Genomic DNA, 56,152 nt, shown 5'->3' on the forward strand with positions numbered 1-56,152 from the left:
CATCCCGCCCATGCCCTTCATGCCGCCCATCTTCTTCATCATCTTCATCAGGCCGCCGCCCTTCATCTTCTTCATCATCCCCTGCATCTGCTCGAACTCGTTGAGCAGGCGGTTCACCTCCTGAACCTGCACGCCGGCGCCGGCCGCGATGCGGCGCTTGCGCGTGGCCTTCAGCAGCTCGGGCTTGCGGCGCTCCAGCGGGGTCATGCTCTGGATGATCCCTTCCTTGCGGCGGATGTCGCGCTCGGCGCGCGTCATGTCGGCCTCGGTCGCCTTGGCGGCCATTTGCGTGGGCAGCTTGTCCATCAGGCTGGAGAGCCCGCCCATCTGCTTCATTTGCTGCAGCTGGCCCAGGAAGTCGTTCAGGTCGAAGCCCGCGCCGCTCTTGACCTTGGCCGCGAGCTTCTGCGCCGCCGCCACGTCGACGCCGGCCGTGACCTGCTCGACCAGCGCGACGATGTCGCCCATGCCGAGGATGCGGCCCGCATGGCGCTCGGCATCGAATACCTCGAGGCCGTCGATCTTCTCGCTGGTGCCGGCGAACTTGATCGGCACGCCCGTGACCTGCCGCACCGACAGCGCCGCACCGCCGCGCGAATCGCCGTCGGTCTTGGTCAGGATGATGCCGGTGAGCGGCAGCGCTTCCTTGAAGGCCTTGGCGGTGTTGATCGCGTCCTGGCCCTGCATGGCATCGACCACGAACAGGGTCTCGACCGGGTCGACCGCCGCGTGCAGCTGCTTGATCTCGGTCATCAGCGCTTCGTCGATCGCAAGGCGGCCGGCGGTGTCGACCAGCAGCACGTCGAAATAGTGGCGCTTGGCGTGGTCGAGCGCTGCGCGCGCGATGTCGAGCGGCTTCTGGTCGGGCGTGCTCGGGAACCATTCGGCGCCGGCCTGCTTGGTGACGGTCTTGAGCTGCTCGATGGCGGCGGGTCGGTACACGTCGCCTGACACCGTCAGCACCTTCTTCTTGCGCTTCTCGATCAGGTGCTTGGCCAGCTTGGCGGTGGTGGTGGTCTTGCCGGCGCCCTGCAGGCCAGCCATGAGGATCACGGCCGGCGGCTGAGCCGCGAGGTTGATGTCGGACACGCCCTCGCCCATGGTGGCGGCCAGTTCGCGGTTGACGATGCCGACCAGCGCCTGGCCCGGCTTGAGCGAGCCCAGCACTTCCTGGCCGAGCGCCTTGTCTTTCACCCGGGCCACGAAGTCGCGCACCACGGGCAGCGCCACGTCGGCTTCCAGCAGCGCCATGCGCACTTCGCGCAACATGTCCTGCACGTTGCTTTCGGTGATGCGGGCCTGGCCGCTCATCGTCTTGACGAGGCGGGAGAACTTTTCTGTGAGGGCGGTGGCCATGAGCGGGATGCCTTGCTGCCCGCCGCAGCGGGTCATTGGAAAGTCGTGTACCTGAATCGGCGGCTTGCGCCCCTTCGCGAGACGCCGGGGAACCGGCTTGGCCGGGCCTCCGGTGCCGCCCCCGGTGAGGGGGTTGGCGCTGCGGCACGAAGTGCGCAAGCCTGGGGGAGATAAACTCCAGCCGATGATTTTAGCGATCCCCTCCCCACTCGGCGTGGCGCTGGGCATCGCCGCCGGGGCTGCCTACGGTTTTGTCGCCGCTGCCGGCGCAAGACTGAGCCGCCAATCGACCCAGTGGGCACTCGGCATTGCATGGCTTCTGCATGCCGCCGTGCTGGTCCACGGCCTCATCGGCGGCGAGCCGCGCTTCGGCTTTGCGCCCGCCCTGTCGGTCACCGCGTGGCTGGTGCTCACCGTCTACGCGGTCGAAAGCCGCATGTATCCCCAATTGAAAGTACGGCGCGCGCTGGCCTGGCTGGGCGCGGCCGCGGTGCTGCTGGCCATCCTGTTCCCGGGCACGCCGCTGCATGTCACGGCCTCGCCGTGGCTGCCATTGCACCTGGCGCTCGGCATCGCCTCGTACGGCCTGTTCGGCGCTGCGGTCGTGCACGCCTGGCTGATCACCCGCGCCGAAAAGCAGATCCGGCTCGCCACCGCCGAACCGCAGGGCGGCGTGCCGCTGCTCACGCTCGAGCGGCTCACCTTCCGTTTCGTCACAGCCGGCTTCGTACTGCTGTCGGCCACGCTGCTGGCCGGCCTGCTGTTCAGCGAACAGTTGTACGGCGCCGCGGGCCGTGTCTGGAAGTGGGACCACAAGACCACCTTCTCGGTGCTCGCCTGGCTCACCTTCGCGATCCTGTTGACCGGCCGGGCCCGCTTCGGCTGGCGCGGCCGTACGGCGCGGCGCGTGCTGTATGCCGGCTCCGCCCTTTTGCTGCTGGCCTACGTGGGCTCCCGCTTCGTGTTCGAAGTGGTGCTGGCCCGGCCTCCCGTATGAAATACCTCCTCGTTCTCGCGGTGCTCTGGGTCGCGATCTGGCTCTGGCGCAAGAACCGGCGCGAAGAAATGCGCGACGCCATGCGCGAGCGTGCGGCCAAGGCACAGCAACGCGTCCCCACTCCGCCCGGGCCGCCGCAGGCCATGGTGCGCTGCGCTCATTGCGGGCTGCACCTGCCCGCGACCGACGCCATCTCCGGCCCAGGCGGCGCGGTCTATTGCAGCGCTGCGCACCGCGAAGCGGCCGCCGCGCGATGAGTTCCCCGCTCTGGGCGCGCGGCGAGCCGGTCACCGACTGGGACGTGCTCGACCAGCACCCGGACGAGAGCACGGCGCTGATCCGGCTCTGGCGCGGCTTCATGGGCGCGCGCTGCTTCGTCGCGCTGGTGCTGGTGCTGCTGCAGGGCGTGGCCTTTGCCATCGGGCAGACGATGCAGCCGGTGGCCATCGCCATCTCGGCCCTGTACCTCGTCGCGACCTGGCTGGGCATGCGCTACAGGCGCGTCCAGCCGCCGATCCGCGGCTTCGCCGCGCTCTGGCTGCTGACCATCGGCATCGACCTGGCCGCCTTCACCGCCTTGCAGGTGCTGCAGGGCGGCAGCGTCAACTACACGCCGCTGTTCGCGCTGCCGGTGCTCATGAGCGCGGTGCTCGGCACCATGATCGTGAGCCTGGGCACCACCGCCACCGTCACGCTGCTGCTGCTGGCCGACGCGGGCTGGCACTGGCTGCAGCAGCCGGTCGATTCGTCGGCACGCTTCGTGCAGGCGGCGCTCACCGGCACCGGACTGTTCGTGGTGGCGCTGCTCGCGCACGAAATGGCCCGCCGGCTGGCGCGCGAGGAAGCCGTGGCGCAGCGCAGCCGCAGCAGCGCGCAGATGCAGGCGCAGGTCAACGACCTGGTGATCGAGACCCTGAGCGAAGGCGTGCTGGTGATCGACGCCGAAGGCCTGGTGCATGCGGCCAACCCGGCGGCCGACGCGATCCTCGGCCAGGGCCTGGCGAAGCTGACGCTGCCGTTCCCGCTGCATGCCCAGCCCGCCTGGCATGCACTGGCCGCGCTGGCGCGCCAGACCTTCGCGCGCCGGGCGCCGCAGACGGAAGAAATTCCCGTCGCGCAGGCGCGCGGTGCGGCGCGCGAAGTGCGCGTGCGCACGCGGCTCACGCCCACCAGCGACCAGCGCCTCGACAGCCTGTGCGTGATGTTCCTGCAGGACCTGCGCGAGCTCGAGGCCCGCATCCGCACCGAGAAGCTGGCCGCGATGGGCCGCATGTCGGCCGCCGTGGCGCATGAAATCCGCAATCCGCTGGCCGCCATCACGCAGGCCAGCGCGCTGCTCAACGAAGACCTGACCGATCCCGCGCACCGCAAGCTCACGAGCATGGTGCAGCACAACGCGCAGCGGCTCGCGCGCATCGTGGACGACGTGCTCGACGTCTCGCGCGCGCGCCAGCAGCGCGTGCTGTCGCTCGGCGAGCAGGTCGTGCTCGACCCCGCGGTGCAGGTGCTGGCCGAGGAATGGGTGCGCCAGACCCAGCGCAAGGGCGTACTGGTGTCGCTCGACGCGCCCGGCAGCGAGGTGCGCTTCGACGCCGAGCACCTGCGCCGGCTGATCGTGAACCTGCTGGACAACGCCTCACGCTACGCCGGCAAGAGCGAAGGCTCGATCCAGGTGCTGACCGCGCAGCAGCGCGGCGGCAGCAACCGCCCGAGCCTGATGGTGTGGAGCGACGGCGCGCCGCTGGAACCGGCGGTGCAGCGGCACCTGTTCGAACCCTTTTTCTCGTCCGAGAGCCGCTCCAGCGGGCTGGGCCTGTTCCTGTGCCGCGAACTGTGCCGGCGGCACGGCGCCACCATCGGCTACGAGCGGCGCGCGCTGGTGCCGGGCGGACCCGAGGGCAACGAATTCTTCGTCAGCTTTGCCGCCAGCGAAAACCGGCTGACACAATAACGCCCGTGAGCAACTCCACCCCTTCCACACAGCGGCCGGCGCAGATCCTGGTCATCGACGACGAGCCCGACCTGCGCACGCTGTACGAACTGACGCTGCTGCGCGAGGGCTATCGCGTCGAGGCCGCCGGCAGCGTGTCGGAAGCGTGGGAGCACCTGGAGGCCGGCCGTTTCGACGCGGTGATCACCGACATGCGGCTGCCCGACGGGCAGGGCATGGAAATCATCCACCGCATCCAGAAAGACCAGCGCAGCGAGCGCTGCGTGGTGATGACGGCCTATGGCTCCGCCGAGAACGCGGTGGAAGCATTGAAGGCCGGCGCCTTCGACTACCTCACGAAGCCGGTCGATCTGAAGCAGTTCCGCGCCGTGGTGGCCTCCGCGGTGCAGGCGCGGCACGCGCCGCAGCCGATGGCCAAGTTGGCGCAGGCTGCGCCCGCCGTCAACAACAACGTCATCAGCGACGCCGTGTTGGCCACCTCCAGCACCGGCATCGCCGCACTCGACCGTCTCGTGGGCGAGTCGGAGCCCATGCGCCTCGTCAAGTCGCGCATCGCCAAGGTGGCGCGCGGCATGGCACCGGTGCTGGTACGCGGCGAGTCCGGCACCGGCAAGGAGCTGGTGGCGCGCGCGGTGCATGCCTGCAGCCAGCGCAGCGAGGGTCCGTTCGTCGCGGTGAACTGCGGCGCGATTCCCGAGAACCTGCTCGAAGCCGAGTTCTTCGGTGCCAAGAAGGGCTCGTACACCGGCTCGTCGCAGGACCGCGACGGCTACTTCCAGGCCGCGCGCGGCGGCACGCTGTTTCTCGACGAGATCGGCGACCTGCCGCTGGCCATGCAGTCGAAGCTGCTGCGCGCGATCCAGGAGCGCAGCGTGCGCTCGATCGGCTCGACGCAGGAAGACGCCGTCGACGTGCGCATCGTGAGCGCCACCCATAAAGACCTGCACGCCGAAGTGCAGGCAGGCCGTTTCCGGCAAGACCTTTTCTACCGCCTCAACGTGATCGAGATCGCGGTGCCCGCATTGCGCGAGCGCCGCGAGGACCTGCCCGCGCTGTGCGCCGCGCTGTTGTCGCGCATCGCGCAGGACGGCGGGCTGCCGGTGCCGCACCTTTCGGACGACCTGCTGCGCCGCCTCGCGCAGCACCCGCTCAACGGCAACGTGCGCGAGCTCGAGAACCTGCTGCACCGCGCGGTGGCGCTGAACGACGGCGACGAACTGCACCTCGACCTGATGGGCGGCTTCACCGCCTCCGTCGAAGCCGCGGCATCCGCGCCGGCGCCGCTGTCGCCCGCTGCCGATGCATCTGCTGCCGCGCCGGCTCCGCTGCCGATGGCGCCGGTCGCACCACCCAAGGCCGCACCGCCGCCGCTGCCCTCCGACCTGCAGGCCTACCTCGACCAGCAGGAGCGCGAAATCCTCGTGCGCGCGCTGCACGAGAGCGGCTTCAATCGCACCGCGGCCGCCGCACGGCTCGGCATGAGCCTGCGCCAGATCCGCTACCGCATCGCGCGGCTGGGCATCACCACGCCCAACGGCGACGATGGCGCGAGCAACCATGCCGACGACTGAAGCACCCACGCCCGGCGCTCCTGACAACGGCGACGACGGACTCTGGCAAGCCGGCTGGTACCGCTTCGCGAAGGCGCTGCGCTCGCCCAACTTCGGGCCCCGGCCCGCTGGCGCGCAGACCGACCTCATCGTGCTGCACTCGATCAGCCTGCCGCCCGGCGAATACGGCGGCGATGCGGTGCAGCGGCTCTTCACCAACCAGCTCGACTGGGACGCGCACCCCTATTTCCAGTCGATCCGCGGGCTCGAGGTGTCCTCTCATTTCTACGTGCGCCGCAACGGCGAACTCTGGCAGTTCGTGAGCTGCGACGACCGTGCCTGGCACGCCGGTGCATCGTCGTGGCGCGGCCGCGGCAACTGCAACGATGACTCCGTCGGCATCGAGCTCGAAGGACTCGAGGGCCAGCCGTTCGACGAGCCGCAATACGAGACGCTCGCGAGCCTGTGCGCAGCGGTCGCGCAGCACTATCCGATCGCGCACATCGCCGGCCACGAGCACATCGCGCCGGGCCGCAAGCAGGACCCAGGCGCGGGCTTCGAGTGGCGTCGGCTGCGTGAACAGCTCGGCTGGAATCCACAGATGTTTCCGCCGCAGGTGACGCAGCGCTAATTTTTTCAATCGCCCGGCGCCCCGCGATGCGCCACTCGTGCAGCGCAGCAATACGAAAGTTGCGAACGCGCGATGCAGCAACCATGCGCCCTGCAGGCCCAAATCGTCTTGCAAGCCAAGCTCCATGCGGGTTGCGCGACCATAGTCCAGTGTCCACGCGGCATCGACGGCCGTGCCGATGCCTAGATAGTTACCCCTACTACCAAAAATTGCCGCAAAACACTACCTGTAGTGGCTTGTAGACCCACGGCACCCTAGATATAGTGTCCTCCGTCCGGTCATCCACACCGGCGCGGTGCCCCGACCAGGCGCCGCCATCCAACAAGAATTGCCAACCGAGAGGAAGCGAATGCAAACAGCCCTGAACCCCCAATCGACCCCGCGTGCCGTTCCCTCGACGTCACTGCAACAGCAGCGAGACACTGCTGGCTCCCCCAGCGGCCAGAACCTCGCCCACTACCAGATCATCCGGCGCAACGGCGCCGTTGTTCCCTTCGAGCCGAACAAGATCGCGATCGCGATGATGAAGGCCTTCCTGGCCGTGCACGGCACCCAGGGCGCGGCTTCCGCCAGCGTGCGCGAAACGGTCGATGTGCTCACGCAGGGTGTGATCCGCGCGCTGGTGCGTTCGCGTCCGGGCGGCGGCACCTTCCACATCGAGGACGTGCAGGACCAGGTCGAGCTCGGCCTGATGCGCGGCGGCCACCATGAAATCGCCCGCGCCTACGTGCTGTACCGCGAGCGCCGCTCGCAAGAGCGTTCGAAGCAGGGCGAACAGGACGTGCCGGCCGCGCCCGCGCTGCACGTGCTGGACAACGGCGAACTGGTCGCGCTCGACCTGAACGAACTCAAGGGCCTGATCGAGTCCGCCTGTGAAGGCCTGGGCGACAGCATCACGGCCGCGCCGATCGTCGCCGAGACGATGCGCAACCTGTACGACGGCGTGCCGCTCGACGAGGTCTACAAGGCGTCCATCCTCGCAGCCCGCACGCTGATCGAGAAGGACCCCGACTACACCTTCGCCACCGCGCGCCTGCTGCTGCACACGATCTTCAAGGAAATCATCGGCCGCGAAGTGATGCCGGTCGAGCGCGCCACCGCCTACGCCGACTACTTCCCGCAGTTCATCAAGAAGGGCGTCGAGAACGAGCTGCTCGACGAGAAGCTGCTGCAGTACGACCTGCCCCGCCTGGGCGCCGCCCTGAAGGCCGAGCGCGACAACCAGTTCGACTACCTTGGCCTGCAGACGCTGTACGACCGCTACTTCCTGCACGTGCGCAAGACCCGCATCGAGCTGCCGCAGGCGTTCTTCATGCGCGTGGCCATGGGCCTGTCGCTGAACGAAATCGACCGCGAAGCCCGCGCCATCGAGTTCTATGAAGTGCTGTCGTCGTTCGACTTCATGTCGAGCACGCCCACCCTGTTCAACGCCGGCACGCTGCGCTCGCAGCTGTCGAGCTGCTACCTGACCACCGTGCCCGACGACCTGGACGGCATCTACGAGTCGATCAAGGAAAACGCCCTGCTCTCGAAGTTCGCGGGCGGCCTGGGCAACGACTGGACCCGCGTGCGCGCGCTGGGCAGCCACATCAAGGGCACGAACGGCGAATCGCAGGGCGTGGTGCCGTTCCTGAAGGTGGTGAACGACACGGCCGTGGCCGTGAACCAGGGCGGCAAGCGCAAGGGCGCGGTCTGCACGTACCTGGAAACCTGGCACCTCGACATCGAGGAGTTCCTGGAGCTGCGCAAGAACACCGGCGACGACCGCCGCCGCACGCACGACATGAACACTGCCAACTGGATTCCCGACCTGTTCATGCGCCGCGTGATGGAAAAGGGCACCTGGACGCTGTTCTCGCCCTCCAACGTGCCCGACCTGCACGACCTGTTCGGCGCAGACTTCGAAAAGGCCTACGTGGCCTACGAAGAGAAGGCTGCCCGCGGCGACATCAAGCCCGCGCGCACCATCCAGGCGACCGACCTGTGGCGCAAGATGCTCACGATGCTGTTCGAGACCGGCCACCCCTGGATCACGTTCAAGGACGCCTGCAACGTGCGCTCGCCGCAGCAGCACGCCGGCGTGGTGCACTCGTCGAACCTCTGCACCGAGATCACGCTGAACACCAGCGACACCGAAACCGCCGTCTGCAACCTGGGTTCGGTGAACCTGCTGCAGCACCTGAAGGACGGCAAGGTCGACCAGGAAAAGCTCAAGCGCACGATCTCGACCGCGATGCGCATGCTCGACAACGTGATCGACATCAACTACTACGCCGTGAAGAAGGCGCGCGACTCCAACCTGCGCCACCGTCCGGTCGGCCTGGGCCTGATGGGCTTCCAGGACGCGCTGTACGAACTGCGCATTCCCTACGCCTCGCAGGAAGCCGTGCAGTTCGCCGACGAGTCGATGGAAGCCATCTGCTACCACGCCTACTGGGCCTCGACCGAGCTGGCCCGCGAACGCGGCAAGTACTCGAGCTACAAGGGCTCGCTGTGGGACAAGGGCATCCTGCCGATCGACTCGCTCGACCTGCTCGAGAAGGCCCGCGGCGGCTACGTCGAGGTCGACCGCTCGGCCACCCTCGACTGGGACACGCTGCGCCAGAAGATCAAGGCCGACGGCATGCGCAATTCGAACTGCGTGGCCATCGCCCCGACCGCGACCATCTCGAACATCATCGGCGTGGACGCTTCGATCGAGCCCTGCTTCGGCAACCTGTCGGTCAAGTCGAACCTGTCGGGCGAGTTCACCGTGATCAACCACTACCTGGTGCGCGACCTGAAGCGCCTGGGCCTGTGGGACGACGTGATGGTCATGGACCTGAAGCACTTTGACGGCTCGCTGCGCCCCATCGACCGCGTGCCGCAGGACGTGAAGGCGCTCTACGCCACCGCGTTCGAAGTCGAAACGACATGGCTGGTGGAGGCCGCCGCGCGCCGCCAGAAGTGGATCGACCAGGCGCAGTCGCTGAACATCTACATGGCCGGCGCATCGGGCAAGAAGCTCGACGACACCTACAAGCTCGCATGGGTGCGCGGCCTGAAGACCACGTACTACCTGCGCACGCAGAGCGCGACGCACGCCGAAAAATCGACGGTGCAATCGGGCCGTCTCAACGCAGTGTCGTCGGGCAACGACGCACCCTCGGGCATGAGCGCACTCGAAGCCGCCGCTGCCGCAGCGAAGGCGCAGATGAGCGCGATGCCCGCCACCGACATCGCGTTCTGCGGTGTCGACGATCCGACCTGCGAAGCGTGCCAGTGACGCTGCGCTGAATCAGCGAGGCGCGTGCGAAGAAAAAAAATCGCGCGGCGTTCGGTCAATCGAGGCATTGACCGACACCGCGCGACGCATGCGAGCAACATAACAACCACATAAATGGAGCACGGTGTGAACGAGCACTTTGCAACTCTCACGCGTTGCTCCGATAATTGAGCATTGGATTTTTCTATGTTGACCTGGGACGAAGAAGTCAAGCCCTCCTTACCAAAGGATATGCAGCAAGGATTGCAGCACCACAACGCATCGACCAGCGGTTCGCCCGCAGGCCGTGTGGTGGATGCTCCGACTTCGTCGCTCGCGCAAACTGCACAGCTTGCGCAGCAACACGCGATGCGTGCCGCGGCACCCGTCGCCCAGCGCGTCAAGGCTTCCGACAAGCGCATCATCAACGGTCAGACCGACGTCAACCAGCTGGTGCCGTTCAAGTACAAATGGGCCTGGGAAAAGTACCTCGCCACCTGCGCCAACCACTGGATGCCGCAGGAAGTGAACATGACGCGCGACATCGCGCTCTGGAAAGACCCGAACGGCCTGACCGAAGACGAGCGCCGCATCGTCAAGCGCAACCTCGGCTTCTTCGTGACCGCCGACTCGCTGGCCGCCAACAACATCGTGCTGGGCACCTACCGCCACATCACGGCGCCCGAATGCCGCCAGTTCCTGCTGCGCCAGGCCTTCGAGGAAGCGATCCACACACACGCGTACCAGTACATCGTCGAGTCGCTCGGCCTGGACGAGAGCGAGATCTTCAACGCCTACAACGAAGTGCCGTCGATCCGCGAGAAGGACCAGTTCCTGATCCCGTTCATCGAAGCCATCAGCGACCCGCTCTTCAAGACCGGCACGCACGAGACCGACCAGACGCTGCTCAAGTCGCTCATCGTGTTCGCCTGCCTGATGGAGGGCCTGTTCTTCTACGTCGGCTTCACGCAGATCCTTGCGCTCGGCCGCCAGAACAAGATGACCGGCGCCGCCGAGCAGTACCAGTACATCCTGCGCGACGAGTCGATGCACTGCAATTTCGGCATCGACCTGATCAACCAGCTCAAGCTCGAGAACCCCGGCCTGTGGACGGCGGAGTTCAAGGCCGAGATCAAGGCGCTCTTCATGCACGCCGTCGAGCTCGAATACAAATACGCCGAAGACACCATGCCTCGCGGCGTGCTCGGCATGAACGCCTCCATGTTCAAGGGCTACCTGCGGTACATCGCCAATCGGCGTGCGCAGCAGATCGGCCTCGAAACGCTCTTCCCGAACGAAGAAAATCCCTTCCCCTGGATGAGCGAAATGATTGACCTGAAGAAAGAGCGCAACTTTTTCGAAACCCGCGTGATCGAGTACCAGTCGGGTGGTGCGCTCTCCTGGGATTGAATCTTTCCGACAATAATTAATGAATTCAAGAATTGCCCTTGCCACCGATCGCGCCGAAGAGCGCGGCATGGACGAGGGCTCAGGTGTTCATGGTGCTGGGCTCAGATTCCAACGCCATGAATCGCTTCACGCTACCCAACGTGCGTGGAGTGCTTCAATAGGTTGATTTTTTCAACTTGATCAAGGAGAAATAGAAATGGCAACTGCAAAGAAAGCGCCGGCTAAGAAAGCCGCTGCAAAGAAGGCTCCGGCAAAGAAGGTCGCAGCCAAGAAGGCTCCCGCCAAGAAGGTAGCTGCGAAGAAGGCTCCGGCCAAGAAGGTCGCAGCGAAGAAGGTAGCCGCCAAGAAGGCGCCTGCCAAGAAGGTAGCCGCGAAGAAGGCAGCACCGGCCAAGAAGGCTCCGGCAAAGAAGGCCGCAGCGAAGAAGGCTCCTGCCAAGAAGGCGGCGGCGAAGAAGGCTCCTGCCAAGAAGGCAGCCGCGAAGAAGGCCCCTGCGAAGAAGGCTGCTGCCAAGAAGGCGCCTGCGAAAAAGGCCGCGGCCAAGAAAGCCGCGAAAAAGCCTGCTGCCAAGAAGCCTGCTGCGAAGAAGGCTCCCAAGGCCGCTGCGCCCGCCAAGGCCGCAGCCGTAGCGCCTGCCCCTGCAGCGCAAACGACGCTGAATCCCCAGGCAGCCTGGCCGTTCCCCACGGCCAGCAAGCCCTGAGTTTCTCAGCGGCCTTGAAGGCGCAAAGCCCGGTACCTTGCGGTGCCGGGCTTTTTTATTGGTGCTTCGGGAAGAAGGAAGATCAGAGGCCCAAGGCCTTTCGGTCGATCTCGTAGTTCTGCGGGCCGCGCTGCGCGATCTTGAGCGCACCGACCTTGTTGCCAAGTGCGGCGCATCGCGCCAGCGGCCAACCCTTTTCCAGACCGAACAGCAGCGCGCCGCGCCAGGCGTCGCCGCAACCCGTGGGCTCGACCACTTCGGTCGCGACCACGCCAGGCACATGCTCGCGCTCGCCATCGATCCATACCTCGCAGCCCTCGGCCGCCAGCGTAACGACCAGGCCGCGCACGCGCTTCGAGATCTCGGCCAGGCTCCAGCCGGTGCGCTGCGAAAGCATCTTGCCTTCGTAGTCGTTCACCACAACCCAGCTCGCAAGGTCGACGAAATGGCGCAGCGCCTCGCCGTCGAACATCGGCAGGCCCTGGCCCGGATCGAACACGAACGGGACATCCGCGGCGGCGAACTGCTCCGCGTGCTGCAGCATCGCGTCGCGGCCATCGGGCGCGATGATGCCGAGCTTGATGTCGTCACGCGCCGCCACTTTCGTGATGTGCGCCTGCTGCATCGCTCCGGGGTGGAAGGCGGTGATCTGGTTGTTGTCGACGTCGCTCATGATCATCGCCTGCGCGGTGAAGGTGTCGTCGAGCTGGCGCACGAACCCGGTATCGATGCCCAGCGAGCGCATGCGCTCGAGGTACGACGCGCCGTCGCTGCCGAGCGTGGCCATGGGCAGCGCGGTGCCCCCCAATGCATTGAGGCTGTAGGCGATGTTGCCCGCGCAGCCGCCGAAGTCACGACGCAGGGTCGGCACCAGGAACGACACATTGAGAATGTGCAACTGGTCCGGAAGGATCTGGTCGGCGAACCGGCCCTCGAAAGTCATGATGGTGTCGAATGCGAGGGAACCGCAAATCACTGCTGCCATGGGTGCACCGTTGGTAAAAGAATTGGGGAGGAAAAAGGACGCGTGCAGGCAGGCGCCGCCGCTCAGGGATAGAAAGCTTCGACGCGATAGCCCGCGATGGGCGGCAGCGCCGCGGCCTCCGAGGCGGACAAGGCCAGGGGCAGCGAGGCCGCGCGGTCGGCGCGGGCCGGCAGTACCGCCGGCGCGCCATAGTCCGCCGGCATCAGCACGCGACGCACCACGGCGCGCTCCTGCGTGTCGAGCAGCGAGAGCTCGACGGCCGGCATGGCGAGCGGCACGGTCGCGCCATTGCGCAGGGTGAAGCTCAGGCGGTAGTCGTTGCCTCCGCTCTTCTCACGCGCGAAGGCCGCGCCTTCGATGACGATGTCGCCAATCTGGCGCAGGGCAGCGAGTTCGCAGCCGGTGTGCTGGCACAGCGCCGCGAGGGCAGGCCGCAGGTTCGGCTGGCGCGCCGCGATGCCGTCGCGCTCATGGCGAATGACCTGAACGACGAGCGGCAGCACGGCGAGCACCGCCAGCAAGATCAGCACGATGCGCACACCCTTGCGCTGCCAGAAGCTGGGCGCCTTCTCGGCAAGCTCGTCCTCGTCCGCGAGGGGATGGCCCACCGGCAGCTCCAAGTCCGAGGAGAACGCAGGGGCAGGCTCGCTTTCGCTCTCGGATTGCACCACCACGGCCGGCGCCTTCGCGGCTGCACGCTCCTCGCGGGCCTTGGCGCTCGCGATCTTGGCCGACTTGATGCGGGCCCGGCGCAGCGCTTTCTGCATCTGCACCTGGTCATGGTCCTTCTCTTGCTGCTGGCGCTCTCCCTCCCCATCGTCGTCGATGCTCGCATGCTCGATCAGCGCGCGCGTCCTGATGCGCGAGGCAACGGGCAGCGGCGGCGCTGGAGGCGACGGCGCTGGGGGCGGCGAAGCGAGGTTCAGGTCGATGTTCGGAAACGGTGGCAGCGTGCTCGGCGGCGGCTTCCACGCGGGTTCGCTGGCGTCGAGGTCGGACCACGGCTCGTCAATGCCGTGTTCGGGCAATGACAGCGAGAACGCCGGCGGCGACACAGCCGCGGGTGACGGTGCGGATGCCGGAACTCCCGGTGGCAGCGTGTGCAGAGGTTGTGGCTCGGGCTCGTCGCCGACGAAATCCGCATCTTCCGCCGGCTGCCGGCGTTCCGGAGGGGGCGTCGCTTCGGACTCCGGGGAAGATTCGACCAGTCCCGGCATGTAGCCGCCACCCGGCACCGGCGGCGACGCATTTGCCGGGGCGCCATCTGGCGCCTCGTGCAGATCGAGCGTGGCGTCGAACACGTGGCTGCACCGGCCACAGCGCACCCAGCCGTCCGAAATGCGAAGCTGGTCGCGCACCACCTTGAAGGTGGTGGTGCAGGCAGGGCAGCGCGTGACGAGACTCATGACCGGGCGATTGTAGGGTTGCGCCCTCGCCGCGAGAGGGGCGCGATGCGGTGGCTCAGCAGCGCGCGGTCATGAGGATCCAGCCGTCCTCGGTGTCGCTGACTTCGAGCGCGGCGTAAGGCGCGTAGGCTTCCTTCAACTCGTCGGCCTGGCGCTCGAGAATGCCGGCCAGCACCAGCGATCCACCCGCCCTCACATGGCTGCGCAGCAGCGGCGCGAGCACCTTGAGCGGCGTGGCCAGGATGTTGGCGAGCACGGTGTCGTAGTGGCCCTTGGCCGCTTCGGGCAGGCCGGCGTTCAGCCGGACGCCGTTGGCCTCGGCATTGAGCCGGGTCGAGGAGACCGCGGCTTCATCGATGTCGACGGCGTCGATCTCGGCTGCACCGAACTTCGCCGCACCGATCGCGAGAATGCCGGAGCCGCAGCCGTAGTCGAGCACGCGCTGGCTGCCGAGCGTGCCTTGCGTGGCGATCCATCGCAGGCACATGCGCGTGGTGGGATGCGTGCCGGTGCCGAAGGCCAAGCCGGGGTCTAGCCGGATCACCTGCCTGGCCTGCCCGGGCGGCTCGTGCCACGTCGGCACGATCCAGAACTCGGGCGTGATCTCGACCGGCGCGAATTGCGATTGCGTGAGGCGTACCCAGTCCTGCTCGGGCACGGGCGCGATGCCGAGCACCTCGCAGCCTTCGAAGAAGTCCTGCAGCACCAGCACCGACGCGGCCTCTTTCGCGAGCGCCTCGTTGGGGAACAGCGCGATCACGCGCGAACGCTGCCAGCCTTCTTTCGGCGGCGGCATGCCCGGTTCGCCGAACAGTGCCTGCTCTGCATCGGTCTGCGCGTCGGCGTCTTCCACCGACACGCTCAATGCATCGAGTGCATCGAGCGCTTCACCGAGCGTTTCGACCCGGTCTTCCGGCGCCATCAGGCGGAGTTCGAACATCGCGACGTCCCGGGTCAGCGCTTGTGCGCAGCCAGCCACTCTTCGAGGTAGTGGATGTTGGTGCCGCCCGTCATGAACTTGGAATCGACCATCAGTTCGCGGTGCAGCGGAATGTTGGTCTGGATGCCTTCGATCACGGTCTCGTTGAGCGCCGTGCGCATGCGGGCCATGGCCTGCTCGCGCGTGTCGCCGTAGACGATGATCTTGCCGATCATCGAGTCGTAGTTCGGCGGCACGAAGTAGTTGGTGTACGCGTGCGAATCGACGCGAACGCCCGGGCCGCCCGGCGGATGCCACATCGTGATGCGGCCTGGCGACGGCGTGAACTTCCACGCGTCCTCGGCATTGATGCGCACCTCGATGGCATGGCCGTGCATCTGGATCTGGCGCTGCGTGAACGGCAGCTTCTCGCCGGCCGCGACCATGATCTGCGTCTTGACGATGTCGATGCCCGTGGTGAACTCCGTCACCGGGTGCTCCACCTGCACGCGCGTGTTCATCTCGATGAAATAGAACTCGCCGTTTTCGTAGAGAAACTCGAAGGTGCCGGCGCCGCGATAGTTGATCTTCTTGCAGGCGGCAGCGCAGCGTTCGCCGATCTTCTCGATCAGCTTGCGCGGAATGCCCGGGGCGGGCGATTCCTCGATCACCTTCTGGTGGCGGCGCTGCATGGAGCAGTCGCGCTCGCCCAGGTAGACCGCGTTCTTGTGCTTGTCCGCGAGGATCTGGATCTCGATGTGGCGCGGGTTCTGGAGAAACTTCTCCATGTACACGGCCGGGTTGCTGAAGGCCGCGCCGGCTTCCGCCTTGGTCATCTGGATCGCATTGACCAGCGCCGCCTCGGTGTGCACCACGCGCATGCCGCGGCCACCACCGCCGCCCGCCGCCTTGATGATGACCGGGTAGCCGATGGCACGCGCGATGCGCTTGTTGGTGGCGGCGTCGTCCGAGAGTTCGCCCTCGGAGCCGGGCACGCACGGCACGCCGGCCTTGATCATGGCCTGCTTGGCCGACACCTTGTCGCCCATCGTGCGGATGTTGTCGGGCGTCGGGCCGATGAACTGGAAACCGCTTTGCTCCACGCGCTCGGCGAAGTTCGCGTTCTCGCTCAGGAAGCCATAGCCGGGGTGGATGGCTTCGGCGTCGGTCACTTCGGCCGCCGAAATGATCGCCGGCATGTTGAGGTAGCTCTGCGCCGACGGGGCCGGACCGATGCACACCGCTTCTTCGGCGAGCTTGACGTACTTCGCTTCGCGGTCAGCCTCGGAATAGACCATCACGGCCTTGATGCCGAGTTCACTGCAGGCACGCTGAATCCGGAGTGCAATCTCCCCCCGGTTCGCAACCAGAATCTTCTTGAACATGGTCACTCGATGATGAACAGCGGCTGTCCGTATTCGACCGCCTGGCCGTTTTCGCCGAGGATCTGGGTGATCGTGCCGGATTTGTCGGCTTCGATTTCGTTGAGGATCTTCATCGCTTCGATGATGCAGACGGTGTCGCCCTCGGTGACCTTACTGCCGACCTCGACGAACGCCGGGGCGCCCGGGCTGGACGAACGGTAGAAGGTGCCGACCATCGGCGACTTCACGGCATGGCCTGCCGGAGCGGCTTCGGCTGCCGGTGCGCCGGCCACGGCGGATGCCGCCGGAGCACCAGCGGTGACTGCCGGTGCAGCGGCCGCCTGAGGCGCTGCCAGGGTTTGCACATACTGCACGGGGGCGGCACCACCGCCCTTGACGATGCGAACCTTGCCTTCGGTTTCCGTGATTTCCAGTTCGGAAATATTCGATTCGGACACCAAATCGATCAGTGTCTTGAGTTTGCGCAGATCCATGGGACTCCAGTGCCGGCTGAGCCGGTCTTCAGGATATAACTTGTTCGAAAATCGGTGATTTTCGGCTTTCGGCGTCTAACGCCAGCGTAAGGAAGTGATTCTAACCGTGAACCAGTTCACGCCGCCAAGTGTTCAGGTCGGCAGCATCGAGCTTGCCCATTTTACGGGCGGCCACGGAGCCGTTCGCATTCAGGACCAGCGTGAAGGGCAAACCGCCGCCCGTGTTGCCTAGATTCTTGACCAGCTCCGTGCCCTGCAAGCCGGCCAGGCCCGTCGGATAGGTCACCGGCGTACGCTGCAGAAACTTGCGCACGGCACTCGGCTGGTCGATGGCCAATCCGACCACTTGCCAGCCATTAGCACCCTGTTCGCGGAAAAAGGCGTCGATCAGGGGCATTTCCTCGACGCATGGCGGGCACCACGTCGCCCAGAAGTTGAGCAGCAGCGGCTTGCCGCGCAAGCTCGACAGCACGAGGTCACCGCCCTCCGGCCGCTCGAAACTCTGGGCCCAGAAGGCCGCGTCGAGCATCTCACCGCCCGTGCCGCTGCTGCGCTCCTTCCACCAGGCGCCGCCAAACCCGGCGGCCGCAGCCGCTGCCGCCACGCCGGCATAAAGCATGCCGCGTCGGGTGGGCGAAGAAATCATTCACTTGTCCTTTTCTTGTTCGATCAGTCGGCGCAGCGCAGCCAGGTCGCCCCGCGGCGCGCGCCCCTGGGCGTCGGGCTTCAGGGCACCGCGCAGGTCGTCGAGGTCGTAGACCAGCAGGTGCACACCGATCTCCTCGCCGAGCACGCGGCTCGGAGCATGCACGCTCAAGGCCTCGACCTGCTCGCCGTGGAAGCCGGTCACCATGCGCGGCTCATAGTCCACATGGTGATCAATTAAGGCGATTTCGGCCGATTTGGAGTCATCGCAGAACAACTGAATATAAATGTCCGACAACCGTGTCGCCGTTCCGTGCCACACGGCACCGCCCACATGGGGGCGGAACGCGGCCATGCGCTCCATCCACTCGAGCGCGAGCAGCCGCAACACATGCAGTTCCTGAGGCTGGGTGTCGGCGCAGAAAAGCTCAATGTACTCGCGCACCTCGGCCTCGACCTCGTCGTTGTTCGGCAGCGCGGTGCGCGCCGAAAGGCCCAGGTCGCGCAGGGCCCGGCGCTTGGCCGGGCCGTATTCCAGCCCCTCCTCGACGACGAGGCGGGCAGCAGCAGCGGCAATTTCACGCTTGGACGTGTCCATCGGGGCATTTTGCCCGCAGTAGGCGCCCCTCACATGAACATCAGTACGAAGAGCGGGAGAAACACGCGGCCCCGGCACGGGCGCGGCGTGCCGCTTCCCTAGAATCGACCGATGCACATTCATATTCTGGGTATCTGCGGCACGTTCATGGGCGGCGTGGCCGCCCTGGCGCGCGAGGCAGGCCACCGGGTCACGGGCTGCGACGCCGGCGTGTACCCGCCGATGAGCGACCAGCTGCGCGCCCTCGGCATCGACCTGATCGAGGGTTTCGGCGCCGACCAGCTCTCCCTGGCACCGGACATGTTCGTGGTCGGCAACGTGGTGTCCCGGGCACGGCTGCCTGACGGCAGCCCCAAGTTCCCGCTGATGGAGGCCATCCTCGACGCCGGCAAGCCCTACACCAGCGGCCCGCAATGGCTGGCCGAACACGTGCTGCTGGGCCGCCATGTGCTGGCCGTGGCCGGCACGCATGGCAAGACGACGACCACGTCGATGCTGGCCTGGGTGCTGGAAAAAGGCGGCAAGGCACCCGGCTTCCTGGTGGGCGGCGTGCCGCTGGACTTCGGCGTCTCGGCCCGGTTGGGCGACGGCCCGGCCTTCGTGATCGAGGCCGACGAGTACGACACGGCCTTCTTCGACAAGCGCAGCAAGTTCGTGCACTACCGGCCGCGCACCGCCGTGCTGAACAACCTCGAGTTCGATCATGCCGACATCTTCGACGATCTTGCCGCCATCGAACGCCAGTTTCATCACCTCGTGCGCACGGTGCCGGGCACCGGCCGGGTGGTGGTAAACGCTGCCGAAGAAAGCCTGCAGCGCGTGCTGGCCCAGGGCTGCTGGAGCGAACTCGCGCGCTTCGGTGCCGGGGGCGAATGGCAGGCGCGCGGCTCGCACGACGCCTTCGACGTGCTGCAGCGGGGCGAAGTCGTCGGCCGGGTCGAATGGGAGCTCTCGGGCCTGCACAACCAGATGAATGCGCTGGCCGCCATCGCCGCGGCCGAGCACGTGGGTGTGGCGCCGGCCGAAGCGGCCCGGGCGCTGGGCAGCTTCCGCAATGTGCGCCGGCGCATGGAACTGCGCGGCACGGTCGAGCACAACGGCGGGGCGATCACGGTCTACGACGATTTCGCGCATCATCCGACGGCCATCCGCACCACGCTCGACGGCCTGCGCCAGAAGCTCGACGCGGCCGGCAAGCAAAGTGAGCGCATCCTCGCGGCCTTCGAACCGCGCAGCAACACGATGAAGCTGGGCGTCATGGCAGCGCAGTTGCCGTGGAGCCTGGAGTCGGCCGACCTGTCGTTCTGCCACACGGCGGGGCTCGACTGGGACGCGGCGGCGGCGCTTGCGCCGATGGGCGCGCGCGCGCAGGTGGCCGGGGCCATCGAGCCGCTCGTGAGGCAGGTCGTGGCCGCCGCCCGGCCGGGCGATCACATCGTCTGCATGAGCAACGGCGGCTTCGGCGGCGTGCACGACAAACTGCTTGCGGCGCTACGCGCCACCCACGCATCATGAGCGCCATGCGCGCGCGTGAGCTGATCGACGCCCTGAAGCTCCAGCACCACCCCGAGGGCGGCTGGTATGCCGAGGTGTTCCGATCGCCCGCCAGCGTGGAGCCCGTCGACGGCCGCGCGCCCCGCAGCGCGCTGACCAGCATCTACTTCCTGCTCGAAGCAAACCAGCATTCGCGCTGGCACCGAGTGCTGTCCGACGAGGTCTGGGTTCATCTTGAAGGCGTGCCGCTGGCACTGTGGACCTGCGACGCCGCGATGCGCACGGCGCCGGCCCACGTGAAGCTGGGCCCGGTCGATGTACACGGCACGCGCCCCCAGCACGTGGTGCCCGCCGGCCAATGGCAGGCCGCCCGGCCGATTCAGGGCCACAGCTCGGGCGACTACACGCTGGTCGCCTGCATGGTCGGGCCGGGCTTCGATTTCGCCGACTTCTCGATGGTCCCGACCGACAGCAGCGAGGCTGCGTCGATGCGACACCACTGGCCCGACCTGGCCGAAATGCTTTAACCCCGGCGCTGCTTGACCGCTTGCGAGAGCGTGTCGAGCACCTGCACCGAATCGTCCCAGCCGATGCAGGCGTCGGTGATGCTCTTGCCGTACTCGAGGCCCGACAGCTGGTCCTTGCCCGGCGTGAACTTCTGGGCGCCCGGCTGCAGGTGGCTTTCGACCATCACGCCGAACACGCGGTTGGAGCCGCCGGCGATCTGCGCAGCGATGTCCTGCGCCACGTCGATCTGCTTCTGGTGCTGCTTGGAGCTGTTGGCGTGGCTGCAGTCGACCATCAGCGTGGGCGGCAGCTTGGCGGCTTCCAGGTCCTTGCAGGCGGCCTCGACGCTGGCGGCGTCGTAGTTCGGCGCCTTGCCGCCACGCAGGATCACGTGGCAGTCGCGATTGCCGTTGGTCTGCACGATGGCGACCTGGCCATTCTTGTGCACCGACAGGAAGTGATGGCCGCGCGCCGCCGCCTGGATGGCGTCGGTGGCGATGCGGATGTTGCCGTCGGTGCCGTTCTTGAAGCCGATCGGAGCCGACAGGCCCGAGGCCAGTTCGCGGTGCACCTGGCTTTCGGTGGTGCGCGCGCCGATGGCGCCCCAGGAAATCAGGTCGCCGATGTACTGCGGCGAGATCACGTCGAGGAACTCGCTGCCCGCCGGCAGACCCAGGCGGTTGATGTCGATCAGCAGCTGGCGCGCGATGCGCAGGCCTTCGTCGATGCGAAAGCTCTCGTCGAGGTACGGGTCGTTGATGAGGCCCTTCCAGCCGACCGTCGTGCGCGGCTTCTCGAAGTACACGCGCATCACGATCTCGAGCGTGCCGGCGTATTTCTCGCGTTCGACCTTGAGGCGGCGGGCGTATTCGAGCGCGGCGGCCGGGTCATGGATCGAGCAGGGACCCATGATCACCAGCAGCCGGTCGTCCTTGCCGGCCATGATGTTGTGGATGCTGCGGCGCGTGCCTTCGATCAGCGTTTCGACCGGCGTGCCGCGGATCGGGAAGAAGCGGATCAGATGTTCGGGAGGGGGCAGCACGTTGATGTCCTTGATGCGTTCGTCGTCGGTCTTGCTGGTTTTTTCGACGCTCGCATACCAGCTGTCGCTGGCGGGGGCAGTGTTCGTGCTCATGGGTGCTTCCTTGTTGGAGTGAATGTCATCAGGGCATAAAAAAACCGCCGGGGGCTTGAGGCCACCGGCGGTTTTGGGAGGGTGTTCGTTTGCTTTACGCGCTCGCCTCTCGTCCGCCGGAAACCGGGAACCAAAAGTAGGCAAAGAAATAAGCGCGAAGAGCGGACATGGAGGCGAAATGTAGCACGGAAAGAAAAATCCCGGTCAAGCGGCCGGGACGTGCGTTGTTTATCGGTAGCCCGATTCGTTCGGGTTGTGGATGATCCAGATCAGGTTGCCGCTGGAATAGTCGCCCATGCCGCCGCCCGCGAAGACCAGCCGCCCCTGCCCCTTGTAGGTCATTTCGTAGCGGTGGCGGTCGCTGCCGAAATAGAACGGAATGAAGGCCTTGCCGGTGACGTAGGCACCCTGGTCGGTCGGCGGGCCCGCGAGGTCGGTGACCTGCCTGGCGCTCATGCCGATCTGCAGGCGCGCGAACTTGCTGTTGCGCGCCGGGTTGCCGGTGATCTCGCCTTCGTAGCCGTTCAGGCCCTTGACGGTGCGGCCGCTGCCAGCCTCGACCTTGGAGGAATCGACCACGTTGCCCTGGGCATCCATGCCGGCCTTCGCGCCGCCGCGGGCCGGTGCGGCGGGAGCGGCCGCGGGTGCCGGCGCAGCCGCGCCCTGGCTGCCGCCGCGCGACGCGCAGCCTGCGCCTGCCAGCGCCACCGCTGCAGTCACGGCCCACAGGGTCGCGGACGAATTGATCCTGATCCTCATCATCGAAAGCTCCTTCCTAGTTTGTGAAGGAGCGCAGCTTAGCAAGCTCTCAGGCCGTTCCGCCTACGGTCAAACCATCGATGCGCAGGGTCGGCTGGCCGACGCCCACGGGCACGCTCTGGCCTTCCTTGCCGCAGGTGCCGACGCCGGAGTCGAGCGCCATGTCGTTGCCGATCATGGTCACGCGGGTGAGCGCGTCGGGGCCATTGCCCACGATGGTCGCGCCCTTCACGGGGTACTGGATCTTGCCGTTCTCGACCCAGTAGGCCTCGCTGGCCGAGAACACGAACTTGCCGCTCGTGATGTCGACCTGCCCGCCGCCGAAGTTGGTGGCGTACAGGCCCTTCTTGATGCTGGCGACGATTTCCTTCGGGTCCTTGTCGCCGCCGAGCATGTAGGTGTTCGTCATGCGCGGCATCGGCACGTGGGCGTAGCTCTCGCGGCGGCCGTTGCCGGTGGGCTTGACCTTCATGAGGCGCGCGTTGAGCGCATCCTGGATGTAGCCCTTGAGGATGCCGTCCTCGATCAGCACGTTGCGCTGGCTGGCGTTGCCCTCGTCATCGACGTTGAGCGAGCCGCGGCGGTCGGCAATGGTGCCGTCGTCGAGCACGGTGACGCCCTTGGCCGCCACGCGCTGGCCGATGCGGCCCGAGAACGCGCTGGAGCCCTTGCGGTTGAAGTCGCCCTCGAGCCCGTGGCCGATGGCCTCGTGCAACAGGATGCCGGGCCAGCCGGAGCCGAGCACCACGGTCATTTCGCCGGCCGGGGCCGGGCGCGCGTCGAGGTTGGTCAGCGCGGCCTTCACGGCGTGGCCGACGTATTCGGCGATCTGCTCGTCGGTGAAATAGGCCAGGCCGAAACGCCCGCCGCCACCGCCGGAGCCGATTTCGCGGCGGCCGTTCTGCTCGGCGATCACGGTGACCGACAAGCGCACCAGCGGGCGCACGTCGGCGGCCAGCGTGCCGTCGGCGCGGGCCACGAGCACCACGTCGTATTCGCTTGCGAGGCCGGCCATGACCTGCGCGACGCGCGGATCGCGCGAGCGGGCCAGTTTTTCGACCTTTTCGAGCAGCTTCACCTTGGCGGTGCTGTCGAGCGTGGCGATGGGGTCGATGCCGTCGTAGAGCGAGCGGCTGGAGGCGATCTTGCGGGTCGCCGTCTTCACGCGGCCGGTGCGGCCAGCGGAGGAAATGGAGCGGACCGTGCGCGCCGCGTCGAGCAGCGAGGCTTCGGAAATATCGTCGGAGTAAGCGAAGGCGGTTTTCTCGCCACTGACCGCGCGCACGCCAACGCCCTGGTCGATGCTGAAGCTGCCGGTCTTGACGATGCCCTCTTCGAGGCTCCAGCCTTCGCTGCGGGTGTACTGGAAGTACAGGTCGGCGTCGTCCACCCGGTGCGCGGTGATCTCGGCCAAGGCCTTGCTCAGGTGCGATTCGTCGAGTCCGAACGGCGTGAGCAGGAGCTGTTGCGCCGTGGCGAGGCGCTCGATGGTGGGTTCGCGAGAGATCATTTCAGGATTCTATGGCTCGCCCCCAGGCTGCGCGCACTTCGCGTCGCTTCGCCTTCCCCCTGCCGGGGACACCAGAGGCCCGGCAAGGCCGGTTCCCCGGTGTTCCTGGCCTGGGGGCGCGCTAGCTTTGAGCCAGTTTTCGGGCCCGGGCGATAGACATCAGGATGCCCAGCCCCAACCCAAGCGTCACCATGGCGGTGCCGCCGTAGCTGATGAACGGCAGCGGCACCCCCACCACCGGCAAAATGCCGCTCACCATGCCCATGTTCACGAAGGCATAGGTGAAGAAAATCATCGTCACCGCTCCCGCCAGCAGGCGCGAGAACAGGGTGGCCGCGTTGGTGGCGATGACCAGCCCGCGAAAGACCAGCAGGATGAAGGCCGAGATCAGCGCCAGGTTGCCCATCAGCCCGAACTCCTCGGAATACGCGGCAAAGATGAAGTCGGTGGTGCGCTCGGGAATGAACTCGAGGTGCGTCTGGGTGCCCTGCATGAAGCCCTTGCCGCCCACCCCGCCCGAACCGATGGCGATCATCCCCTGGATGATGTGGAAGCCCTTGCCCAGCGGGTCCTTGCTGGGGTCGAGCAGCGTGCACACGCGCTGCTTCTGGTAGTCGTGCAGCACGCGCCAGTCGACCCCGTCGGCGCACAGCCTCGACTCGAAACCCACGATCAGCGTGACGGCCACCGCGCCGATCAGCACCGGCGGCACGATCAGCTTCCATGGCAGCCCGGCAAAGAAGATCACCGCCAGCCCGGCCGCCAGCACCAGCAGCGAGGTGCCGAGGTCGGGCTGCTTCATGATGAGGCCGACCGGCACCGCCAGCAGCACCGTCGCCACCACGAAATCGAGTGGCCGCAACTGGCCCTCGCGCCGCTGGAACCACCAGGCCAGCATCAGCGGCATCGCGATCTTCAGGATTTCGCTGGGCTGGATCACGACGCCCACGTTGATCCAGCGCGTGGCGCCCTTCTTGGTGATGCCGAACAGCGCCACCGCCACCAGCAGGGCCACGCCCATCGTGTAGAGCGGCACGGCCGCCAGCATCAGCCGCTGCGGCGGCACCTGCGCCACCGCGAACATGATGAAGCCGGCCAGCAGCATGTTGCGGCCATGGTCGACGAAGCGCGAGCCGTGGTCGTAGCCGGAGGAATACATGGTCAGCAGCCCGGCGAACGCGAGCAGCAGCACGGCGAAGGCCAGAAAGCCGTCGAAGCCCTGGAAGATGGGCGCGATGCGACGCGCCAGGGAGGGCTGGTTGAACACGGCAGACATGGGGGCGGATTATCCCTGCCCCGCCAGCCCCCTCAATCGAATTCGAGCTGAACGACCGTGCGCCCGGGTCGGCTTTCCACCGCCAGCCGGGCCCCGATGGCCCCCGAGCGCTCCGCCAGCGACCGCGGCAGGTGCTTCACCGCGTCGAAGCCCTTGCCGTTGTCGATCACCCGCAGCTGCACCGTCTTGCCCTGCATGCCGGCTTCGAACCGCAGCACGGTGGCCTGCGCATGCTGCAGCACGTTGGAGATCGCCTCGAACAGCAGGAACTGCAACTGCCGCATGCCCAGCGCGTCGAGCCCCTCCACCGGCTCCACCTCGTCCACCGCCCATTCGAACTCGATGCCCGCCGCCGCCAGCCGGGGCTCCAGCCGGTAGCGCGCCGCCGCCAGCAGCGCGCCCACGTCGCCCGGCGGCAGATGGATCGAATCGATCGACAGCTTCAGCTGGTCCAGCGAATCGCGCAGCGTGCGCAGCAGGTCGCCCGAGCTGCTCTGACCCGACTGCAGCTGCCGGATCGCCGAGCTGATGTGCGAGCCCACGCCGTCGTGCATCTCGCGCAGGATGCGCTCGCGCTCGTGGGTGCGCGCCTGGTCGCGCGCCGCCGCTTCGAGCTCTGCGTAGGTGGCCGCGAGCTCGCGCTCGCGCTGGGCCACCCGCTCGGCGAGCGCCGCGACCGAGCCGCGCGCCTGCACGCTCGCCGCGCGAAAGCGCCGCAGCACGATCAGCAGCAGCGCCACGCCGAAGAACACCGACGAATAGCGCACCCAGGTGGTCTCGCCATAGGCGTCGCCGAGGCGGATCACCAGCCAGTCGCGCGTGCCGAAGGCCACCGTCACCAGGGCAGCGCCGGCCACCAGCAGCCGCTCTGCGTTCGGTTTGCGCAGGGTGGCGACCGCGAAGGCACCGGCGAAGGCCAGGACGAAAACGATCTCGACGGCGAGCCAGCCGGTGAGCCACATCGGCTCGTCGCGCTGCAGCGACAGCGCACTGGACAACACCGTCCCGGCCACGACGCCCGCGATCGGCCACCGCACCCACCGGCCGCGGCGCTCGCGCGCCCATCCCGCAAGGTGATAGGCGAACATCATGGAAGAGGCTGCCCAGCCCGCATAGCAGGCGGCCATCAGCACGCCCCATGGCCCCCAGGACAGCGGCGGCTCCGCGATCACGCCGTCGGCCACCCGCAGCGCCCAGCAGAACTCGGCCAGCGCGGCCCAGAAGTAAATGCCGTCGCGCCGCTGTGCGCCCCTGGCATCGGCGTCGACCTGCGTCAGCCACAGCGCCAACGCGATGCCGCCCACGATCAGGCTGAAGGCCATCAGCAGCACCGAGCCGGTGAAGCGCCATGCGTAGGCACTCTCGAAGAGTTCATTGCGCACCGGCGTGGCCGGCCCGATGACCACCCGCGAAAGCCCCGCGCGCCGCGCGGTGTCGGCGCGCAGCCGGATCTGCAGGAGGTTGTCGCCCGTTCGCAGCAGGCGCCCGGGCACCGGCACGTAGATGGGCGCCTTGGCGTAGTCGGCATCATTGCCGCGGCTCAGGTCGCCGTAGACCTGCAGCAGCGCGTCGTTGAGCTGCACCTCGAAAACGTTGCCGACGCGCGGGATGAAGATGCCCCACGGTGTCTCGGGCACGGCCTCGAGCCTGAACGGCAGATCGAAGCTCGCCAGGCCGGGACGCCCCTGGTGCCGGCGGTCCCAGTGGTAGGGCAGCTCGACAGGCCCCGTGCGCGTGGTGCCGTCGACAGAGGTCGTGACGGTGCCCTGGCGCAGTTCGATCGGTGCCTCGTACGCAGCCGCGCCGCAGACGCCGGGGATACCCGCGAAGAGCATCGCCAGCCAAAGCACAAGCAGCAGCACCCGACTTGGTCGCATCTGCGTTCAGCCCGGATGAGACAACAGGCCGAGACGCGTCGCTTCGAAAACCGCCTCGCTCTTGGAATGCACGGCGAGCTTTCCGTAGAGATTCTTGATGTGGGTCTGCACCGTGTGCACGCTCAGTCCTTTGAGCCGCGCGATTTCCGCGTACGAGAAGCCGCGAGCGATGAGCGTCAGCACCTCGTGCTCGCGCGCCGACAGCAGGCCGCGGTCGGACTCTTCCGCGGCGGCTTCGGGCGCTGCCCCCGGCGCCGCGCCGGGAGGGGCTGCCGATTGCAGGCTGCGGTACTTCGCGAGCACGCGCCGCGCGATCATGGGCGAGATCGGGGAGGCGCCAGCCTTCATCTCCACGATGGTCTGCGCGATGTCCTCCGGTGCGGCGTCCTTGTGGATGTAGCCCACGGCCCCTGCTTCGATGCTGGCGAGCACGTTCTCCTCGTCGCCGAAGACCGACACCACCAGCGGCTCGCAGCCAGGAAAGCGCGCGACCGCGTCCCGGATCACGTCGAGGCCCGTGCCGTCGGGCATGCCGAGGTCGACCAGCAGCACGTCGGGAATGGTGGCGGTGCGGGCCAGCCATCCCAGCGCTTCCTGCACCGTTCCGGCGCTGCCGAGCCAGAAAAGGCGTGGGCTGCGCTGCACGCTGGCCTCGAAAAAGGCACGCGCGCGGCTGTCGTCTTCGACAACGAGCACACCCCAGCGGTGCAGCGTCGCGTCCTCCTGAGCCTCAGTGTTCATGGGCAGAGCATAAGCCTCGGCGCCCCCACCGAATCCGTACGCGCCTACCCGGTTCATGGGATGCACATCGCAAGGCTCCACGAAACCGCGCTTTTCCGAGGCGAGCCCCTCTCTCGCATGTGACGTAGCCCGAACGCAGGCCACCTGCACCCCTTGGTCATCACATGAGTACTTTTGGATTCCGCGTACACAGGGTGCCCACGCGCCCCAGGCCTCAGTAAGCTATAGCGTTCCCGAAGAACCCCCGCACAGCGGGCTTTTCGTATGTTGGAAGCGGCCTCGCGAGAACAGACCTCATGCAGAATTACCCGGTCCCGCCAAGCGAGGTGCAACAGCCGCACCTCCCGTCCTTTCCTCGCATGGATGCGCACACCACTCACCTGCTCTATCTGCACGGCTTCCGTTCTTCGCCTCGTTCGACCAAGGCCCGGATCGTCGCGGAACGCGTGGCGCAGCGCCACCCGAACCTGCAGTGGTGGTGCCCGCAATTGCCGCCGTCGCCGCACGATGCCATCGACATGGTGATGAAGGGCATCGCGCATTGGCCGCGCAAGTCGATGGCGGTGGTGGGCTCGTCGCTCGGCGGGTACTACGCGACCTACGTGGCCGGCATGACGCGCTGCCGCGCGGTGCTGCTCAATCCGGCCGTACATCCCGCACGCGACCTCACGCGCTACATCGGCGACCAGACCCTCTGGCACGACCCGGCCGAGCATTTCTACTTCCGCCCCGAATACATCCACGAACTGCGTGCGATGGAAGTCGGCCCGCTCACGCGGCCCGAGCGCGTCTTCGCCATCATCGCCAAGGGCGACGAAGCGCTCGACTGGCATGAGATGTCCGCGCGCTATCCCGACAGCAACATCAAGCTGCTCGAAGGCAGCGACCACGCCCTCTCCGACTTCGAGAAAGCGCATCTCGACGACGTCATGGCGTTCATCAACCCGATCTAGGTACACCCCCAGGCTTCGCGCACTTCATGTCGCTGCGCCAATCCCCTTGCAGGGGGCGATGCCTGCGGCCCGGCAAGGCCGGTTCCGCTGCATCCTGGAATTGGATCGCGCCGGTTTTCAGCGTGGGACAATCGAGGGATGTTTGTATTGTTTGAAGAAGCCGGCAAGTACCTCGGCGGCCGCGTGCTGTCGGAGGCCGAGGCGTCGGCACAGGTCGAACTCGACACCGGCAAGCGCGTCAAGGTCAAGGGCGCCAACATCGTGCTGCGTTTCGAGAAACCGTCGCCCGCCGACCTGATCGCCGAGGCGCGCACTCTCGCCGCCGCCATGGACCTCGACCTCGCCTGGGAATTCGCGGCCGAGGGGGAATTCGGCTTTGCCGATCTCGCAGCCGATTATTTCAGCGACAAGCCCTCGCTGGCGCAGCAGGCCGCCGCCCTGTTCGCGCTGTTCGAGGCGCCGCACTATTTCCGCCGCGCGGGCAAGGGGCGCTTCAAGAAGGCGCCGGCCGAGATCGTGCAGCAGGCGCTGGCCGCCATCGAGAAGAAAAAAGCCATCCAGGCGCAGATCGCCGAATGGGCCGCGCAATTGGCCGAAGGCGTGTGCCCCGCACCGGTGCGCGAGCAGCTCTACAAGATCCTGTTCCGCCCCGACAAGAACGCCCCCGAATACAAGGCCGTGGTCGACGCCTCGCGCGCCACGCAGCGCGCGCCGCTCGATCTGCTGGAGCGCGCCGGCGCCATCGACTCGCCCTACCAGTTCCACTGGCGCCGCTTCCTGTTCGAGAACTTTCCCAAGGGCACCGGTTTCCCCGCGCTCGCGGCACCGGCCATCGTGGACGACCTGCCGGTGGCGTCCGGCTTGCAGGCCTTCTCGATCGACGATTCGCAGACCACCGAGATCGACGACGCGCTCTCGGTGCAAGGCCTGGGCACGGGCACCGTCACGGTCGGCATCCACATCGCGGCGCCGGCTCTGGCGCTGACGCCGGGCAGCGCCATCGACAACGTGGCGCGTGCGCGCATGTCGACGGTCTACATGCCGGGCTACAAGATCACGATGCTGCCCGACGACGTGGTCAACACCTACACCCTGCTCGAAGGCGGTGACCGGCCTGCCGTGTCGCTCTATGCGCGCTTCGACGAAGCCACGCTGGAACTGCAAGCCACCGAAACGAAACTGGAGCGCGTGCCGATCGTGGCCAACCTGCGCCACGACCAGCTCGACACCGTCGTCACGCAGCCCTGGCTCGAAGACGCGTCCTGCCAGAGCGACAACACTCCGGAAGCCGCCGCGAACCTGCGCGCCCCGCTCTCCTTCCTGTTCCGCCTCGCCAAGCAGTTGAAGGCGCAGCGCGAAGTGGTGCGCGGCAAGCCGGAGAACTTCAACCGGCCCGACTACAACTTCCGCCTCGTCGGCAACGACGGCGAGCCCACCGGCAGCGAGCAGGTGCAGATCAGCACGCGCGAGCGCGGCGCGCCGCTCGACCTGATCGTGTCCGAGGCGATGATCCTGGCCAACAGCAGCTGGGGCGGCTGGCTCGGCGAACTGGGCGTGCCCGGCCTCTACCGCAGCCAGGCGAGCCTCGCGCCCGGCATCAAGGTGCGCATGGGCACGCGCGCGCTGCCGCATGCGGGCCTGGGCGTGAAGAGCTACGCGTGGAGCACCTCGCCGCTGCGCCGCTATACCGACCTCGTGAACCAGTGGCAGATCATCGCGGCGGCGCGCCACGGCAAGACCGCTGCACTGGCCGCGCCTTTCAAGCCGAAGGACGCCGACCTGTTCTCGATCCTCTCCGGCTTCGACGCGGCCTATGCCACGTACAACGCCTACCAGGGCGGCATGGAACGCTTCTGGACGCTGAAGTACCTGCAGCAGCAGGGCATCACCGAACTCGAAGCCACCGTCATCAAGGACCTGCCGAACGGCGCGCTGGTGCGTGCCGACACGCTGCCGCTGGTGTTCCCGGTGGCCGGCCAGCAGGAACGCGGCGCACGGCTGCGCGTGAAGCTCGGCGAGATCGACGAGATCGCGCTCGACGTGACCGGCACCGTGCTCGAACGCCTCGACGCGCCGAAGGCCGATGCGGCCGTCGACGAAGAGAGCGGAGAGGAGGAAGAGGTGGTCGCAGGCCCGATCGCCATTGCCGTCGACCTGAGCGACAGCGAAGCCGCACCCGAAAACACGCCAGCATGAACTTCGGCAGCTCGTCCGGAGAAATGCGCCCCCTGGAGGAATTTCGAGAATGAACTTCAAGGACCTCAGCACGCTGCAGATTGCACTGGGCGTGTCGGTCATTGCGCATGCCGTGCTGCTCGCGGTGCGCTTCGTCGATCCCGAATCGTTCAACAAGGTCTTCAGCGACACGCCGCTCGAAGTGATCCTGGTCAACACAAGGACCAACGACAAGCCCGATCCCAGCGCCCGGCTGCGGGCGCAGACCTCGCTTGCGGGCGGCGGCGACCTCGACAAGGGCCGCGCGACCAGCCCGCTGCCGCCGTCGAGCTTCACCACCGTCGGTGAATCGTTCGAGGACGCGCAGCGCAAGGTCGATGCGATGCAGACCGAGCAGTTGCAGATGCTCACCCAGCTCAAGCGCGAGCTCGCCGCAATGCCTGCGCCCGACCCGCGCAACCCCGGCGACCCGACCGAGGCCACGGCGCAGGAAGAAAAGCGCCGGCAGATGATCAACCTGCTGGCCGAGATCGAGCGCCGCGTGAACGAGGAAAACGCACGCCCGAAGAAGCGCTTCCTGAGCCCCTTCACGCGGGAAGCGGCCTTCGCGAGCTACGTGGACTCGCTGCGCCGCCGGGTGGAAGCCCAGGGCACAGCCAACTTTCCGACGCTCGCCGGCAAGAAGCTCTATGGCGAGCTCACGATGACCATCACGGTCAACTTCGACGGCCGACTGCTCTCGACGGTGGTCGATGAAAGCTCGGGCGCTCCCGTGCTGGACCGCCGCGCCCAGGCCATCGTCGCCAGCGTCGGCAACTTCGGCAAGTTCACCGATGCGATGCGCAAGGAGCATGCGGACCAGATCGTGATCCGGCCGCACTTCCGGTTTGCACACGACGGGTCGGTCGAACTCTCCTCGCAGTAGACGACAAGAAAACCCAAGGAGGCAGACGCCATGGACCTGTACTGCGTCATGGGCAACCCGGTCGAGCACAGCCGCTCGCCCGGCATCCACGCGCGTTTTGCCGAACTCTGCGGCCAGCAGCTGGACTACGGCCGGCGGCTGATTCCGCTCGGCGCCTTCGCCGAAGGCATCGCGGCCTTTCGCAGCGAAGCCGCCGAACGCGGCGACACCGCGCGCGGCTGCAACATCACGGTCCCCTTCAAGTTCGAAGCCGCTGCGCTGGCGCAGCACACCAGCGAACGCGCCCTGCTCGCGCAGGCGGCCAACACGCTACGCTTCGACGCCGACGGCAGCATCCACGCGGACAACACCGACGGCATCGGCCTGGTCAACGACATCGTGCGCAACGCGGGCGTGCCGCTGAAAGGTAAGGCGCTGCTGCTGATCGGCGCGGGCGGTGCGGCAGCCGGCGTGCTCGGCCCGCTGCTCGATGCGGGCGTCTCGCGCGTCGTGGTCGCGAACCGCACCGTCGGCAAGGCCGTCGAGTTGGTGCGCCACCATGCGGCCATCGCGCTGCGCCATGGCGCCTCGCTCGAGGCCTGGGCGCTCGACGAAGTGCCGGGCGCCTTCGACGTGGTGGTCAACGCCACCGCCTCCAGCCTCGCGGGCGACGCGGTGCCGGTGAAGGCCAGCGTGCTGCGCGCCGGCGGGCTCGCGGTCGACATGATGTACGGCCCCGCGGCCGCGGGCTTCATGGCCTGGGCCGAGGCGCATGGCGCGGTGGCGCGCGACGGGCTGGGCATGCTCGTCGAGCAGGCGGCCGAGTCGTTCGAGATCTGGCGCGGCGTGCGCCCGCCTTCCGCACAGGTGCTGGCCGAAGTGCGCGCATCGCTTGCCGCTGCGAAAAAATGAAAGCCGTGCTGCGCCTGATCGCCTGCCTCGTGGTGGCGGGCGCGGCACTCGAGCTGTTCTTCGTGGCGCGCATCGCGGCAATGGCCGTGGTCGATCCGCAGAGCACCGCGTTCCAGCGCTCCGAAGCCTTCCAGATTGCCATCCACCAGGGCAGCGGCGGCGGCTGGCGGCAGCAGTGGGTGCCCTATTCGCAGATCAACGACACGCTCAAGCGCGCCGTCATCGCGAGCGAGGACGCCGGCTTCGTCGACCACAACGGGGTGGAGTGGGAAGCCATCGAGCGCGCGCGCCAGCGCAACGCCAAGGCCGAGGAGCTGGCCGCCAAACGCGCGGCGCGCGCCTTGGCACGCGGCAAGCCGGTGCGGCCCGTGCAGCTGCGCGGCGGATCGACCATCACGCAGCAGCTCGCGAAGAACCTGCTGCTGTCCAGCGAACGCACCTTGCTGCGCAAGGGCCAGGAGCTGGTGCTCGCCACGCTGCTCGAAGTGCTGCTGGACAAGCGGCGCATCCTCGAGATCTATCTCAACAATGTCGAGTGGGGCGAAGGCGTGTTCGGCGCCGAGGCGGCGTCGCAGTACTACTTCCGCAAGCCGGCGTCGCGCCTGAGCACCAGCGAGGCCGCGCGCCTCGCGGTGATGCTGCCGAGCCCCAGGTTCTTCGAGCGCCGGCTCGGTTCGCCCTACCTGAGCGGGCGGGCGTCGACGGTCATGGCACGGATGCCTGCGGCCGAACTGCCCTGAGCGTGCCGCGCAGGCCTTCGATGGCCAGCACCGCACCGAAGCCGATCACATAGGCCAGCACGTCCCACCAGTCGGCCGTGCTGCCGAGCACGATGCGCAAGGCGCGGTTCGGGATGTGCAGGTGCCACGCCGCCGCGAGGTATTGCCCGAGCTCGACCGCGAGCCCCACGCCCAGCGCGGCCAATGCCAGCGGCCATACGCGTGCGGCGATCGCGGTCCTGAAGACGAAGTACACCCACACCACGGCCAGCACGTCGCCGAAGAAGCTGCGCAGCCAGCCCCAGCGCGCGCCGACGGTGGCCAGCAGCACGAGAACGAAGAACAGGGCCACCGCCCACACGAGTGAAAGAGGATCGAGACGCCATCGCATGGCCCGTATCATCGCGCCCATATGCTGGCAAAGCTCACGGGTTGGTTGTTGTTGGGAATCGTCCGGTTGCTCACAGGCGCCCAGGCGCGCTGGTATGGCTGTCCGCCGAAGGCCGAGCAGCGCATCTACTTCGCCAACCACCAGAGCCATGCCGACCTGGTGATGATCTGGGCGGCGCTGCCCGAGGAGCTGCGCAGCATCACGCGGCCGATCGCGGCGCGCGACTACTGGGCCAACACGCCGGTCAAGCGCTGGATCACGACGGAGGTGTTCAACGCGGTGTACGTGGAGCGCCAGGCGGCGCCTGCTGCGACGGCATCCCTTGCCCCTGTGGCGGTCGAGGCCCCGCCGCCAGCGCCCGCTGCGCGAGCCGTCGCTCCCTCACCGGCCGAGCGCATCGAGCCGTCGATGGAGCCCCTGCTGCCATTGACGACACCGGAACCGCCCGCCGAGACGGTGCCCGAAGCGCAAGGCCGGCTCGACCTGCCGGAGCCCCCTGCCCCGCCGCCTCCGTCGGCAGAACCCGAAGCCCCGCCCGTCGCGGCAGCTCCTGCCCCCGATCCGCTTGCGCCCCTCGTCGAAGCCCTGCGAAGCGGCGACTCGATCATCATCTTTCCCGAGGGCACGCGCGGCCACACGGGCGAGCCGCAGAAGTTCAAGTCGGGCCTCTACACGCTAGCCACGATGTTCCCAGAGGTGGTGCTGGTGCCCGCCTGGATCGACAACGTGCAGCGCGTGATGCCCAAGGGCGAGATCGTGCCAGTGCCCATCCTCTGCTCGGTCACTTTCGGCGCGCCGATCCGTGTCGAAGAAGGCGAAGAGCGCCGGCCCTTCCTTGATCGTGCGCGTGCCGCGGTGATTGCCTTGCGCGATGTCTGAAATGACCGACAGATGAACCAGTTCCTGCGCAGCCTCACCCCGACCCAACAGGTCGCTGCACTCTTCCTCATCGTCTTCGGCCTGCTCGCAATCGTGAGCGCCACCGCGTTCTTCCTCACCTTCCGGGAGCGCCGCAACCCCGTGCACGACGCCGCCTGGCAAGCCGAACTGGCGCACTTCCGCGCGCTGCTGGGCACCACCTGGTTCATGGTGATCATCTTCTGGATCGGCTGGGCGCTGGGCGAAACCGTGGCCACCGTGCTGTTCGCGCTGATTTCCTTTTTCGCGCTGCGCGAGTTCATCACGCTCTCGCCCACGCGGCGCGGCGACCACCGCAGCCTGATCCTGGCCTTCTTCGTGGTGCTGCCGATCCAGTTCTGGCTGGTGGCCACCGCGCGCTTCGACCTGTTCACCGTGTTCATCCCGGTCTACGTGTTCCTCGCGATCCCGGTGGCGAGCGCGCTGGCCGACGACCCGAGCCAGTTCCTCGAGCGCAACGCCAAGCTGCAGTGGGGCATCATGGTCTGCGTCTACGGCATGAGCCACGTGCCTGCGCTGCTGCTGCTGAGCTTTCCGGGCTACGAAGGCAAGAGCGCGTTCCTCGTGTTCTTCCTGGTGTTCGTGGTGCAGACCTCGGTGCTGGTGCAGCACCTGATCTCGCGCCGCATGCAGCGCACGCCCTTCGCGCCCAACGTGAGCCGCAGCTTCAACTGGACCAGCTGGGGCATCGGCATCGTCGTGGCCAGCCTGGTGGGCGCGCTGTTCTCGTTCATCACGCCGTTCAGGTTCGGGCAAGCGCTGGCGGTATCGGTCATTGCCTGCATCGCGGGATCGATGGGGCACCTCGTGATGAAGGCGCTCAAGCGCGACCGGGGGATTCCGAACTGGGGCCAGAAGGGCGTGGGCGTGACGGGAGCCAACGGCCTTCTCGACCGGGTCGATGCGCTGTGCTTCGCCGCCCCGATCTTCTTCCACTCGATCCGCTGGTACTTCAACGCCTGAACGTGGCACACCCCCAGGCTGCGCGCACTTCGTGTCGCTTCGCCAACCCCCTTGCAGGGGGCAATACCTGCGGCCCGGCAAAGCCGGTTCCGCGGTATTCCTGAAAGAACTCCGGAGACAGTTCAGATTCGAGTGTCGGGTGACCTCGCTCAGGCCTTGCGTCGCACCACGCGGTCGAAGGCCTCCTTGGCCTTTCGGCCGAACGCCCTGGCCTTCAGCGCCTGCAGCTCGCGCATGAGGCGCGCGCGCTGCTCGGCCGACAACGCCGTGCCGAAGCGCCCCAGCGCGGCTTCGAGCGCCGCGCGCTGCGCCTCGACGCGACCCTGCCGGCCCTCGGCCTCGGCCAGCCATTCGCAGGCATTGGCGACGCGTTCGCGCAGCGCGGCATCGCCTGTATCGCCGAAGCGCGCAATGAGCGCGCGGTAGGCCTTGGCCTGCCCCACGGGGTCGCCGAGCTTGTCGAGCGCCTTGGCCTTGTTGATCATCGACTTGGCGGCCCACAGCTGCAGCGTGCCTTCCCTCGCACCGGTGGTGCGAGCGATGGCCTCGTCGTAGCAGTCCACGGCCGCCTTGAGCTGGCCGGTCTGGCGCAGCGTGGCGCCCTTGCGGAACAGCGCACCGACCACGCGCCCGCGCAGGTCCGGCAACTCGGAGTTGCCCCAGCGCGCGACGATCTGGTCGTGCACCCGCATCCCGTCGTCGTGCAGGCCGAGGCGGTCGAGCGCGGTGCTCTTGTATTGCAGGCACAGCGCGACGGTCTCCTGCATCTCCGTGGACGGGTCGGCGCCGTAGCGCGCGTCCATCGCATCGGCGGCAACGACCACTTCGGCGAAGCGCTCCAGCGCGACCAGGCAAAAGGCCTTGTGGACCAGCGCCCGCGCGCACTGCCGGCGCAGCTCGGGGTGCGGCGACGCGCCATGCGCGGCCAGCACCTCGTCGAACAGCGCGATGGCCTCGTTCGATTCGCCGGCATCGCCATGCTTGCGGCCCTGCCTGACCTTGTCGCGCACTTCGTCGCGCAGCTCGGACGGCAGTTCCGGCAGGTTGCCGGCGGCATCGGCCTTGCGCAGCCGCTTCAGGCAGGCCTGGCGGCCGGCGGTGGCCTTGTCCAGGGTGTCCTGCAGCTCGGGCGTGAGAGCGCCCCGCAATTGCTTCGCGAGCTGCTCGTACACGGCGAGCGCCTCTTCGGCCCGGCCGAGCCGTTCGAGCAGCACGAAGCCCTTGTTGAGCAGCGCGCCCGCCACGGTGCGCTGCACCCCGGCATCGGAGTCTGCGCCGAAGGTGGCGAGCAACCGCTCGCAGGCGGCCAGCGCGGCCTCCCCGTCATCCTGCTCGCGCAGGCCCACCGACCAGTCGTAGGCACGGCGCACGGCCATGCGGCGTACCTGCGCCGAGGCATCGCGGCCGTAGCGCTCGAGCAGCCAGCCGACCAGCTCGGCGCGGTTCGCATGCTCGTCGATGCCGAACCCGTCAAAGAACAGGGTCAGCGCCCGCACGCCCTCGATGCGCAGCTCGGGCGCCGCGTCCTCAAGGCCGGCCTCGATCTGGTCGGCCACCGCCAGGCACATCACCTGGGCCTGCGCATGCTGCGCCAGCTCGCGCAGGTTCAGCACCGAGGCCAGGCGCGCGCGCGCCACGCGCAGCACCACGCCCGGGTCGGTGCTGCCGTCGAAGCGCTCGATTACCGCATCGAGCGTGGCCAGTGCGTCCTGCGGCAGGCCGCGGTGATGTTCGATCTCGGCCTTGAGCAGCCGGGCCTCCGCGCGCCAGGCGTCGAGCGCGGCATCGGGCTGGCTGTCGAGCAGTTCGCTCATGGCGTCGCAGGCCTCGCAGCGCGCCGCGGGCTCGTCGATCCACCAGGTGCGCTGGTACAGCGCATGGGCGATGTGCTCGCGGATCCCTGGCTCGCCGCGCTGGCCGTGCGCGGCGATCAGGCGGTCGAGGGTGGCGAGCGCATCGGCGGGGCGGTGCATCTGGCGCAGCATGTGCGCCAGCAGGCGCAGCGCCTGGCAGCAGGGCACGACCACGCCGGCCTCGGGCATGGCCGCGAATTCGTTGAGCAGCCGGGTGCAGCCGGCCAGCGCCTCGTCGCGGCGGCCCAGGTCGTTGAGCAGTTCGACGCGCCGGAAGCTCGCGGCTGCGCGTTCAGCGGGGTGCTGCAGGCGTTCGAGCAAGGCTTGCGCCTCGTCCAGTTGCCGCTGCGCGGAGGACTCGACTACATTCACATTCGCTTCCTTGTGTGGCGCGCCCTGCGGGAAGCGGGGCAGACTGTACGAATCGGCACGGATTCTGCCCGCGATCGCGCGGCTTTCCAGCGCTGGCTCGGTCCTTCTCTCTCCTCTTTGCTCGGGCGTAGGCCTTTCGTTTCTCTCATGCGCATTCTTGGCATCGACCCCGGCTTGCAGACCACCGGTTTCGGCGTGGTCGACGCGGACGGCCATGCGCTGCGCTACGTGGCCAGCGGCACCATCAGCACCCGGCACCTGGGCACCGGCAACCTGCCGGCGCGCCTGAAGGTGCTGTTCGACGGCATCGCGGAGATCACGTCGCGCTACCAGCCCGATGCGTCGGCGGTCGAGATCATTTTCGTCAATGTCAACCCGCAGTCGACGCTGCTGCTGGGGCAGGCGCGCGGTGCCTGCGTGACCGCGCTGGTCAGCAACAACCTCTCGGTAGCCGAGTACACCGCGCTGCAGATGAAGAAGGCCGTGGCGGGCCACGGCCAGGCCGCCAAGGCGCAGGTGCAGGAGATGGTGCGGCGGCTGCTCGACCTGCCGGGCCTGCCGGGCGCCGATGCGGCGGACGCGCTGGGCATCGCCATCACGCATGCGCAGGTGGGGCGCTCGATGGCGCGGCTCGCGGAAGCGGCCCAGCTGTCGAAGACCCACGCCGGCACCTACCGGCAAGGGCGTTCGCGCTGAGTCAGCGCACGATGTAGCGCAACTCGCCGAGCCGCGTGCGGCGCTCGCGCACTTCGGCGGCCACGCACGCCGCATCGCCTTCGAGTGCACGCGCGATCCAGTCGGCAAGCTGCGGCATGTCGTCGGGCGTGAAGCCCAGGCGCACGATCTCGGGCACGCCGAGCCGCAGGCCATTGATGTCGCCCTCCACGGGCGCGATCGGCAGGCCGATGCCGCAGGCCAGCAGGCCGCCTCGCGCGAGCTTCTTCGCCGCATGCTGCCCGCCGCCCCAGCGCGCTGCTTCAACCGCAAGCTGGTGCGACTGCGTGAAGCCGCGCGCCTTCGCGAACACGGGCAGGCCTTGCGCATCGAGCGCGCGCGCCAGTGCCTGCGCGGTCTCGCGCATGGCAGCTGCATAGGCTGCGCCATGCGCCTTCCAGTCGAGCAGCCCGCGGGCCAGCGCGGCCGTGCGGCCCGCATCCGAATTGGCCGTGAGGCCGGGGTATGCGATGGCGTCGATGCGCTCCATCAGCGCCGCGTCATTCGACACGATCAGGCCACCCACCGGGCCGCCCAGGCTCTTGTAGGTGCTCATGGTGATCGCATGCGCACCCTGTTCGAGCGGCTGCGGCCACGCCTTGCCGGCCACCATGCCCGAGAGGTGCGCCGCGTCGAACAGCAGCTTCGCGCCCACGCCATCGGCGATCTCGCGGATCTCGGGCACCGGATGCGGAAACAGGTTCAGGCTGCCGCCGATGGTGATGAGCTTCGGCTTCACTTCGCGCGCCAGCCTGGCCAGCGCGATGGTATCGACCGTATAGCCATCGGCATCGACGGGCGCGGAAACCGGCTTCAGGCCATAGAGCCCGGCCGCGCCCGCCGCATGGTGCGTGACGTGGCCGCCGATGCTGGGCGGCGGCACGATGATCGTGTCGCCAGGCTGGCAAGTCGCCATGAACACGTAGAGATTCGACAGCGCGCCGGAACTCACGCGCACTTCGGCGAACTTCGCGCCGAAGACCTCAGCCGCGAGTTCGGCGGCGACGACCTCGATCCGCTCGATGGCCTCCAATCCCATCTCGTACTTGTCGCCCGGATAGCCGAGCGAGGGGCGCGAGCCGAGCCCGCGCGACAGCAGCGCCTCGGCGGCTGGGTTCATCACGTTGGTAGCGGGGTTGAGATTCAGCCCGTCGATGTCGTGGATGCGGTGGTTGTCGGCCACCAGCCGCTCGATCTCGGTGGCGACGCCCGCCGCATCGCGCGCGGCGGCGTCGGCGGCAATGGAAAGCACGTGGTCTTCGCTGGCGGCGGGAACCCAGGGGCGGCGTTGCAGGGCGGCGGGCATGCGGTGGATCTCGCTGGAAGTGATGGATGGGCGCATCGTCGCCTGCAGTGCGCGGCCGGGCAAACCGGATAATCTAGGCCTGAGCCCTGGAAAAACTTGGCCTGGAAGATCCTCGCATGCCGCTCGCACCGCCCCGCCCTCGCCTGCCGCCGCACACGGCCGTGCGCGCTTTCGAGGCGGCCGCGCGCCACGGCAGCTTCGCGCGCGCGGCCGAAGAACTGTTCGTCACGCCGGCCGCCGTCGCGCAGCAGATCAAGGCGCTGGAAACCTGGGCCGGCGGCGCACTGTTCGAGCGGCACAGCCAGGGCATTCGCCTCAGCCCGCACGGGCGGCGTGCCTTGCCTGCCCTCAGCGCGGCCGTCGATCAGCTCGGCCTTGCGGTGCAGGCACTGCGCCACGAGACCCAGACCGCCGCGCGCCGCAGCACGCTGCAGGTGGCTGCGCTGCCGGCCGTGGCGCAGCTTTGGCTGTCGCCGCGGCTCTCCCGGCTGAAGGCCGCGCTGCCCGGCGTACAGGTGTCGGTCACGGCGTTGGAGCAGCCGCCGAATTTCCGCCGCGAGCCCTTCGATCTCGGGCTGTTCTATGCACGGGCCGGCGAGCACATCGAAACAGCCGTTGGCGCGCAGGCGATCCCGCTGGTACGCGACCGGCTGCTGCCGGTGTGCAGCCCGCGCCTGCAGCAGCCATCGCCCAGCGGCAGGCCGCGCTCCCTCGATGACCTGACGGAACTGCTGGCGCGCTGCGGCGGCCTGCACGACACCGTCTGGCGCGACGACTGGCCGCGCTGGCTGCAAGCCGTGCGGCCCGGCACCACGGCGATCGAAGCCGACGCGCTCGCGGCCGGCCCCGACTTCTCGCTCTACAGCCTCGCACTGCAGGCCGCGCTCGATGGCGAAGGCGTGCTGATGGGTCGCGAGCGGCTGGTTGCGCCAATGCTTGCGCAAGGCAAGCTGCATGCGCCCTGGGGCAGGCCGAAAGCAGTCGGCGACACAGTCATGCTGCTGGTGCCCACACACCGCAAGGGACCGCTGCTCGCGCAACAGGTGCAGGCGTTGCAGGCGCTGGCCACCTGACGGGCCAATGCACGAAGCCTGGGGGCGAGCCCAACTACACGACGCGTTCGGCGATCAGCACCGCGAAGAAGCCGAACGCCGCGAGCAGCGTCCACTTCAACACGATCCATCCGATGCGCCGGTACCTGGCCTGCCCCGTGCCCGCATAGAACGCGAAGCACACGCCCGCCACCAGCAGAAGCAGCAGGATGGCCCAGCGGAAAAGAAGCATCGTCGGGGCGACGCCTACCAGGCGCGGGCGACTTCGCCGAAACCGCGTGGCGCGCGCTTCTCGTCGTCGAAGGTCACGACTTCGTAGGCGTCGCTGTGCGAGAGCAGTTCGCGCAGCAGCTTGTTGTTGAGCGCATGGCCCGAGCGGAACGCGGTGTAGGCCGCCAGCAGCGGCTTGCCGATGATGTAGAGGTCGCCCATCGCGTCGAGGATCTTGTGCTTCACGAACTCGTCGTCATAGCGCAGGCCGCCGGCATTGAGCACCTTGGTGTCGTCCATCACGATGGCGTTGTCCAGCCCGCCGCCGAGCGCGAGGCCCTTGCTGCGCATGTACTCGACCTCCTTGGTGAAACCGAAGGTGCGCGCACGCGCGATGTCGCGGCTGTATGAATCGGTGCCCAGGTCGAACTCCACGCGCTGGCCGGTGGAGTTGACGACGCGGTGGTCGAAGTCGATCTCGAAGCTCAGCTTGTAGCCGTGGTATGGCTCCAGGCTCGCCCATTTCTCGTTGGCGCCTTCGCCCTCGCGCACCTCGACCTTGCGGGTCACGCGGATGAAGCGGCGCGGCGCCTTCTGCAGCGCGATGCCCGCGCTTTGCAGCAGGAACACGAAGGACGAGGCCGACCCGTCGAGGATCGGCACTTCGTCGGCCGTGATGTCGATGTAGAGGTTGTCGATGCCCAGGCCCGCGCAGGCGGACATGATGTGCTCGACGGTCTGCACCTTCGCGCCGCCGGTGGAGACCGTGGACGCGAGACGCGTGTCGGTGACCGACTCGGCGGTCATGCGGATCTCGACCGGCTCCGGCAGGTCGACGCGGCGGAACACGATGCCCGTGTCAGCCGGGGCCGGACGCAGGGTCAGCTCCACGCGTTGGCCGCTGTGAAGCCCCACGCCCACGGCGCGGCTGATCGACTTGAGGGTTCGTTGTTGCAGCACGCCGGGGATTTTAGGCGCGCGCCGGGCGTGGGCCCCTAGGCCCTTCGCTATGGCACCGATAGACATGGGTCCTATCCATTAAAGCCCCGACGATGGACGCAAGGGGCACGAAGTGAACGCAGCGCCTAGGGTCAGGGGAAGTCCCTTTCAGGTCCCCCCTGCGCCCCTTGCGAACCTTCGTGCCCTCTGCGTCTATAGGCCGCTTCGCGAAACACCGAGGATCCGGCTCCGCCGGTCCTCAGGTGTTGCCCCCGGCAGGGGGAAGGCGAAGCGACACGAAGTGCGCGCAGCCTGGGGGCGAGCCGATATCAGTCGGCCTGGCGGCGCAGGAAGGCCGGGATCTCGAAGTCGTCCATGCCGCCCGAAGACAGCGCGTCCACCTTCGCGGCGGCCATCGTGCGGTTGGTGCGCCACACGCTGGGAACGGCCATGCCGTCGTAGTTGGGCTGGCTGCCGCTGCCACCGGCATGACCCATGCCACCGAGCGTCGGCACGGTGAACGGGATGTTGTCGGTACCGGTGCGGATCACTTCGAGCGTGGGGGCCTGACGGCGGGCATCGGCACGCGAGAGGCCGGTGGCCACCACGGTCACGCGCATCTGGTCGCCGAGGCTGTCGTCGTAGGCGGCGCCGTAGATCACGTGCGCGTCCGGCGAAGCGTAGGCGCGGATGGTGTTCATCGCGAGCTTCGACTCGTTCAGCTTCAGCGAACCCTTCGACGCCGTCACCAGCACCAGCACGCCCTTGGCGCCCGAGAGGTCGATGCCTTCGAGCAGCGGGCAGGCCACGGCCTGTTCGGCGGCGATGCGCGCGCGGTCCGGGCCCGCGGCGGCGGCCGTGCCCATCATGGCCTTGCCGGGTTCGCCCATCACGGTGCGCACGTCTTCGAAGTCGACGTTGACGCCGCCGTACTCGTTGATGATTTCCGAGATGCCGCCCACGGCGTTCTTCAGCACGTCGTTGGCGTGCGCGAAGGCTTCGTCCTGGGTGATGTCCTCGCCCAGGACGTCGAGCAGCTTCTCGTTGAGCACCACGATCAGCGAGTCGACGTTGGCTTCGAGTTCGGCCAGCCCGGCGTCGGCGTTGGTCATGCGACGGCCGCCTTCCCAGTCGAAGGGCTTGGTCACCACGCCCACGGTGAGGATGCCCATTTCCTTCGCGACGCGCGCGATCACGGGAGCGGCGCCGGTGCCGGTGCCGCCGCCCATGCCGGCCGTGATGAACAGCATGTGTGCGCCGTCGATGGCCGCGCGGATGTCGTCCACCGCGAGCTCGGCCGCTTCACGGCCCTTGTCGGGCTTGCTGCCGGCGCCCAGGCCGCTGGTGCCGAGCTGGATGATCTTGTGCGCGCTGCTGCGCTGCAGTGCCTGTGCGTCAGTGTTCGCGCAGACGAACTGAACGCCCTGCACGCCGCGTTCCATCATGTGGGCGACCGCGTTGCCGCCGCCACCGCCGACACCGATCACCTTGATCTGCGTGCCCTGGTTGAACTCTTCGACTTCGATCATTTCGATGGTCATTTTTAACTCCTTGAATCTTGCAGTTGCCGTTGTGTATCTATGAATTTTTCTTGTGCCGTGACGGGATCAACGATGAGACCGTCACGATGGTGGACCTGTGCGCCGCCATCGCTCGTTGAAATGCAATGGAGGGCTTCCACGCGCGAGCCAGAGTGGGGAATGGATCATGGTCAGAAGTTCCCCACGATGAAGTCCTTGAAACGTCCGAATGCAGTCTTTACCGACCCATTCTTCTGCGCGACCTTGAAGCCGCGCATGCGCGCGAAGCGAGCTTCTTCGAGCAGACCCATGACTGTCGCTGCACGGGGCTGCGCGACCATGTCGGACAACGCGCTCGAATACTTCGGAATGCCGCGCCGCACAGGCTTCAGGAAGATGTCTTCCCCAAGCTCGACCATGCCCGGCATCACCGCGCTGCCACCCGTGAGCACCACGCCCGACGACAGCACTTCCTCGTAGCCCGACTCGCGCACCACCTGCTGCACCAGCGAGAAGATCTCTTCGATGCGCGGCTCGATCACGCCGGCCAGCGCCTGCTTGCTCAGCATGCGCGGGCCGCGATCGCCCAGGCCCGGCACTTCGACCTGCGTGTCGGGGTCGGCCAGCAGCTGCTTGGCATAGCCGTTTTCGACCTTGATGTCTTCCGCGTCCTTCGTCGGCGTGCGCAGCGCCATCGCGATGTCGCTCGTGATGAGGTCGCCCGCGATCGGGATCACGGCCGTGTGGCGGATCGCGCCGTTGGTGAAGATCGCCACGTCGGTGGTGCCCGCGCCGATGTCGACCAGCACCACGCCCAGTTCGCGTTCATCTTCCGTCAGCACCGCCTGGCTCGAGGCCAGCGGGTTCAGCATCAGCTGGTCGACCTCGAGGCCGCAGCGGCGCACGCACTTGATGATGTTCTCGGCCGCGCTCTGAGCGCCGGTCACGATGTGCACCTTGGCTTCGAGCCGCATGCCGCTCATGCCGATCGGCTCCTTCACGTCCTGGCCGTCGATCACGAACTCCTGCGGCTCCACCAGCAGCAGGCGCTGGTCGCTCGAGATGTTGATGGCGCGCGCCGTCTCCACCACACGGGCCACGTCGGCGGGCGTCACTTCCTTGTCCTTCACCGCCACCATGCCGCTGGAATTGATGCCGCGGATATGGCTGCCTGTGATGCCGGTGTAGACGCGGCTGATCTTGCAGTCGGCCATCAGCTCGGCCTCCTTCAACGCCTGCTGGATGCTCTGCACGGTGGCGTCGATGTTCACCACCACGCCGCGCTTGAGCCCATTGCTCGGCGCGATGCCGAGGCCGGCCAGCTTGAGCTCGCCACCGGGTAGCACCTCGGCCACCACCACCATCACTTTGGCGGTGCCGATGTCGAGTCCTACGACCAGGTCTTTGTATTCTTTGGGCATTGATATGTCCTCGATTTCTCGGTATTCGCTACTTGATTTTTCTTGGGGCCTCTGGCGAGACCGTGGTGACGCCGCGCAGCCGCAGTGCATACGCGTCGTTGTGGCGCAGATCGGCGCCCTCGACGTCGGCCATCGTGCGGCGGTACTGCCCCGCGACCTGGGTCACGGTCTTCAGGAACCGCTGCAGGCGGGCCGTCACCTCCTCGCTCTGGCCGCGGCCGAGTTCAATCTCTGCGCCGCTGTCGAGCACCACCTTCCAGCTGCCCCGGCTCGACAGCGTGAGCTCGTCGACGGCCAGGTCGTAGGGCTGGAACTGCGGCTGCAGCACGCGGTACATGCCCAGCACCTGGCCCGCCTGTTCGATCGGGCCATCGAGGCGCGGCAGGTTGTCGTCGACCTCGGCCACGTTGGCCTCGAACACGTCGCCGAAACCATTGATCAGTTTCGAGCCCGCCTCGTCGCCCCAGTTGGCCACCGGCACCTGCTCGGTCAGCGTCACACGAAGCTTGTTCGGAAACTCGCGCCGCACCACCGCGCTGCGCACCCACGGCACGGACTCGAAGGCGGAACGCGCGCGCGCCAGGTCGATGGTGAAGAAGTTGCCCGACAGCTGCGGTGCCACGTTGGCGCGCAGCGTGACCGCGTTGTTGTGCGTGACCTCGCCGTCCACCTTGATCCCGGCGAGCGGGAAGAACGGCTGCCGAAGCACCCACCACGCGCCCGCCGCCAGCAGCATGAGCGCCACCATCGCGAAGGCAATGTTCGCGACGATGTTCATGAGCTTGACGTCGAAGGGAGCGGGGATGCCGTCGGCCATGGCTATTGCGCCCCCCCCGTGGCGTCGAGCGCGGCCGAGGCCAGCACGCGCAGGCACAGTTCTTCGTACGCGATGCCCGCGGCTCGGGCCGACATCGGCACTAGCGAATGGCTGGTCATGCCGGGCGAGGTGTTCATCTCCAGCAGGAATGGCTTGCGGTCGCTGGCGCGGATCATCACGTCGGCGCGGCCCCAGCCACGGCAACCGAGCGTGTGGTACGCGGCCAGCGTGATGCGCTGGATCTCGTGCTCCTCGGCCTCGGGAAGGCCGCTCGGGCATTGGTACTTCACGTCGTCGGTGAAATACTTGTTCTGGTAGTCGTAGGCGCCCTCGGGCGCGGCGATGCGCACCACCGGCAGCGCGCGCGCATCGAGCCCCTGGCCGAGCACGGCACAGGTCACTTCCTCGCCCTCGATGAACTCCTCGCAGAGCACATCGGCGTCGTACTTCGCGGACAGCGTGACCGCGTCCTGCATCTGGGAGTAGCCCTCGACCTTGGTCACGCCGATGGACGAGCCCTCGCGCGGTGGCTTCACGATCAGCGGCAGGCCGAGCACGTCGGGCACCACCATGACCTGCTCGCGGCTTTGCTGGTCGAAGGCCAGGCGCACGTACTTGGGTGTGGGCAGGCCGTCGGCCTGCCAGATGCGCTTGGTCATGACCTTGTCCATGGCCACGCTCGACGCCATCACGCCCGAGCCGGTGTAGGGAATGCCGAGCAGTTCGAGCGCGCCCTGCACGGTGCCGTCCTCGCCATGGCGGCCATGCAAAGCGACGAAGCAGCGCGCGAAGCCTTCGCGCTTGAGGTCGGCCAGCTCGCGCTGCGAAGGATCGAAGGCGTGCGCGTCGACACCGCGCGAACGCAGGGCTTCGAGCACGCCGGTGCCCGACATCAAAGAGATTTCGCGTTCGGCGGAACTGCCGCCGAACAGCACGGCAACCTTGCCGAAGAGTTGAGGATTCTGAAGGCTCATGAGGCCCTCCCTTTGCGCGAACCGCGCTCCGATGTTGAGGGTGCCGCAGCCACAGCCGCGCCGAGTTCGACGACCTTGCCCGGCACCGCGCCGATGGACCCGGCGCCCATGGAGAGCACCACGTCGCCCGGACGGGCGTTGTCGAGAATGGCCTGCGGCATGGCCGCGATGTCGTCGACGAACACCGGCTCGACCTTGCCGGCCACGCGCAGCGCGCGCGCCAGCGTGCGCCCGTCGGCCGCCACGATGGGTGCCTCGCCCGCGGCATAGACCTCGCCGAGCAGCACGGAGTCGGCGGTACCGATGACCTTCACGAAATCCTCGAAGCAGTCGCGCGTGCGGGTGTAGCGGTGCGGCTGGAAGGCCAGCACCAGCCGACGGCCCGGGAACGCGCCGCGCGCGGCCGCGATGGTGGCCGCCATCTCGACCGGGTGATGGCCGTAGTCGTCGATGACGGTGAAGGTGCCGGCTGCATGGCCCCCTTGCACGGCCACGTCGCCGTAGCTCTGGAAGCGGCGGCCCACGCCCTTGAAGTCCGCAAGGCCGCGCTGCACGGCCTCGTCGGGAATGCCGAGCTCCACCGCCACCGCGATCACCGACAGCGCGTTGCGCACGTTGTGCTCGCCCGGCAGGTTCAGCACGATGGGCAGGTCCGGCAGCGTCACGCCATTGCGGCGCTGCGCGGTGAAATGCATCTGGCCGCCGACCGCGCGCACGTCGACGGCGCGCACCTGGGCGTCCTCGCCGAAGCCGTAGCTGGTGACCGGGCAGGTCACGTTGGCCACGATCTCGCGCACCGCCGGATCGTCGGTGCACAGGATGGCCACGCCGTAGAAGGGCATGCGGTGCAGGAAATCGACAAAGGCCTTCTTGAGCTTCGCGAAGTCGTGCCCGTAGGTCTCCATATGGTCGGCATCGATGTTCGTGACCACCGCCATCACGGGCAGCAGGTTCAGGAACGACGCGTCCGACTCGTCGGCCTCGACCACGATGTAGTCGCCGCTGCCGAGCTGCGCGTTGGCACCAGCGCTGTTCAGGCGCCCGCCGATCACGAAGGTCGGGTCGAGTCCGGCGGCGTCGAGCACGCTCGCCACCAGGCTGGTGGTGGTGGTCTTGCCATGCGTGCCGGCAATGGCGATGCCCTGCTTCAGCCGCATCAGCTCGGCCAGCATCAGCGCGCGCGGCACGACCGGAATGCGCTTCTCGCGCGCGGCCAGCACTTCGGGGTTGTCCGACTGCACGGCGGTGGAGGTGACGACCGCGTCGGCCCCGTCGATGTGCGCAGCAGCGTGACCGACGAAAGTGCCGATGCCCAGGCCCGCGAGCCGGCGCAGCGTGGCGCTGTCGGACAGGTCGGAGCCCGTGATCCTGTAGCCCAGGTTGAGCAGCACCTCGGCGATGCCGCTCATGCCAGAGCCGCCGATGCCCACGAAATGGATGTGACGAATCGCGTGCTTCATTTGGCAAGCTCCTCGCAGGCTTGGACTACGGCTTCCACCGCCTTCGTCTTCTGCATGGTCTTGGCCTTGACGGCCTTCTCTATCAGCGCGTCGCGCCCGGTTTTCTGTAGCAAATCAGCCAGCAATTCAGGAGTGAGGTCGGTCTGCTGCACGAGCCACCCGCCGCCCGCGTCCACGAGGAAGCGCGCGTTGGTGGTCTGGTGGTCGTCGACCGCCGAGGGGAAAGGCACGAACAGCGCTGCTGCGCCGACGGCCGCGATTTCTGTGACGGTACTGGCACCGGCGCGCGCGACGATGATGTCGGCGTCGGCATACGCCTGCGCGGTGTCTTCGATGAAGGGCGTGAGCTCGCCTTCGACGCCGGCCGCCGTGTAGTTGGCGCGCAGCTCGTCGATCTGCTTGGCGCCGCTCTGGTGCAGCACCTGCGGGCGCGTCGCCGGTTCGATGCGGGCCAGCGCCTGCGGCACCACGGTGTTGAGGCCGCGCGCCCCGAGGCTGCCGCCCACCACCAACAATTTGAGCGGCCCGGTGCGGCCCGCGAAGCGCACGGCCGGATCTGGCTTGGAGGTAAACGCCGCGCGCAGCGGATTGCCCACCCATTGCGCCTTCTTCAGCACGTTCGGGAAGGCCGTGAACACACGATCGGCGACGCCTGCCAGCACCTTGTTGGCGAGGCCGGCCACCGAGTTCTGCTCGTGCAGCACCAGCGGCTTGTTGAGCAGCACGCCCATCATGCCGCCCGGAAAGGTGATGTAGCCACCCAGGCCCACCAGCACGTCGGGCTTCACGCGGCGCACCACGCGCAGGCTCTGCCAGAAGGCGCGCAGCAGCTTCAGCGGCAGCAGGAACAGCGTGAGCGGGCCCTTGCCGCGCACGCCGCCGAACTGCACCGGCTCGAAGGCGAAGCCGCGCGGCGGCACGAGCTTTTCTTCCATGCTGCCGGGCGCGCCCAGCCAGTGCACCTGCCAGCCGCGCTCGCGCAGGGCCTCGGCCACCGCGAGTCCGGGGAAGATGTGGCCACCGGTACCACCGGCCATGACGAGTGCGGTACGGCCGGTCATACGCGGCCTCCACGCATGAGGACACGGTTTTCGTAATCGATGCGCAGCACCACGGCCAGCGCCACCAGGTTCATCAGGATGGCCGAGCCGCCGAAGCTCATCAGCGGCAGCGTCAGGCCCTTGGTCGGCAGCGCACCGAGATTCACGCCCATGTTGATGAAGGTCTGGAAGCCGAGCCACACGCCCACGCCCTGGGCCACGAGGCCCGAGAACACGCGGTCGAGCGCGATCGCCTGCCGGCCGATGTGCATGATGCGGCGCGTGAGCCAGAGGAACAGGCCGATGATCAGCAGCACGCCGACCAGGCCGAATTCCTCGCCGATCACGGCCAGAAGGAAGTCGGTGTGCGCCTCGGGCAGCCAGTGCAGCTTCTCGACGCTGCCGCCCAGGCCCACGCCGAAGATCTCGCCGCGCCCGATGGCAATCAGCGAGTGCGACAGCTGGTAGCCCTTGCCGAGCGCGTGCTCTTCGCTCCACGGATCGAGGTAGGCAAAGATTCGTTCGCGGCGCCACGGGCTGGTCGCGACGATGGTGCCGAAGGCCACCACCACCAGCGCGGCGATCACGAAGAACATGCGCGCGTTCACGCCGCCCAGGAACAGGATGCCCATGGCGATCACCGCGATCACCATGAAGGCACCCATGTCGGGCTCGGCCATCACCAGCATGCCGACCACCACCACCGCGATGCCCATCGGCAGCACGGCGCGGAAGAAGCGCTCCTTGATCTCCATCTTGCGCACCATGTAGCTGGCGGCGTAGAGCACCATCGCGAGCTTGGCCAGCTCCGAGGGCTGGAAGCGCATGAAGCCCATCGGCAGCCAGCGGCGCGCACCGTTCACGTTGATGCCGATGTGCGGAATGAGCACGGCCACCAGCAGCAGCAGCGAAGCCACGAAGAGCCATGGCGCGGCGCGCTCCCAGGTCTTCATGGGGATCTGGAAGGCCAGCAGCGCGGTGACGAACGCGAAGATCACCGAGGCCGCATGCCGCGTAAGGAAATACGAGGCGCTGTAGCCGGCGCGCGCAAAGCGCGGGTTGTCGGGCAGCGCGATGGAGGCCGAATACACCATGACCAGGCCCCACATCAGCAGTGCGACCGTGACCCAGACCAGCGCCTGGTCGAAACCCAGCACGCGCATCGGCGTGGCCTTTGTCTGCGCGACGCCGGCGCCGCCCAACCGCACAGGCAGGTGCACGGGCAGCGAGTCGATCCCGCTGCGGGCGCGCCTGAACCAGCCGCCGAAGCGGCCGGTGGATGCGTTGGGCGTGGCGCCCGAGGCGGCAGAGTTCAAACCGTGTCCTCCGTCGAATCGCCCATGCCGCGCGGGCTGTCCTCGAAGGCCTGCACGGCCTCGCGGAACACCTCGGCGCGGTGCGCGTAATCCTTGAACATGTCGAAACTCGCACAGGCCGGTGACAGCAGCACGGCATCGCCGGGGTTGGCGCGTGCGGATGCGAGCTTCACGGCCTCGTCCATCGAGCCGGCATGCAGCAGCGAAACGCCGGTCTGTGCCAGCGCGGCTTCGATGAGCGGCGCGTCGCGGCCGATGAGCACCACGGCGCGCGCGTACTGGCGCACGGGTTCGGCCAGCGGCTCGAAGTCCTGTCCCTTGCCTTCGCCGCCGAGGATCACGACGACGCGGCGCTCTTCGCCGAGACCGGTCAGCGCGGCCACGGTGGCGCCTACGTTGGTGCCCTTGCTGTCGTCGAAGTACTCGACTTCGTCCACGATGGCGATGGGTTCCACGCGATGCGGCTCGCCGCTGTATTCGCGCAGGCCGTAGAGCATCGGGCCCAGCGGGCAGTCGGCGGCACTGGCCAGCGCGAGCGCGGCCAGCGCGTTCATGGCGTTGTGGCGGCCGCGGATGCGCAGCGCATCGGCGGGCATCAGTCGCTGCAGGAAGATTTCTTCCTCGACCACTGCGCCGCGCTTGCGCTTCTGCGTTTCGTCGGCTTCCAGCGCACGCACCAGCCAGGCCATGCCGTTGACGCGCTCGATGCCGTAGTCGCCCGGGCGCAGCGGCATCGCGCTGCCGAAGGTGATGTGCGTGCGGATCTGCGGGCGCTGCAGCTTGACCCTGACGGGTGCGGGCAGCATGGCCATCACGCCGTCGTCGTCACGGTTCAGGATCATCAAGCCCCGTGAACCGAAGATGCGCGCCTTGGCTGCGGCATAAGCCTTCATGTCGCCGTGCCAGTCGAGATGGTCCTGCGTGAGGTTGAGCACCGTCGCAGCGGTCGGCTCGAAGCCCTGCACGCCGTCGAGCTGGAAGCTCGACAGTTCGAGCACCCACACGTCGGGGAGTGTGCCGGCATCGATGTGCGCGGACAGCGTATCGAGCAGCGTCGGGCCAATGTTGCCGGCCACGGCCACGGTCTTGCCCGCGCGTTCGACCAGCTGGCCGGTGAGCGAGGTCACGGTGGTCTTGCCGTTGGTTCCGGTGATGGCGAGCACCGCGGGCGTATAGCCCTTTGGCGCTTCGGGCTCGACGGGAGGCGCCAGTTCGAGCTGGGGCGACTCTTCCTCCACCGCGGCCGAGGCCGGATTGGTGGCGGAGATCTCGGCGATCTTGGCGACGAACTCTGCAGCCTCCCTGGCGGCAGTCGGGACGTAGGGCTTGCCTGTGGTCGGGAGGCGGGAGACGGTGGCGGGTGCAGCCTTGGGCGCATCCGCCGCCTCCGGTGCTGCTTGCACTGCGCCGTCGGTCTGCTCAGGTTCGGCCTCGACGGCTTCCGTCGTCGTGATGACTTCGGCGGGTGCGGCCTCCGAAGCTTCCGACGGCATCGGGGCGGCAACGCTCATCGACGGGTCGCGCGGCATCGCTTCGGCCATCGCGGGGACGGTCGATTCGGGCTGCGCTTCGACAGGTTCAGCAGCTTCGGCCGGGGCCGGGGGTTCGACCGCTTCTTCAACCGGCGCAGGCTCCTCCAGCGCCAGCTGCGCCTGAGCTTCGGGCTCGGCCGGTGCTTCCGCTTCGGCGGCGGCTTCGGGTTCAGGCTCCGGCCCGGCTTCCACCACCGGCACCTCGACCGTGCGCAGATCCAGCAGCGCGCGCGCGAACAGGTCCAGTTCGCCACCGACCGGCAGGCCCATGGCCCGCGCCGCATCGGCCACCGGCGCGATGGTTTCGGGCGACAGGCCCGGCGAGCGGTACACGGCGCGAATCGGTGTGCCCTCGACCAGCGCGGCCGAGAACGGCCCGCCGACAAAGCTCACCCCGGGCAGTTCCGCCCGCAGCGTCGCCAGCAGCGACGGCGCTTCGCGCGTGTCGGCCACGGTCACGACGGCACCGTGGCGCGCGCACCAGCGCGTCATCGCCAGCCCGGACGCACCGAGGCCGAGCACGAGGACGGGGAGGTCTTTCAGATGCCGCATGTTCCTGTCACCGCAGCTTCAGCGTCGAAAGGCCCACGAGGCACAACAGCATCGTGATGATCCAGAAGCGCACCACGACCTGCGTCTCGCGCCAGCCGCTCTTCTCGAAGTGATGGTGCAGCGGCGCCATCTTGAGCACGCGGCGGCCTTCGCCGAAGCGCTTCTTGGTGTACTTGAAGTACATGACCTGCGCCATCACCGAGATCGCCTCGACCACGAAGATGCCGCCCATGATGAAGAACACGATCTCCTGGCGCACGATGACCGCGATGGTGCCCAGCGCGCCGCCGAGCGCCAGCGCGCCCACGTCGCCCATGAACACCTGCGCCGGGTGCGTGTTGAACCAGAGGAACGCAAGCCCCGCGCCGGCCATGGCCGAGCAGAACACCAGCAGCTCGCCCGAGCCCGGGATGTTGGGGAACAGCAGGTACTTGGAATACACCGCGCTGCCCGTGACGTAGGCGAACACGCCCAGCGCCGAGCCCACCATCACCACCGGCATGATCGCCAGCCCATCGAGGCCGTCGGTCAGGTTCACCGCATTGCTCGCGCCCACGATCACGAGGTACGTGAGGATCACGAAGCCGATGCCGCCGAGCGGGTAGCTCACTTCCTTGAAGAAAGGCACCAGCAGGTTGATCTTGGGCGGAAAGTCGAGATCGAAGCCCGAGCGCACCCAGGCGAAGAACAGCTCGAGCACGCGCCAGTTGGAGCTTTCGGAGATGCTGAACAGCAGGTAGAAGCCCGCGAGCAGGCCGACCAATGACTGCCAGAAGTACTTCTCGCGCGAGCGCATGCCTTCCGGGTCCTTGCGCACCACCTTGCGCCAGTCGTCGACCCAGCCGATGGCACCGAAGCCCATGGTGACCCACAGCACGATCCACACGAAGCGGTTCGAGATATCGAACCACAGCAGCGTGGCGAAGGCGATGGCGAACAGCACGAGCACGCCACCCATGGTGGGCGTGCCGCTCTTGGTCAGGTGCGTTTCCATGCCGTAGCCGCGCACGGGCTGGCCGATCTTGAGCGCGGCAAGGCGGCGGATCACGTAAGGGCCGGCCACGAGGCCGACCACGAGCGCGGTCAGCGCGGCCATCAGCGCGCGGAAGGTGAGGTACTGGAAGACGCGCAGGAACCCGAACTCGGGCGAGAGCGTCTGCAGCCATTGGGCCAGGGTCATCAGCATGTCGTTTCGCGCGGCTCATGCGTCATGACCGGCCTCCTTTTGTTGTTGTGCCTCGATGGCTTTCACCACGCGCTCCATCTTCATGAAGCGCGATCCCTTCACAAGCACGCTGCCGACCTGCGGCAGGCGCGCGAGCACGGCCGCGCCGAGCGCGTCGAACTCGTCGAAATGGCGTCCGTCGCGTCCCCCGCCGCTCTCCTGGAAAGCGGTGGCGGTGTGCATCGTCGCCGCGCCCAGCGTGTAGACGGACTCGATGCCGCGCCGGCGCGCCCACGCGCCGACTTCGGCATGGAACTCGGGCGAGCGATCGCCCACCTCGCCCATGTCGCCGAGCACCAGCAGGCGCGGGCCCGGAAGGGCGGCGAGCACGTCGATGGCTGCGATCACGGAATCGGGATTCGCGTTGTAGCTGTCGTCGACCAGCGTCAGCGCATGGCCGCCGGCCAGCACGATCTCGCTGGCGCGCGAGCGGCCCTTGACCGGCTCGAAGGCCGACAGGCCTTCGGCAATGGTCTCGAGCGACACGCCGGCCGCGAGCGCGCAGGCGGTGGCCGCCAGCGCATTGACCACGTTGTGCCGGCCCGCGATGTGCAGGCGCGCGTCAAAGGCGCCGAGCGGCGTGCGGATGCGCACGGCCCAGGCGCCCTGCTTCCATTCGGCGCTGTCGAGTGAGATGTCGGCGTCTTCGGACTCGCCGAAGGTCATGCAGCGTCGGGCGCCGGTGGCATGCGCCATGTCGGTCCACAGCGAGGTGAAGGGGTCGCCATGGGGGAACACGGCCGTGCCGTCGTCGGGCAGCACCGCGAACACGGCGCCGTTCTCGACGGCGACCGCCTCGACGGTGGCCATGAATTCCTGGTGCTCGCGCTGCGCGTTGTTGACGAGCGCGATGGTCGGGCGCGAAATGGCGGCCAGCCGCGCGATCTCGCCCGGATGGTTCATGCCCAGTTCGAGCACCGCGAGCTGGTGCTGCGCGCGCAGGCGCAGCAGCGTGAGCGGCACGCCGATCTCGTTGTTGAAGTTGCCGGCCGTGGCCAAGGCACGTTCCCCGCGCGCGGCGAACAGCACGGCCGCGATCATCTGCGTGACCGTGGTCTTGCCGTTGCTGCCGGTCACGGCGATCAGCGGCAGCTCGAACTGCGCGCGCCAGCCCGCGCCGAGTGCGCCCAACGCGGCCAGCGTGTCGGGCACTTCGAGGCCGGCGAGGCCGACGGCTTCCAGGCCGCGGTGCGCAATGGCGGCCACGGCGCCCTGCTTCTTCGCATCGGAGAGGAAGTCGTTGGCGTCGAAGCGCTCGCCCTTGAGCGCGACGAACAGGTCGCCCTGCGCAAGCGTGCGCGTGTCGGTGTGCACGCGCGCGATGACGGTCGAGGCGTCACCCACGAGGCGCGAACCCGGAATCCATTGCTGCACCTGGGCCAGCGTGATATTGAGCGGCGTCGTGTCGGTCATGCCGCGGCACTCCGCTTCGCCAGCGCCTGCAGCACGTGGGCCTTGTCCGAAAAGTCGATGCGCTGGCCGGCAATTTCCTGCCAGGCCTCGTGGCCCTTGCCGGCGATCAGCACGACGTCCCGCGGCGCGGCCTGCGCGATCGCGTCGGCGATGGCGATGGCGCGGTCGGGCTGCACCTGCGCAGCCTCGGGACGCGAGAAGCCGCGCAGCACCTGGCTGATGATCGCGTCGGGCTTCTCGCTGCGCGGGTTGTCGCTGGTGACGATCACGCGGTCGGCCTGGCGTTCGGCGACCGCGGCCATCATCGGGCGCTTGATCGGGTCGCGGTCGCCGCCGCAGCCGAACAGGCACCAGAGCGCACCGCCGCGCTGCCTGGCCAGCGGGCGCAGGCCGATCAGGGCCTTGTCGAGCGCGTCGGGTGTGTGGGCGTAGTCGACCACCGCCAGCGGTGCACCTTCGCCGGTTCCCGCGCGGTCCATGCGGCCCGGCACGCTCGTGAGGCTGGCACAGGCGGCCACGGCCTGGGCCAGCGTGAGGCCGAGCGCGCGCAGGGTGCCGAGCACGCCGAGCAGGTTGGCCACGTTGTACTGGCCGATGAGGCCGGTCGACAGCCGTTCCACCGCGGTGGTGCCGTGCTCGGCCACCGAGAACTCCAGGCCCTGCGCGTCGTAGCCGATGTCGCGCGCCATGAGGCGGGCCGGCTTGCCGCCGGCCGAGACGGTCCAGACGTCGAGCGCGCCGATACCGGCGTCGATCAGGTTCGCGCACAGGCTGGCGCCGTGCGTGTCGTCGATGTTGATCACCGCTGCGCGCAGGCCGGGCCAGCGGAACAGCTCGGCCTTGGCCTGCCAGTAGGCATCCATGCTGCCGTGGTAGTCGAGGTGGTCCTGCGTGAAGTTGGTGAACACGGCCACCGCGATCTGCGCACCGTCGAGCCGGCGTTCGGCGA

49 protein-coding genes (1 of these 49 cut by a window edge) are annotated in these 56,152 nt (G+C 67.8%); 19 read left to right on the forward strand and 30 right to left on the reverse strand.

Annotated features, from left to right (window positions below; genetic code table 11):
* Nucleotides 1–1,356: signal recognition particle protein (ffh, locus tag ACCC97_RS13895; protein ID WP_413333366.1), on the reverse strand; the 1,356-nt coding region annotated here is incomplete at its 3' end.
* Between the two features lie 184 nt (nucleotides 1,357–1,540).
* Here ffh and ACCC97_RS13900 point away from each other — a divergent pair.
* From ACCC97_RS13900 to ACCC97_RS13935, 8 genes are all read left to right on the forward strand, one after another.
* The gene (locus ACCC97_RS13900) at nucleotides 1,541–2,353 is read left to right on the forward strand and encodes an inner membrane protein YpjD (RefSeq protein WP_007831443.1); all 813 of its coding nucleotides are present in this window, start codon (nucleotides 1,541–1,543) and stop codon (nucleotides 2,351–2,353) included.
* Nucleotides 2,350–2,610 (forward strand): PP0621 family protein, encoded by a 261-nt coding sequence (locus ACCC97_RS13905; protein ID WP_413315107.1) that lies wholly within the window; start codon nucleotides 2,350–2,352, stop codon nucleotides 2,608–2,610. The genes ACCC97_RS13900 and ACCC97_RS13905 overlap by 4 nt, the downstream gene beginning before the upstream one ends.
* The gene (locus ACCC97_RS13910; protein ID WP_007831441.1) at nucleotides 2,607–4,304 is read left to right on the forward strand and encodes a two-component system sensor histidine kinase NtrB; all 1,698 of its coding nucleotides are present in this window, start codon (nucleotides 2,607–2,609) and stop codon (nucleotides 4,302–4,304) included. Before ACCC97_RS13905 ends, ACCC97_RS13910 begins: the two co-directional genes overlap by 4 nt.
* A gap of 5 nt (nucleotides 4,305–4,309) precedes the next feature.
* On the forward strand, nucleotides 4,310–5,875 hold the full coding sequence (locus ACCC97_RS13915; RefSeq protein ID WP_413333368.1) for a sigma-54-dependent transcriptional regulator: 1,566 nt from the start codon (nucleotides 4,310–4,312) through the stop codon (nucleotides 5,873–5,875).
* Nucleotides 5,862–6,485 (forward strand): 1,6-anhydro-N-acetylmuramyl-L-alanine amidase AmpD, encoded by a 624-nt coding sequence (gene ampD, locus ACCC97_RS13920; protein WP_007831439.1) that lies wholly within the window; start codon nucleotides 5,862–5,864, stop codon nucleotides 6,483–6,485. The genes ACCC97_RS13915 and ampD overlap by 14 nt, the downstream gene beginning before the upstream one ends.
* 349 nt (nucleotides 6,486–6,834) lie before the next feature.
* A complete protein-coding gene (locus ACCC97_RS13925; protein ID WP_007831437.1) occupies nucleotides 6,835–9,750 on the forward strand; it encodes a ribonucleoside-diphosphate reductase subunit alpha in 2,916 nt (971 codons plus the stop codon).
* A gap of 186 nt (nucleotides 9,751–9,936) precedes the next feature.
* Entirely contained in the window at nucleotides 9,937–11,139 is a 1,203-nt protein-coding gene (locus ACCC97_RS13930; protein WP_413333371.1) for a ribonucleotide-diphosphate reductase subunit beta, read from the forward strand.
* A gap of 196 nt (nucleotides 11,140–11,335) precedes the next feature.
* A complete protein-coding gene (locus ACCC97_RS13935; RefSeq protein WP_413315111.1) occupies nucleotides 11,336–11,842 on the forward strand; it encodes a histone H1-like DNA-binding protein in 507 nt (168 codons plus the stop codon).
* Between the two features lie 82 nt (nucleotides 11,843–11,924).
* On the opposite strand, the gene ACCC97_RS13940 is transcribed toward ACCC97_RS13935, so the two are convergent.
* From ACCC97_RS13940 to ACCC97_RS13970, 7 genes are all read right to left on the reverse strand, one after another.
* Nucleotides 11,925–12,827, reverse strand: coding sequence for a carbohydrate kinase family protein (locus ACCC97_RS13940; protein ID WP_007831433.1), 903 nt, complete (start codon nucleotides 12,825–12,827; stop codon nucleotides 11,925–11,927).
* A 62-nt stretch (nucleotides 12,828–12,889) separates the two neighbouring features.
* Entirely contained in the window at nucleotides 12,890–14,233 is a 1,344-nt protein-coding gene (locus ACCC97_RS13945; RefSeq protein WP_413333373.1) for a DUF3426 domain-containing protein, read from the reverse strand.
* 55 nt (nucleotides 14,234–14,288) lie between these two features.
* Nucleotides 14,289–15,173 carry a 50S ribosomal protein L11 methyltransferase gene (gene prmA, locus ACCC97_RS13950; RefSeq protein WP_007831430.1) on the reverse strand — a complete coding sequence of 295 codons (885 nt, stop codon included), beginning with the start codon at nucleotides 15,171–15,173 and terminating at the stop codon, nucleotides 14,289–14,291.
* 14 nt (nucleotides 15,174–15,187) lie between these two features.
* Complete coding sequence (accC, locus tag ACCC97_RS13955; protein ID WP_007831429.1) at nucleotides 15,188–16,537, reverse strand: acetyl-CoA carboxylase biotin carboxylase subunit; 1,350 nt, start codon at nucleotides 16,535–16,537, stop codon at nucleotides 15,188–15,190.
* 2 nt (nucleotides 16,538–16,539) lie between these two features.
* Entirely contained in the window at nucleotides 16,540–17,010 is a 471-nt protein-coding gene (gene accB, locus ACCC97_RS13960; RefSeq protein WP_007831428.1) for an acetyl-CoA carboxylase biotin carboxyl carrier protein, read from the reverse strand.
* Between the two features lie 100 nt (nucleotides 17,011–17,110).
* The gene (locus tag ACCC97_RS13965; RefSeq protein WP_413333375.1) at nucleotides 17,111–17,656 is read right to left on the reverse strand and encodes a TlpA family protein disulfide reductase; all 546 of its coding nucleotides are present in this window, start codon (nucleotides 17,654–17,656) and stop codon (nucleotides 17,111–17,113) included.
* Complete coding sequence (locus tag ACCC97_RS13970) at nucleotides 17,657–18,253, reverse strand: hypothetical protein (RefSeq protein WP_413333377.1); 597 nt, start codon at nucleotides 18,251–18,253, stop codon at nucleotides 17,657–17,659. It lies immediately after the preceding gene.
* A 111-nt stretch (nucleotides 18,254–18,364) separates the two neighbouring features.
* Here ACCC97_RS13970 and mpl point away from each other — a divergent pair, with 111 nt between their 5' ends.
* Nucleotides 18,365–19,768 carry a UDP-N-acetylmuramate:L-alanyl-gamma-D-glutamyl-meso-diaminopimelate ligase gene (mpl, locus tag ACCC97_RS13975; RefSeq protein WP_413333379.1) on the forward strand — a complete coding sequence of 468 codons (1,404 nt, stop codon included), beginning with the start codon at nucleotides 18,365–18,367 and terminating at the stop codon, nucleotides 19,766–19,768.
* Nucleotides 19,765–20,274: a cupin domain-containing protein gene (locus ACCC97_RS13980; RefSeq protein WP_413333381.1), complete on the forward strand. Its 510-nt coding sequence runs from the start codon at nucleotides 19,765–19,767 to the stop codon at nucleotides 20,272–20,274. Before mpl ends, ACCC97_RS13980 begins: the two co-directional genes overlap by 4 nt.
* Here ACCC97_RS13980 and ACCC97_RS13985 read toward each other — a convergent pair.
* The 6 genes from ACCC97_RS13985 to ACCC97_RS14010 form a co-directional block, all read right to left on the reverse strand.
* The gene (locus ACCC97_RS13985; RefSeq protein ID WP_007831418.1) at nucleotides 20,271–21,389 is read right to left on the reverse strand and encodes a 3-deoxy-7-phosphoheptulonate synthase; all 1,119 of its coding nucleotides are present in this window, start codon (nucleotides 21,387–21,389) and stop codon (nucleotides 20,271–20,273) included. The two genes, ACCC97_RS13980 and ACCC97_RS13985, sit on opposite strands and share 4 nt — an antisense overlap.
* A gap of 228 nt (nucleotides 21,390–21,617) precedes the next feature.
* Entirely contained in the window at nucleotides 21,618–22,151 is a 534-nt protein-coding gene (locus tag ACCC97_RS13990; protein ID WP_007831416.1) for a hypothetical protein, read from the reverse strand.
* A 46-nt stretch (nucleotides 22,152–22,197) separates the two neighbouring features.
* The gene (gene tldD, locus ACCC97_RS13995; RefSeq protein ID WP_007831414.1) at nucleotides 22,198–23,658 is read right to left on the reverse strand and encodes a metalloprotease TldD; all 1,461 of its coding nucleotides are present in this window, start codon (nucleotides 23,656–23,658) and stop codon (nucleotides 22,198–22,200) included.
* 121 nt (nucleotides 23,659–23,779) lie between these two features.
* Complete coding sequence (gene rodA / locus ACCC97_RS14000) at nucleotides 23,780–24,934, reverse strand: rod shape-determining protein RodA (RefSeq protein WP_007831412.1); 1,155 nt, start codon at nucleotides 24,932–24,934, stop codon at nucleotides 23,780–23,782.
* 32 nt (nucleotides 24,935–24,966) lie between these two features.
* Nucleotides 24,967–26,811, reverse strand: a complete 1,845-nt coding sequence (locus tag ACCC97_RS14005; RefSeq protein ID WP_413333384.1) for a sensor histidine kinase — start codon at nucleotides 26,809–26,811, stop codon at nucleotides 24,967–24,969.
* Nucleotides 26,812–26,817: 6 nt separating this feature from the next.
* Nucleotides 26,818–27,552, reverse strand: a complete 735-nt coding sequence (locus ACCC97_RS14010; protein ID WP_042673104.1) for a response regulator transcription factor — start codon at nucleotides 27,550–27,552, stop codon at nucleotides 26,818–26,820.
* Nucleotides 27,553–27,911: 359 nt separating this feature from the next.
* Between ACCC97_RS14010 and ACCC97_RS14015 the strand changes: the two genes are divergently transcribed.
* The 5 genes from ACCC97_RS14015 (at nucleotide 27,912) to mtgA (ending at nucleotide 33,236) form a co-directional block, all read left to right on the forward strand.
* The gene (locus tag ACCC97_RS14015; RefSeq protein ID WP_042673102.1) at nucleotides 27,912–28,505 is read left to right on the forward strand and encodes a YqiA/YcfP family alpha/beta fold hydrolase; all 594 of its coding nucleotides are present in this window, start codon (nucleotides 27,912–27,914) and stop codon (nucleotides 28,503–28,505) included.
* Nucleotides 28,506–28,643: 138 nt separating this feature from the next.
* Entirely contained in the window at nucleotides 28,644–30,701 is a 2,058-nt protein-coding gene (locus ACCC97_RS14020; protein WP_413333386.1) for a ribonuclease catalytic domain-containing protein, read from the forward strand.
* 49 nt (nucleotides 30,702–30,750) lie between these two features.
* Complete coding sequence (locus ACCC97_RS14025; RefSeq protein WP_413333388.1) at nucleotides 30,751–31,605, forward strand: energy transducer TonB; 855 nt, start codon at nucleotides 30,751–30,753, stop codon at nucleotides 31,603–31,605.
* A 30-nt stretch (nucleotides 31,606–31,635) separates the two neighbouring features.
* On the forward strand, nucleotides 31,636–32,496 hold the full coding sequence (gene aroE, locus ACCC97_RS14030; RefSeq protein WP_007831397.1) for a shikimate dehydrogenase: 861 nt from the start codon (nucleotides 31,636–31,638) through the stop codon (nucleotides 32,494–32,496).
* Nucleotides 32,493–33,236, forward strand: a complete 744-nt coding sequence (gene mtgA / locus ACCC97_RS14035; RefSeq protein WP_007831396.1) for a monofunctional biosynthetic peptidoglycan transglycosylase — start codon at nucleotides 32,493–32,495, stop codon at nucleotides 33,234–33,236. Before aroE ends, mtgA begins: the two co-directional genes overlap by 4 nt.
* On the opposite strand, the gene ACCC97_RS14040 is transcribed toward mtgA, so the two are convergent.
* Nucleotides 33,202–33,627 carry a DUF2809 domain-containing protein gene (locus ACCC97_RS14040; RefSeq protein ID WP_007831394.1) on the reverse strand — a complete coding sequence of 142 codons (426 nt, stop codon included), beginning with the start codon at nucleotides 33,625–33,627 and terminating at the stop codon, nucleotides 33,202–33,204. The two genes, mtgA and ACCC97_RS14040, sit on opposite strands and share 35 nt — an antisense overlap.
* Here ACCC97_RS14040 and ACCC97_RS14045 point away from each other — a divergent pair, their 5' ends adjacent.
* Nucleotides 33,628–34,485 (forward strand): lysophospholipid acyltransferase family protein, encoded by an 858-nt coding sequence (locus ACCC97_RS14045; RefSeq protein WP_007831392.1) that lies wholly within the window; start codon nucleotides 33,628–33,630, stop codon nucleotides 34,483–34,485. It abuts the gene before it with no gap.
* Between the two features lie 12 nt (nucleotides 34,486–34,497).
* Nucleotides 34,498–35,487, forward strand: a complete 990-nt coding sequence (locus ACCC97_RS14050; protein WP_007831391.1) for a phosphatidate cytidylyltransferase — start codon at nucleotides 34,498–34,500, stop codon at nucleotides 35,485–35,487.
* Between the two features lie 149 nt (nucleotides 35,488–35,636).
* Here the strand turns inward: ACCC97_RS14050 and ACCC97_RS14055 are convergent, their stop codons facing one another.
* Nucleotides 35,637–37,712 (reverse strand): hypothetical protein, encoded by a 2,076-nt coding sequence (locus tag ACCC97_RS14055; protein WP_413333390.1) that lies wholly within the window; start codon nucleotides 37,710–37,712, stop codon nucleotides 35,637–35,639.
* A gap of 147 nt (nucleotides 37,713–37,859) precedes the next feature.
* Between ACCC97_RS14055 and ruvC the strand changes: the two genes are divergently transcribed.
* On the forward strand, nucleotides 37,860–38,408 hold the full coding sequence (gene ruvC / locus ACCC97_RS14060; RefSeq protein WP_007832433.1) for a crossover junction endodeoxyribonuclease RuvC: 549 nt from the start codon (nucleotides 37,860–37,862) through the stop codon (nucleotides 38,406–38,408).
* A 1-nt stretch (nucleotide 38,409) separates the two neighbouring features.
* Here the strand turns inward: ruvC and glyA are convergent, their stop codons facing one another.
* Complete coding sequence (gene glyA / locus ACCC97_RS14065; RefSeq protein ID WP_413333404.1) at nucleotides 38,410–39,732, reverse strand: serine hydroxymethyltransferase; 1,323 nt, start codon at nucleotides 39,730–39,732, stop codon at nucleotides 38,410–38,412.
* Nucleotides 39,733–39,848: 116 nt separating this feature from the next.
* On the opposite strand from glyA, the gene ACCC97_RS14070 reads away from it, so the two are divergent.
* Nucleotides 39,849–40,805, forward strand: coding sequence for a LysR family transcriptional regulator (locus tag ACCC97_RS14070; RefSeq protein ID WP_007832440.1), 957 nt, complete (start codon nucleotides 39,849–39,851; stop codon nucleotides 40,803–40,805).
* 34 nt (nucleotides 40,806–40,839) lie between these two features.
* Here ACCC97_RS14070 and ACCC97_RS14075 read toward each other — a convergent pair whose 3' ends face one another.
* The 13 genes from ACCC97_RS14075 to ACCC97_RS14135 form a co-directional block, all read right to left on the reverse strand.
* Entirely contained in the window at nucleotides 40,840–41,016 is a 177-nt protein-coding gene (locus ACCC97_RS14075; RefSeq protein ID WP_007832441.1) for a hypothetical protein, read from the reverse strand.
* 14 nt (nucleotides 41,017–41,030) lie between these two features.
* A complete protein-coding gene (gene lpxC / locus ACCC97_RS14080) occupies nucleotides 41,031–41,954 on the reverse strand; it encodes a UDP-3-O-acyl-N-acetylglucosamine deacetylase (protein ID WP_042673244.1) in 924 nt (307 codons plus the stop codon).
* Nucleotides 41,955–42,262: 308 nt separating this feature from the next.
* Entirely contained in the window at nucleotides 42,263–43,474 is a 1,212-nt protein-coding gene (ftsZ, locus tag ACCC97_RS14085) for a cell division protein FtsZ (protein WP_007832443.1), read from the reverse strand.
* 170 nt (nucleotides 43,475–43,644) lie between these two features.
* On the reverse strand, nucleotides 43,645–44,874 hold the full coding sequence (gene ftsA / locus ACCC97_RS14090) for a cell division protein FtsA (protein WP_007832444.1): 1,230 nt from the start codon (nucleotides 44,872–44,874) through the stop codon (nucleotides 43,645–43,647).
* A gap of 28 nt (nucleotides 44,875–44,902) precedes the next feature.
* The gene (locus ACCC97_RS14095; protein ID WP_007832445.1) at nucleotides 44,903–45,691 is read right to left on the reverse strand and encodes a cell division protein FtsQ/DivIB; all 789 of its coding nucleotides are present in this window, start codon (nucleotides 45,689–45,691) and stop codon (nucleotides 44,903–44,905) included.
* Nucleotides 45,692–45,693: 2 nt separating this feature from the next.
* Nucleotides 45,694–46,665, reverse strand: coding sequence for a D-alanine--D-alanine ligase (locus ACCC97_RS14100; RefSeq protein ID WP_007832446.1), 972 nt, complete (start codon nucleotides 46,663–46,665; stop codon nucleotides 45,694–45,696).
* A complete protein-coding gene (murC, locus tag ACCC97_RS14105) occupies nucleotides 46,662–48,125 on the reverse strand; it encodes a UDP-N-acetylmuramate--L-alanine ligase (protein ID WP_007832447.1) in 1,464 nt (487 codons plus the stop codon). Before murC ends, ACCC97_RS14100 begins: the two co-directional genes overlap by 4 nt.
* The gene (murG, locus tag ACCC97_RS14110) at nucleotides 48,122–49,186 is read right to left on the reverse strand and encodes an undecaprenyldiphospho-muramoylpentapeptide beta-N-acetylglucosaminyltransferase (protein WP_007832448.1); all 1,065 of its coding nucleotides are present in this window, start codon (nucleotides 49,184–49,186) and stop codon (nucleotides 48,122–48,124) included. The genes murC and murG overlap by 4 nt, the downstream gene beginning before the upstream one ends.
* A complete protein-coding gene (gene ftsW, locus ACCC97_RS14115; RefSeq protein ID WP_413333392.1) occupies nucleotides 49,183–50,481 on the reverse strand; it encodes a putative lipid II flippase FtsW in 1,299 nt (432 codons plus the stop codon). Before ftsW ends, murG begins: the two co-directional genes overlap by 4 nt.
* Nucleotides 50,478–52,565 carry a UDP-N-acetylmuramoyl-L-alanine--D-glutamate ligase gene (gene murD / locus ACCC97_RS14120; protein ID WP_007832451.1) on the reverse strand — a complete coding sequence of 696 codons (2,088 nt, stop codon included), beginning with the start codon at nucleotides 52,563–52,565 and terminating at the stop codon, nucleotides 50,478–50,480. The genes ftsW and murD overlap by 4 nt, the downstream gene beginning before the upstream one ends.
* A 7-nt stretch (nucleotides 52,566–52,572) precedes the next feature.
* Nucleotides 52,573–53,751 (reverse strand): phospho-N-acetylmuramoyl-pentapeptide-transferase, encoded by a 1,179-nt coding sequence (gene mraY / locus ACCC97_RS14125; protein ID WP_007832453.1) that lies wholly within the window; start codon nucleotides 53,749–53,751, stop codon nucleotides 52,573–52,575.
* Between the two features lie 15 nt (nucleotides 53,752–53,766).
* On the reverse strand, nucleotides 53,767–55,203 hold the full coding sequence (locus ACCC97_RS14130) for a UDP-N-acetylmuramoyl-tripeptide--D-alanyl-D-alanine ligase (RefSeq protein WP_413333395.1): 1,437 nt from the start codon (nucleotides 55,201–55,203) through the stop codon (nucleotides 53,767–53,769).
* Nucleotides 55,200–56,152, reverse strand: partial view of a UDP-N-acetylmuramoyl-L-alanyl-D-glutamate--2,6-diaminopimelate ligase gene (locus ACCC97_RS14135; RefSeq protein WP_413333397.1) — the 3' portion only. It continues 607 nt past the right edge of the window; only the last 953 of its 1,560 coding nucleotides appear in the window; its start codon lies beyond the right edge, outside the window; the stop codon is at nucleotides 55,200–55,202. The genes ACCC97_RS14130 and ACCC97_RS14135 overlap by 4 nt, the downstream gene beginning before the upstream one ends.

Origin of the sequence: Variovorax sp. Varisp85, assembly GCF_047304045.1 — a bacterium.
Lineage (GTDB): Bacteria > Pseudomonadota > Gammaproteobacteria > Burkholderiales > Burkholderiaceae_C > Variovorax.

What these genes read in the sequence shown, in the direction of transcription:
- ACCC97_RS13900 (WP_007831443.1), top strand. Translation starts at nt 1,541, where the DNA reads ATGATTTTAGCGATCCCCTCCCCACTCGGCGTGGCGCTGGGCATCGCC.
- ACCC97_RS13905 (WP_413315107.1), top strand. Translation starts at nt 2,350, where the DNA reads ATGAAATACCTCCTCGTTCTCGCGGTGCTCTGGGTCGCGATCTGGCTC.
- ACCC97_RS13910 (WP_007831441.1), top strand. Translation starts at nt 2,607, where the DNA reads ATGAGTTCCCCGCTCTGGGCGCGCGGCGAGCCGGTCACCGACTGGGAC.
- ampD (WP_007831439.1), top strand. Translation starts at nt 5,862, where the DNA reads ATGCCGACGACTGAAGCACCCACGCCCGGCGCTCCTGACAACGGCGAC.
- ACCC97_RS13925 (WP_007831437.1), top strand. Translation starts at nt 6,835, where the DNA reads ATGCAAACAGCCCTGAACCCCCAATCGACCCCGCGTGCCGTTCCCTCG.
- ACCC97_RS13930 (WP_413333371.1), top strand. Translation starts at nt 9,937, where the DNA reads ATGTTGACCTGGGACGAAGAAGTCAAGCCCTCCTTACCAAAGGATATG.
- ACCC97_RS13935 (WP_413315111.1), top strand. Translation starts at nt 11,336, where the DNA reads ATGGCAACTGCAAAGAAAGCGCCGGCTAAGAAAGCCGCTGCAAAGAAG.
- ACCC97_RS13940 (WP_007831433.1), bottom strand. Translation starts at nt 12,827, where the DNA reads ATGGCAGCAGTGATTTGCGGTTCCCTCGCATTCGACACCATCATGACT.
- ACCC97_RS13945 (WP_413333373.1), bottom strand. Translation starts at nt 14,233, where the DNA reads ATGAGTCTCGTCACGCGCTGCCCTGCCTGCACCACCACCTTCAAGGTG.
- prmA (WP_007831430.1), bottom strand. Translation starts at nt 15,173, where the DNA reads ATGTTCGAACTCCGCCTGATGGCGCCGGAAGACCGGGTCGAAACGCTC.
- accC (WP_007831429.1), bottom strand. Translation starts at nt 16,537, where the DNA reads ATGTTCAAGAAGATTCTGGTTGCGAACCGGGGGGAGATTGCACTCCGG.
- accB (WP_007831428.1), bottom strand. Translation starts at nt 17,010, where the DNA reads ATGGATCTGCGCAAACTCAAGACACTGATCGATTTGGTGTCCGAATCG.
- ACCC97_RS13965 (WP_413333375.1), bottom strand. Translation starts at nt 17,656, where the DNA reads ATGATTTCTTCGCCCACCCGACGCGGCATGCTTTATGCCGGCGTGGCG.
- ACCC97_RS13970 (WP_413333377.1), bottom strand. Translation starts at nt 18,253, where the DNA reads ATGGACACGTCCAAGCGTGAAATTGCCGCTGCTGCTGCCCGCCTCGTC.
- mpl (WP_413333379.1), top strand. Translation starts at nt 18,365, where the DNA reads ATGCACATTCATATTCTGGGTATCTGCGGCACGTTCATGGGCGGCGTG.
- ACCC97_RS13980 (WP_413333381.1), top strand. Translation starts at nt 19,765, where the DNA reads ATGAGCGCCATGCGCGCGCGTGAGCTGATCGACGCCCTGAAGCTCCAG.
- ACCC97_RS13985 (WP_007831418.1), bottom strand. Translation starts at nt 21,389, where the DNA reads ATGAGCACGAACACTGCCCCCGCCAGCGACAGCTGGTATGCGAGCGTC.
- ACCC97_RS13990 (WP_007831416.1), bottom strand. Translation starts at nt 22,151, where the DNA reads ATGATGAGGATCAGGATCAATTCGTCCGCGACCCTGTGGGCCGTGACT.
- tldD (WP_007831414.1), bottom strand. Translation starts at nt 23,658, where the DNA reads ATGATCTCTCGCGAACCCACCATCGAGCGCCTCGCCACGGCGCAACAG.
- rodA (WP_007831412.1), bottom strand. Translation starts at nt 24,934, where the DNA reads ATGTCTGCCGTGTTCAACCAGCCCTCCCTGGCGCGTCGCATCGCGCCC.
- ACCC97_RS14005 (WP_413333384.1), bottom strand. Translation starts at nt 26,811, where the DNA reads ATGCGACCAAGTCGGGTGCTGCTGCTTGTGCTTTGGCTGGCGATGCTC.
- ACCC97_RS14010 (WP_042673104.1), bottom strand. Translation starts at nt 27,552, where the DNA reads ATGAACACTGAGGCTCAGGAGGACGCGACGCTGCACCGCTGGGGTGTG.
- ACCC97_RS14015 (WP_042673102.1), top strand. Translation starts at nt 27,912, where the DNA reads ATGGATGCGCACACCACTCACCTGCTCTATCTGCACGGCTTCCGTTCT.
- ACCC97_RS14020 (WP_413333386.1), top strand. Translation starts at nt 28,644, where the DNA reads ATGTTTGTATTGTTTGAAGAAGCCGGCAAGTACCTCGGCGGCCGCGTG.
- ACCC97_RS14025 (WP_413333388.1), top strand. Translation starts at nt 30,751, where the DNA reads ATGAACTTCAAGGACCTCAGCACGCTGCAGATTGCACTGGGCGTGTCG.
- aroE (WP_007831397.1), top strand. Translation starts at nt 31,636, where the DNA reads ATGGACCTGTACTGCGTCATGGGCAACCCGGTCGAGCACAGCCGCTCG.
- mtgA (WP_007831396.1), top strand. Translation starts at nt 32,493, where the DNA reads ATGAAAGCCGTGCTGCGCCTGATCGCCTGCCTCGTGGTGGCGGGCGCG.
- ACCC97_RS14040 (WP_007831394.1), bottom strand. Translation starts at nt 33,627, where the DNA reads ATGGGCGCGATGATACGGGCCATGCGATGGCGTCTCGATCCTCTTTCA.
- ACCC97_RS14045 (WP_007831392.1), top strand. Translation starts at nt 33,628, where the DNA reads ATGCTGGCAAAGCTCACGGGTTGGTTGTTGTTGGGAATCGTCCGGTTG.
- ACCC97_RS14050 (WP_007831391.1), top strand. Translation starts at nt 34,498, where the DNA reads ATGAACCAGTTCCTGCGCAGCCTCACCCCGACCCAACAGGTCGCTGCA.
- ruvC (WP_007832433.1), top strand. Translation starts at nt 37,860, where the DNA reads ATGCGCATTCTTGGCATCGACCCCGGCTTGCAGACCACCGGTTTCGGC.
- glyA (WP_413333404.1), bottom strand. Translation starts at nt 39,732, where the DNA reads ATGCCCGCCGCCCTGCAACGCCGCCCCTGGGTTCCCGCCGCCAGCGAA.
- ACCC97_RS14070 (WP_007832440.1), top strand. Translation starts at nt 39,849, where the DNA reads ATGCCGCTCGCACCGCCCCGCCCTCGCCTGCCGCCGCACACGGCCGTG.
- ACCC97_RS14075 (WP_007832441.1), bottom strand. Translation starts at nt 41,016, where the DNA reads ATGCTTCTTTTCCGCTGGGCCATCCTGCTGCTTCTGCTGGTGGCGGGC.
- ftsZ (WP_007832443.1), bottom strand. Translation starts at nt 43,474, where the DNA reads ATGACCATCGAAATGATCGAAGTCGAAGAGTTCAACCAGGGCACGCAG.
- ftsA (WP_007832444.1), bottom strand. Translation starts at nt 44,874, where the DNA reads ATGCCCAAAGAATACAAAGACCTGGTCGTAGGACTCGACATCGGCACC.
- ACCC97_RS14095 (WP_007832445.1), bottom strand. Translation starts at nt 45,691, where the DNA reads ATGGCCGACGGCATCCCCGCTCCCTTCGACGTCAAGCTCATGAACATC.
- ACCC97_RS14100 (WP_007832446.1), bottom strand. Translation starts at nt 46,665, where the DNA reads ATGAGCCTTCAGAATCCTCAACTCTTCGGCAAGGTTGCCGTGCTGTTC.
- murC (WP_007832447.1), bottom strand. Translation starts at nt 48,125, where the DNA reads ATGAAGCACGCGATTCGTCACATCCATTTCGTGGGCATCGGCGGCTCT.
- murG (WP_007832448.1), bottom strand. Translation starts at nt 49,186, where the DNA reads ATGACCGGCCGTACCGCACTCGTCATGGCCGGTGGTACCGGTGGCCAC.
- murD (WP_007832451.1), bottom strand. Translation starts at nt 52,565, where the DNA reads ATGCGGCATCTGAAAGACCTCCCCGTCCTCGTGCTCGGCCTCGGTGCG.
- mraY (WP_007832453.1), bottom strand. Translation starts at nt 53,751, where the DNA reads ATGCTGATGACCCTGGCCCAATGGCTGCAGACGCTCTCGCCCGAGTTC.
- ACCC97_RS14130 (WP_413333395.1), bottom strand. Translation starts at nt 55,203, where the DNA reads ATGACCGACACGACGCCGCTCAATATCACGCTGGCCCAGGTGCAGCAA.